This window comes from Haloferax gibbonsii (assembly GCF_001190965.1).
In the GTDB taxonomy this organism is placed as follows: Archaea; Halobacteriota; Halobacteria; order Halobacteriales; family Haloferacaceae; genus Haloferax; species Haloferax gibbonsii.
Genome location: NZ_CP011948.1, coordinates 227,376 through 284,763 on the forward strand (window position 1 = coordinate 227,376; position 57,388 = coordinate 284,763).

Consider the following 57,388-nt stretch of genomic DNA (forward strand, 5'->3'; position numbering starts at 1 on the left):
GCGCTGGACCGACCGGCCCACGTCGATGATTATCTCCTGGTACGTGTCGGCTCCGAGCGAGACGGTCCCCGCGTAGTTGATGTGGTGCTCCGAGTAGCCGTACGGGAGGACCGGCAGAACGAGGAGGTTCAGGTCGTGTTCCGGGGCCGCCGCGGCGAGTTCCGCGGTCAGGTTCTCCGCCCGGATGGAGTCGACCGAGGTCGGGAGGTGCGTCGAGTGCTGTTCGGTTGCTCCGCAGGGGAGCACGACGAAGTCCGCCTCGTCGAACGCGGTTTCGGCTTCCTGCCACGTCATCTCCGCTAGGAGTGACTGTGACTCCGTTGAGTCCATACGGAGATACGCACAGTTGTCGTATATAATACTTCACGAAGCGGCAGTCTGAGGTAATAAGAGGAAACGGATGTACAGTATGCAAATGCTTATGTTGGTGATGCCGAAATGATTCGGCGTCAATGATGAGAGAGAGTGTCTCACGTAGAAACATACTGAAAGCGACGGGTGCGTCGATACCCGTCTTACTCGCCGGCTGTACGTCCGACTCCGGTTCCGAAACGACGACCGAGGGCGACGGCGGCGGCGGAACGACCACGAGCGGCGGGACGGAGACGACCACCGGGAGCTCCGACGCGACGATAAACATCGGACAGTCGCTGAACCCCGTCCGATTCGACCCGATAACGCAGCTTTCGAACCCCGACGCGCTCGTCGCGAACCGGGTGTTCAGCCAGCTGTACACCTACGGTGAGGGGACGGACGTGGTCCCGAACCTCGCGACGAGCATGCCGACCATCGAACGGGACAACACCCGTTATATCGTCGAAATCGTCGACAACGCGATGTTCCACAACGGCGACCCGGTCACCGCCGAGGACGTGGCCTACTCGTTCCGCGCGCCGATAGAAGAGGAGACGCCCCTCTTGGGCATCTTCAGCGTCATCGATTCGGTCGAGGCCATCGACGAGACGACGGTCCAGTTCGACCTCTCGAACCCCTACGCGATGTTCCAGCACGTCCTCACCCATCAGGTCGTGCCGGAGGCCGTCCGCGAGGAGGACAAAGAGGCGTTCAGCACCCAACAGCCCATCGGTTCGGGGCCGTTCAAGTTCGTCGAGTGGGAAGAGAGCAACTACGTCACGCTCGAACGCTGGGACGACTACTGGGGCGACGAACTGCCCAACGTCGCGGGTGTCGAGTTCACGCCCATCACGGAGTCGACGACGCGCGTCACCAACCTCCGGACGGGCGACGTGGACGTCATCGAGACGATTCCGCCCCGACTCTGGGACACCGTCGAGAGCACCGAAGACACGAGCATCTCCGAAATCGAGAGCGTCGGGTACTTCTACGTCGCGTTCAACTGCAACGAGGGCCCGACCGCCGACAAGCGCGTCCGCGAGGCCATCGACTACAGCTTCTCGATGGACGACGCGGTCGACCGCTACATCGACCCGGCCGGCCTCCGTCAGTACGGCCCGCTTCCGGGGCCGATGGTCGAAGAGTGGGACATGCCGCTCGAAGAGTGGATGGAGATTCCGAACGACAAGGACGTCGAGCAGGCGACGGCGCTGTTCGAGGAGGCGGGCGTCCCCGCCGACTGGGACGCGAAGATTATCGTCCCGCCGGACGACAACCGCGAGAACATCGGCCTCTCCATCGCCAACGGCATCAAGGAGGCCGGCTACGAGGCCCACGTCGAACGGCTCGACTGGGGCGCGATGCTCAGCCGCGCGTACACCGGCAACGCCTCGGACTACAACATCTACGTCCTCGGGTGGGTCCGCTACCCCGACCCGGACGACTTCATGTTCAACCTGTTCCACGAGGAGTCCGAAGGCGTGAACCAGGGCGTCTACTACAAGAACGACGAGGTCATGGACCAGATTAAGGGCGCGCGCGAATCGACCGACCGCGACGAGCGCCAACAGCTCTACCAGTCCGCCATCTCGACGCTCTTGGAGGACAAAGTCCACCTCCCCGCGTTCAACTACAAGAACTCCTACGGCGTGAAGTCCACCGTCAGCGACTTCCAGGTCCACCCGGTCTCGCCGCAGAACCCGCGGCTCCTCACCGGCTACAACAACGTCTCTGTCGACAGATGACGTTACCTTGTCGGTAACAGTTACCAAACGTTATATGCTCACTCCCCATCCACTCCACCCATGACGACAACCGGTTACATCGGACGGCGATTACTCCAAATCGTTCCGGTCATGCTGTTCGTCGTTACGGTCACGTTCGTCCTCATCAACTCGATACCCGGCGACCCGGTTCGCATCCTCGTCGGGCCGGCCGCCGACGCGGCGGCTATCGAGGCCGCCCGCGCGAAGTACGGCCTCGACCAACCGCTGTACGTCCGGTACGTCAGGTACCTCGCGGCGGTCGCGACGGGCGACTTCGGGACGAGCATCCACTACGGTGGGGTCGCGGTGACGGAGAAAATCTTCGAGCGGCTCCCGGTGACGCTCTTGCTCCTCGCGTCGAGTTTCACCCTCGCAATCGGCACCGCAATTCCGCTGGGCATCTTCGCCGCCAAGAACCGTAACAACGGCTACGACCACCTCGCCCGCGTCACGTCGCTCATCGGCGTCAGCACGCCGAGCTTCTGGGTCGGCCTGCTGCTCATCATCGTGTTCGCGTACTACGGCGACCTCCTGCCGCCGAGCGGGCTCATCATGCCGTGGGCCGACCCCGCGTCGGTCGACGGGGCGACGTCGAGACTGGACGTGCTCGTGACTGCGGCGTCGCATCTGATACTCCCCTCCATCACGCTGGGGACGCTCCAGATGGCGGCCATCACGCGCATCGAGCGGTCGTCGATGCTCGAAGTGCTCAACAAGGACTACGTCCAACTCGCCCGCGCCTACGGCGTCTCAGAGCGGACGATTCTCCGGCGGCAGGCGTTCAAGAACGCGCAACTGCCGGTGCTCACCGTCATCGGCATCCAGATGACGACCGCCCTCGGCGGCGCGGTGCTGACCGAGACGGTCTTCAACATCAACGGGATGGGGAACCTCATCATCACCGCGGTCCGGGCGCAGGACTACCAGCTCATCATGGGCACGACGATATTCTTCGCCATCGTGTTCGTCCTCGGCGTGCTCGTCGTGGACGTGCTGTACGCGGTCATCGACCCGCGCATCTCCTACGGGGGTGGTTCCGGTGAGTGATTCGACGGCCGCCGTCGGCGACTCGGCCCGCACGGGCGGCGTCGCGGACGCCGACGAGCGCTCCGCCGTCTCGCGCTCCTCGCAGGTGCTCCGACAGCTCAAGCGCAACTCGGCGTCGCGCGTCGGCCTCTACGTCATCGGGCTCGTGACGCTCGTCGCGCTGTTGACGACTATCGACGCCGACCTGTTCGACTACCAGTTCGCGGCGACGTTCTGGTACCACCCGGAGAACGACCCGGCGGGAAGCACCATCCTGCTTCCGCCGGTCGGCATCGAAAACAGCTTCGGGACGGGGTCGTGGGCGCATCCGCTCGGGACGGACCACCGCGGCCGCGACATCCTCGTCAGGCTGGTCTACGGCACCCGCATCGCCGTCCAGGTGGGTCTCATCGCGACGGGCATCGGGATGACCATCGGGACGGTCGTCGGCGCGGTCTCCGGCTACTACGGCGGCTGGGTGGACGACGTGCTCCAGCGGTTCGTCGAATCGCTGTACGCGATTCCGTTCCTCATCCTCGTCATCGCCATCATGTCCGCGTTCGGCCGCGAACTCGGCATCGCCATCGTCGGCGTCTCCATCACGACGATTCCGGTGTTCACGCGGCTGATTCGCTCACAGGTGCTGAGCGTCCGGGAGATGGAGTACGTCGAGGCCGCGAAGGCCGCCGGCGTGCGCGACCGCCACATCATCTTCCGCCACATCATCCCGAACAGTTTCGCGCCGGTGCTCGTCCAATCGACGCTGCAGGTCGGCGTGAACATCCTCATCGTCGCGTCGCTGTCGTTCCTCGGGTTCGGGGTCCAACCCCCGACGCCGTCGTGGGGGCAGATGCTCGCCCACTCGCGGCAGTACATGATCGTCAACCCGTGGTTCAGTATCTGGCCCGGCCTCGCGATTCTCGCGACGGTCATCGGCTTCAACCTGCTGGGCGACGGCCTGCGCGACGCAATCGACCCGCGGTCGAACGACTGACGATGAACGGACCACACGTCTCACCGACCGTCCGCCGCGGGGCCGGGAGTAGCCCGGTCTCCGCCGCTCGCTCGCCCGCCGAACTATCGCTCCCTTCCCGGGACGGCGTCGGAACTCGCTCTCGCGGTTCTGCAGAGGCACCCATCTCACGCACCGACGCCCCCCACCACTCCACGACCAATGTCTGATACGCTACTCACCGTCCGCGACCTGCACACCCACTTCCGCACCGACGCGGGGACCGTTCGGGCCGTCGACGGTATCTCGTTCGAGGTACAGCGCGGCGAAGTGCTCGGCTTAGTCGGCGAGAGCGGCGCCGGAAAGAGCGTCGCGGCGCGGAGCATCATGCGCCTCATCGACTCGCCGGGCGTCATCGTCAACGGCGAGGTCCGCTTCGAAGACGACCTGCTCGTCGGCGTCGAGCGCGGCGACGACCCCGACGACGAACCGCGTCAGGACCCCGAGATGCTGTCGAGCCGCGAGATTCGCGAGCGCATCCGGGGCCGCGAAATCGCGATGATATTTCAGGACCCCACGGAGAGCCTCAACCCGGTGTTCACCGTCGGCGAGCAGTTGAGCGAGATTATCGGGCTCAACCGCGACGTGTCGGCGGCCGAGGCCGAGGCCATCGCCGTCGAGCGCCTCCGCGAGGTCGGCATCCCCGAGGCCGAACGCCGGATGGACGACTACCCCCACGAGTTCTCCGGCGGGATGCGCCAGCGCGTCCTCATCGCGATGGCGTTCGCGTGCGAACCGAGCCTCGTCGTCGCCGACGAGCCGACCACCGCGCTCGACGTGACCGTCGAGGCGCAGATTCTCGACCTCGTGAAGGACCTCGCGGCCCGCTACGACACCTCGTTCGTCTGGGTCACCCACGACATGGGCGTCGTCGCCGAGATATGCGACCGCGTCGCCGTGATGTACCTCGGCGAAATCGTCGAGCAGGCGACCGTCGACGACCTCTTTCACGACACGAAACACCCCTACACCGAGGCGCTTCTCGGGTCGATTCCGCGGCCCGACCGCGACGTGGACGGCCTGTCGCCCATCGAGGGCATCATGCCGGAGGCCATCAACCCGCCGAGCGGCTGTCGCTTCCACACGCGGTGCCCGCACGCCCGAGAGGCGTGTCTACACGTCCACCCCGACGCCCGACTCGTCGACGAGGGCGGCGAAGGAGACGGCGACGTGGCGATACAGGCCGGTGACGGAACCGCCGTCACCGAAGTCGCCGCCGCGCCGCACCGGGCGGCGTGCCTGCGCAACGACTCGTTCGCCGAGGCGGGCTACTGGGAGAGCGCCCCGCTCGACGACGCCGAGTCCGCCTCCGGGTCGGCCGCCGCAGAGTCGGATTCCGCCGAGACCGGTGACGCCGCCGAGACTGGCCCCGGTTCAACGTTCGACCCCGACGCCGACCCGCTCCTCAGCGTCCGCGACCTGCGGAAGTACTTCGACGCGAGCGACGGCTTCCTCGACCGCCTCCGGTTCGACCGCGACGCGGGACTGCTTCCCTTCTCGGTCGACCGCGAGTACGTTCGCGCGGTCGACGGCGTCTCGTTCGACATCCTGCCCGGCGAGACGCTCGGCCTCGTCGGCGAGTCCGGCTGCGGGAAGTCCACGCTCGCGCGGACGCTCCTCCGGTTGGTCGACCCGACCTCCGGCGACATCGTCTTCGACGGGGAGAACCTCGCCGAACTGTCGAAAGAGGAGCTTCGCAAGCGCCGCAAGCGCATGCAGTTCGTCTTTCAGGACCCGCAGGCGTCGCTCGACCCGCGGATGACCGTCGGCGAAATCGTCGAGGAGCCGATGCAGGCCCACGGGCTCTACGAGGGCGAACGCGAGGCGCGGGCGCGCGAACTGCTGGAGACGGTCGGCCTCGACGCCGACCACTACAACCGCTACCCCCACCAGTTCTCGGGCGGCCAGCGCCAGCGGGTCAACCTCGCGCGGGCGCTCTCGGTCGACCCCGACTTCATCGTCTGCGACGAGCCGACCTCGGCGCTCGACGCGTCGGTGCAGGCGCAGGTGCTCAACACGATGAAGGAACTTCAGGACGAGTTCGGGCTGACGTACCTCTTCATCAGCCACGACCTGAGCGTCATCCGCCACGTCTGCGACCGCGTGGCCGTGATGTACCTCGGCGAACTGGTCGAACTCGCGGACAAGGACGACCTGTTCGAGTCGCCGAAACACCCCTACACGCGGGCGCTCCTCTCGTCGATTCCGGTGCCCGACCCGCGGGTGTCCCGCGAGACCGTCCCGCTGTCCGGCGACGTTCCGTCGCCGATTCACCCGCCGAGCGGCTGCCGGTTCCACACCCGGTGTCCGAGCCTCGTCGCCCCGGAGGACCTCGACCTCGGCGACGAGGAGTGGGACCGCGCGCGCCGGTTCGTCAGAGCTGTCCAGCGTGAATCCCCGGATATCGTCGCCGACGACGCTCGCGCGACCTACTTCCCAGACGGCCTCCCCGCCGGCGACGCCGGTACGACCGTGGAGCGCGCGCTCTCGCTCGCGGCCGACGGCGCGTGGCGCGACGCCGCGTCGCTCCTGACCGAGACGTTCGTCGAACCCAGCGTCTGTACCTCCGAGGTGCCGGCGCTGGACTCGCCCGACGAACTCGACCGTATCGTCAGCTGTCACCACTACTCCTGAAAAAGCGCCGCCGGCTTTACCTCGCCCTCACGCCGACCCGAACCGGTCGGCGACTTCGTCCACGGTTTCGAAGGCGACGCCCGGCGCGTCGGCGACGTGTTCGACGAACGATTCGAGCCGGGCGAGCCGGTGGGACTGCCCGATGACCTGCGGGTGCATCGTGAGGACGAACACGCCGCCGTCGACGTTGTCCACCATCCAGTCGAACTGCTCGCGCCACTGGCGGAACACCGCTTTCTCGTTCGCGTAGCCCCGCTCGCGGTTGAAGGCGAACGCCGGGAAGTCGTCGCGCTGCCACGAGACGGGCACCTCGACGATGTCGGTCTCGGTGCCGCGTTCGAAGGGGGCGTCGGCGGGCGCGGCCCACCCCTCGCGGACGCGGTACGGCTCGAAGTCGGTCGCCATCTGGCTCGAGTCCCACTCGAAGCCGAGCTCGTCGAGGATGCCGAGCGTGTGGGTCGAAAAGTCCCACGAGGGCGAACGGTAGCCGGTCGGCCGCCGACCCGTGAGGTCGACGATACTCTCGACGCCGCGTTTCACGTCGTCGTACTCCGCCGCTCGCGACTCGTACTGTCGGGGGCGGGTGTGGGACCAGCCGTGGTGTTGGACGTCGTGGCCGCGACTCCACACCTCCTCGGCGGCCTCGGGGAAGCTATCGATGGTGTGGCCCGGCGTGAACCACGTGGTCTCGACGCCGAACTCGTCCAAGAGGTCGAGGACGCGGGGCGCGCCCACGTCGACGCCGAAGAGTCCTCTCGACAGTTTCGTCGGGCTGTCCGGCGATTCGAACGAGTGTATCCACGAGGAGACGCCGTCGAAGTCGAAGGTGAGGCAGACGCTGTGGTGAGTCACGCTTCGACGTACGAAAATAGATGTGATAGCTGTTTCCATGCCGCACTCGCGGGACGCGGCCCAAGCCGGGTCGATTCGCGGACTCCCGACCCGCAGGTTACCGAAACGCCGGCGCGACGCGCTCGGCGAACAGCTCGGCGCTCGTGGTCTCGGGGAAGTCCACGAACTCCACGACGACCTCGCCGAAGCCCATCTCGTCGAACGTCTCCAGTCGCTCGCGGACCTGCTCCGGCGTGCCGACGAGCGGGTACTCGCTGTCGGCGACGTTCTCGGGTTTGAACCGCGGGAAGTGCTCGTCGAGCAGGGCGTCGAGTTCCGCCTCGTCCTCGCGGAGCAGACACCGCGCGAACCACGAGCGCTCTATCTCCTCGAACGACCGGCCGTAGCCCTCGCAGTGGCGTTCCAGCACGTCCAGTTTGTGTTGCATCACCTCCGGCGGCCCCCAGAAGTTCCACGAATCGGCGTACTGGGCGGTGATTCGGAGCGTGAACGACTCGCCGCCGCCGCCGACCATGATGGGCGGATGCGGGTCTCGGACGGGATGCGGCTGACACATCGCCTCGTCGAGGGTGTAGTAGTCGCCGTCGAAGCTGACCGTCTCCTCGGTCCACAGGCGCTTGAGCATCCGAATCGACTCCTCGAGCATCCGGAGGCGAGTCGGGGCGTCCGGCCAGTCGTAGCCGTAGGCCCGCGCCTCGCTCTCCTTCCAGCCGGCACCCATGCCGAGTTTCAGCCGTCCGTCGCTCACGGCGTCGAGCGTCGCGGCCTGCTTGGCGAGGAGCGCGGGGTTTCGGAAGTGGTTGTTCACCGTCTTCGGGTAGAGGTACACGTCCTCGGTCTCGCGGGCGATGGCGGCCAGCGTGACGAAACACTCCGTCGTCGGGCCGCTGCCGGTCATGACGTGGTCGGGGACGGCGACGCCGTCGAAGCCGAGGTTCTCCATCGCCACGGCGAACTCGACCTGCGCGTCCCACGAAATCTCGTCGCAGAACGCCAACTGGGAGTGAACGGAGTCGCCGGCGCTGGTCGGAACGTTGACTGCGAACTGCATACGAACGGCTCACGCGCGACCACGAAAACAGTTACCACTCCACTCACCGCGTTATTCGCCTCGACCGCGTCGTTCGCACCGCGCTCGGCTCCGACAGTACCGCTCGTCGGCACCCCGACAGTACCGCTCGCCGCCACCCCAACACGTACTACGGTTCGCGCCCTCCCGAACCACATGACGGACAATCAGCGCGCGGCAGTCGTGACCGGCGCGTCCAGCGGTATCGGGCGGGCGGTCGTCGAGCGACTCCGAGCGGACTACGACTACGTCGCTTGCTTCGATATCGAGACCGGCGAGACCGACTGGGACGACGAGCGCGTCCACGAGTTCGCCGTCGACGTTCGCGACCCCGACGCGGTCGCGGACGCGGTGGCGGCGGTCGAATCGGTCGCCGACGTGGCGGCGCTCGTGAACAACGCGGGCATCTCGCGGGCCGTCTCTCTCGCGGACCTCGACCCGGACGAGTGGGACCGCGTCCTCGACGTGAACCTCAAGGGGCAGTACGTCGTCGCCCGCGCCGTCGCGCCGGCCATGGTCGAGCGCGGCGAGGGTGCCATCGTCAACGTGTCGAGCGTCGCCGGCCTCCGCGGGAGTGCCACCGGCGGCGTCCACTACTCCTCGTCGAAGGCGGGCGTCTTCGGGCTCACGAAGGGGCTGGCGAAACAGCTCGGCCCCGAGGTGCGCGTCAACTGCGTCGCGCCGGGGCTCGTCGAGACGCCGCTTCTCACCGAGTCGAACCTCTGGACCGAGGAGGCGCTCGCCGAGTACGCCGCCGACCTCCCGCTCGAACGCATCGGGACGCCCGAGGAGGTCGCCGACGTGGTCGCGTTCCTCTGCGACGGCGCGGGCTACGTGACGGGCACGGTGCTGACGGTCGACGGCGGGTCGATGCTCCGGTGACGCGCCGGCCGACCGCGGTCACGGACAGTGCCGAGTTGCGCCGGGCCGAACCGAGTTGGTCGCCAAATATATCGAAAACAAACATATATCAAATACCAGAACTACTGTCGCTCGTCCGAATACCTTCGGGCGATTCGCCGTCGGTCGGTCTCTCCGTCGGTTCGACACGCCTCGCCCGTCGGTCGCGATAACGCTGCCCGGCGAAAAACGCGTTACTTCGCCTCTGTGCCGGATTCCCTCCACTTTCTGTGCGTCCGAGATGACGACCGGACGAGCGCGGTCGGATTGGTTGTCGTGTCCGCGGTCATCCGTGACTTCGACGACCACTCCGCCGACCGAATCCGTCTATTAGGGGGACAAGCCGTCTATCACGGGCCGGCAACTGGGGATACTGGCGAATGGGAAGATTGGCCCGCGGTCATCGATTTGATGTGACAGTGGGCGGGCGGGGAGTCGAGAACGAGACCCGACTAACATACGTGTGAATCGACTGTTCTTGTGACTATCTAGAAGTCAAACAATTTGGAACCCCGTTCGTCCCGCAACGTTGAGCCTTTCAAAACATATTACGCCGCCGCCGCTGTACCGGACGCTCGGGCACAACCATGGACTACGTCAAAGAAGACGACACGGTCGTCGTCAGGCTGGACCCCGGCGAACAGGTCCTCGACTCGCTCGCGACGGTGCGCGACGAGTTCGACATCGAACACGGCTTTCTCACGGGTATCGGCGCGGTCGACTCCGTTACGCTCGGCCACTACGACGTGGGCGACCAGGAGTACCTCGAAGAGGAGTTCACGGGCCAGTTCGAGGTGACGAGCTTCCTCGGCAACATCGGCCCCGACAAGATTCACACGCACATTCAGGTCGGCACGCGCGACTTCGAGACGCTCGGCGGCCACTGTTCCGGCGCGCGCGTCTCCGGGACGTTCGAGGTCGTCATCCACCTCGGCGAGACGCCGCTGACCCACCACCTCGACGAGCGGACCGGTCTCGACGTGTTCGACATCTGAACCGGGCCGGACCGGGGCGGGCCGAACTGAACCGGACTGACCCGAGTGAGCCGCGGTGCGGACACTCGATTTCTTTTCTGCGCGGCTGTCGCGGGTCGAGAGCGGCGCGCTCGTCGGGCGACGAGTGAGGTTCGGAGAAAGAAAAGACGGTGCTGTCGGGGCGTCGGCCGGCGGTGGAGGGCCGAAGCGAGGGGGGCTGGAGGGCGCGTGGTCGGCGGACTGGCCGACGCCCCGAGCGCACCGAACGAGGGTTCCGGGGGGTCGTCCGCCGACGCGGGGTCCGCCGCGGGGACGCGACCGGGGACCGGTGGTCGCGCCGCCGTCGGCGGGTCGCAACCGCCGGTCCGTTGGAGCGCGGCCGGCGGCAACTATTCGTAGTCGGCAACCCACATTGGCGGTTCCTCGGTAACTACCGTAAGTTACGTGAGTAGCATGAATAGCGTGTATCGCTCTCGATTCGGCGTTCCTGGGCGCTCTATCGTTCGCTCACGGGAGAATCTCCCAACCGAATGACTTTCGACGCGGGAAGTCGTGGCCGAGAGTGACAGATGAAACGACACCTCCGCGTTCACATCGTCCCCCTGTGGCGCGAACACGACCGCATCGTCGGCCCCATCGAGGACGACCGGCCGGACAAGGTCTACCTCCTCGAACACGAGGACCCCGCGGTCGAGCGCCCGACCTACCACGACGCGGTCGTCGACCGCATCGCCGACGTGGTCGGCACCCCGCCTGACGTCGAGTACCTCGACCTCTTCGACATGTACGAGGTGATGGGCGCGATTACGACCATCGCCGACTGGCACCCCGACGACTTCGTCCGCGTCAACGTCACCGCCGGCACAAAGCGCGCGGCCGTCGGCGCGACGATGGCCTGCATGGACGAACGCACCGACGCCGAACCGTACGTCGTCGACCCCGAGGTCCGGCCGCACGGCCTCGACGCGCCGGTCACCGAGGGCTTCGCGCAGGCGTCGCTCCTGACGACCTACCAAATCGACTCGCCCTCCCCCGACCAGGTCGCCGCGCTCGCCATCATCGAGGCCCACGACACCGACGCCAAACACGCGAAGAAGAAGACGCTCATCACCGAGGCGGCCCGCTACGGCCTCGAGTTCATGCGCGGCCGCGTCGACGGCGAGGCCGCCGACTACGAACCCGTCACCGGTGACTACAACGTCCTCGACAACCGCGTCACCGCGACGCTCGAACATCAGGGCTACGTCACCGTCACCCAGCGCGGCACCCGCCGCTACCTCGAACTCACGGAGGAGGGCAGACAGACGCTCCGCGCGTTCCGACACCGCGCCGAATCGGTCGTCTCGGACCTCGAAGCGCGGACCGACGACCCGTCCGAGAACGTCGATTTCGCCCTCGACAACCCGGTCGACGCGCTCGTCGAGGGCCGGTAAGCTGCGTCGTTACTCTCTCCTTTTCGCTGTCGTTCCAGGGACAACTGTTAGTACGGTAGCGACGGGACACAGACATGTATGCCCTCCAACATGCACACGCGCAGAGCCGTCCTCGCGGCCGGCGGCGCGACCGCCCTCGCGTCGCTCTCAGGCTGTGTCGCCCGCGCGTTCAGCACCCTCGACGTCGAGCGCGACTACCGACGCGACGCGCCCGTCGGCGACGTGACGGGCGCGTGGCCGACCTACCAGCGCGACTTCGCCAACACCGGTTACACGACCGACCCCGGCCCCTCGGCGGACGCGGGCGTCGAGCGAATCGCGTCCGGCGACGCGGCGCTCGCCACCTCAGTCGCGGTCGCCGACGCCCGCGGCGTGCTCGGCTACAGCGACGGGGACGGCGAGGACGGCGTGTATCGCGCGCTCGACCTCGACGCCGAGACCGCTCCCGCGGACTCCGACGACGCGTGGACCGTCGACTACGCCTACGGGAAGTCCACGCCCACGCTCGCCGGCGACGCGATGTTCGTCTCGACCGCGGAGTTCGTCGCGGCCTACGACGCCCGGACCGGCGAGCGGTGCTGGCGGACGAGCGAGGGCGGGTACGGGACTCCCGCGAACGCGCCGGTGCTCGCCGCGGAAACGCTCGTCGACGGCGGCGGTTCGACCGTCTTCGGGCGCGACCCCGCGACCGGAGAGGAGCGATGGAGCTACGACGCCGGCAGGGCCTCGCCCGGTCTCGCCGCCCGCGACGGCGTCGTCTACACGCCAATCGGCGTCGACCACGAGCAGACCGGCGTCGCCGCGCTCGACGCCGCGACCGGCGAGGAGCGGTGGCGACGCGAGGTCCTCCCGCAGAGCGCCGTCCCGCTCACGGTGGACGACGCCCATCTCTACTACAGCGCTCACCGCGGGAACGTGCTCGCCCTCGCCCTCGAAGACGGGTCGACGCAGTGGCGGGCGTCGGTCCCGCTCCCGGAGAACGGAAGCCCGCAGACAGCCGTCGCGGACGACACGCTTCACGTCCAGTCCTCGCGGGGGAGTCTCGCCGCGTTCGACGCCGCCGACGGCGCGACGAAGTGGACGCTGTCGCTCGATGCGGATACGTTCGCCCGCCCGCCGGTCGTCGCCGGCGACACCCGGTTCGTGGCGAGCGACGACCACCTCTCGGCCGTCTCGGCGGCGTCCAGCGAGGTACTGTGGTCGAAGGCGCTCGACGCGCGGCCTACTGGCGGCCTGTCGGTCCGCGGTTCCGAGATTTACTTCGCCGGAATGGGACGTGCCCCCGGCGTGTTCCGCGTAGCCGACTGAGGCCAGCGGGCCGTCGCCGCGGTTGCCGACGCGACGCCGAGTTCACACCTCACGACGCGCTCGCCGTCACTCGAACGTGTACGTCCGGTACCGTCGAACCGCGTACCGGTACGAACCGTAGGAGACGCCGACGGTCACGAGGAGGTACAGCCCGAGCCCGGCGGCGAGAAGCGGCGTCGCGGAGAGGTGCCCGGTGACGCCGAACCACGTGGCGACGAGGCCGATGACGGTGCCGGGGCCGACGACGAGCATGAACGCCATCAGCACGAGCGTCGAGGGGACGACGGTCGTCGCGCCCCAGAACTCACGTTCCTCGTATATCGGGTACGCCGCGCCGATGCCGACCGCGAAGGCCGCGGCGGCGACGCACATGAACACGCCGACGAGCGCGAAGCCGACCGCCGACAGCGGCGACGTGCCGAGGGCGACGGTCGCCAGCGGGAGCGCCGCGGCGACCGGCACCCCGAGAATCACGCCGGCGAGCACGCGACCGCGAACCAGTTCCCGCGGCGCAGTCGGAGTCAACAGCAACATCGGGAACTGCGGGCGGTCGTCGCCGATGGGGTTGAGACCGAACGTCGCGCCCGCGAGGTAGGTTCCCAGGCCGGCCCCGCTCGCGGCGAGCAGCGGGCCGAGGGCGTCGGCCGAAGACTGGACGATGGTCGTCCCGAGCGGGCCGAGGAAGAACACCAGCATCACGAGGTGCGTGAACTTCTGGGGGTGGCGGACGCCGCGGACGAGCAGGCCCCACGCGACGTGGCCCCCGTTCGTCCCCGCGAGCGGTTTCGGCGTCGAGAAGCCGCCGGTCGAATCGGTCGCCTTCGCGCCTGCCGCCGACGAGCCTCGGTCGCCCCCCGTCGCGCGGTCGGTGAACCAGAGGGCGCTCGCCTGTCGGGTGGCGACGGCAAGGCCGACGGGCGTGAGTGCGACGATGGCCGCGAAGGTGACGACGGCGGCCGCCGAGAACGGTCGGGCGAGTGGAGTCCCGACGAATGCGAGCGCGAGGTAGTCTGCGAGCGGGCCGACCGTCAGCGTCGCCGCCAGCCACTCGAGCGGGAGCGACCCCTCGGCCAGCAACCGCCCGAACGACTGCGAGACGAGGACGAGCCCGACCATCGCGACGAAGCCGACGACCTTGAGGGTGCGTCGGACGCCGGGAAGGCGCTTGAACGCGCGGAGCACGGCGACGCCGACCGCGTAGCCCCAGACGGTCGTACAGCACGCCAGCGGGGCCGCGACGACGGCCGTCGTGAGCAACAGCGACGGCGCGCCGAGGCCGGCCGTGAACGTCGCGGCGACGACCGCGAGCGGGAGCCCGAACCAGAGTCCAATTCGACAGATTTCGGCGGTGATGAGTCCGATGACGACGGCCCGCGGATGAACCGTCGTGAGCACGAGCGACTCGTTTTCGACGCGGCCGATGCGTTCGAGCGTTCGGAACGTCGCGAGGAGCGCGAGCCCCACCGGTATCGCGGTGGCGACGAGGTCGAAGAAGGGAATCTCGGTCACGGACTGCGCGCCCCGGCCGACGACGTAGACGGCCGGGAGCGAAAACAGGAGGCTGCCGCCGAAGAACAGCAAGAGCAACAGCAGGCCGATGATTCGGCGCGTCTCGGAGGCGTACCCCCGGAGGCTCCGCACGAACTCGGCGCGCCCGATTCGCAGGCCGTGGCGAACGTCTCGTCGGAGGCTCATTCGTCGGCGACACCCGACAGCTGCGTCTCGTCGCTCGTGACCGCGAGGAACGCGTCTTCGAGCGAGCCCTCGCCGCCCGTCTGGGCGCGCGATTTCACCTCGTCGGGCGTCCCCTCGGCGACGACGCGACCGTCGAACAGGACGCCGACCTCGTCGGCGACGGCCTCGACCACGGGGAGGATGTGCGTCGAGAGGAAGACCGTCGCCCCCGCGTCGGCCACGTCGCCGATGGAGGTCCGAATCTGTCTCGCCGCGCGGGGGTCGAGCCCGGAGGTCGGCTCGTCGAGAAACAGCACGTCCGGCTCGTGGAGCACGCTCTGGATGAACGCGGTCTTCTGTTTCATCCCCTTCGAGTACGTGCCGATGCGCTTGTTCGCGTCGCCGACGAGGCCGAACTGGTCGAGCAGGTCGTCGATGCGCGCCTCGGCGGTCTCCGACGGGATGTCGCGGAGGTCGGCGACGTAGTCGAGTTGCTCGCGGGCGCTGAACTCGTCGTACAGCGGCGGCGTCTCCGGAAGGTAGCCGACGTGCGGCGCGAGTTTCCTGCGGTCGCTCACGTCGAGTCCGCAGATGCGGACCGAGCCCGAGGTGGGCTGTGAGAGCCCCGTCAGGATGCGCATCGTCGTCGTCTTCCCCGCGCCGTTCGGCCCGAGAAATCCGTACACCGTTCCGCTCGGAATCGACAGCGAAACGCCGTCGAGCGCGACCTCGGAGCCGTAGGACTTCCTGAGGTCGGTCGCTTCGACGGCGACGTCCGCGTCCGCGTTGGTGGAGGGCATGGGACGGCCCGCGTTTCGCCCCCCGGACGCCTAACGGTTGCGAATTGATACACGTCCGACAGAAATGGCGGCGGTTCGCGGCGGCGTCAGGGGTTTACTCCCTCGGGGTTCGCCGGGCGAATCGACCGATAGAACGCGGTCGAGTACGCGGCGAAGAAGCCGCCGGTGAGACCGCTGACGAGGACAAGGCCGACCGCGATGGCGACCATGCCGACGACGCCGACGGTCGGAAGGCTCGAAAACGCCGACGCGGCGGTCGCGCCGGTTTCCGACCCGGCCACCGCGGCCCCCTGATGCTGGAGCGACGGGGTGAGTAGGAGCGAGGCCACGCCGCCGACCACGCCGGCGAGGAGGCCGCCGAGTCCGACGATGACGGAGTAGCCGAAGACCGACACGAGGTTGTTCCTGACGCACGAGATGCTGCGCTTGACGCCGTCGACCGCGCCGAGGTCGTCGATAACGATGGCGTGACCGAAGAACTGCATGACGAACACCACGGCGAGGTAGGTGAGGGTCACGGCGAGGACGATGACGGCCAGAACCGCGAGCGTGGCGGTCCCCGGTTGGCTGCCGCTCCCGATGAGGAGGAGGCCAAAGAACAGCGAGGCGAAGACGCCGATGAACGCCAACACGAGGTTGACCGCGAGCAGGCTGAAGTAGACCGCGAGCAGCGAGACGTAGTGCGACTTCCCCTCGTTGACGAGCGTCCCGAGCGAGGTGTGACCGTCGATGGCCTCGTTGGCCATGCCGAGGACGCCACCGAGGAAGAACGGGACGACGAACACGGTGAGGCCGCTGAATCCCAGCGAGACGATGCTTCCGATGAGCGGGCTGACCGCCTGCGCGAACAGCGACGGGAGTTGGATGAGGCTGAACGCCGCGGCGACGACGAACAGTATCGGGTTCCGTCTGAGAGAGCCGGCGGCTGTGCCGATGGCTTGGAGGGCTGCCATACCGACCACGTCTCCGCACCGAGCAAAGAATGTTGGGTTGACAGGTCGTCTCGCGCGTCCGGTCTCCGACCCGCGATTCGGTCGCAAACGAGCGCGAGACGGCTCGTATCTCTGAGATCGCGATTACACCTGTACCCGTGTAATCGACGTTTTCACGCGTGACTGGCCCGGTCACGGAGGAACGAATCGACCGCGGCCGCGACCCGCTCGGGGTCGTCGCCGGGGCCGCCGTGACCGAGCGCGTCGAACTCGACGAACCGACTGGTCGGCAGGGAGTCGTGGACGTTTCGGGCGCTCTCGCGGAGGAAGTCGGGGCCGCCGGTGCCGGCCATGACCACGGTGGGTGCGTCAACGTCCAGGCGGGCCGGAAGCCGGTAGCGTTCGACGGCGCGGTTCATCCGGACGACCTCCTCGGCGAGGGCCACGCAGTCGGGCCAGACGGGCCACTCGTCGAGCCACGCGTCGAGGTCGTCGATGCCGTCGGGGTGGAGCACCTGCTCGACGTAGCGTTTGACCGCCTCGCGCCGTTCTCCCACCTCGACGAGCGCGGCCATGCGCTCCGAGAGGTCCGCCTCTCTCCGGTACGCCTCCGGGAGCACCGCCGGCTCGTAGGCGGCGACGGCGGCCACCCGCGCGTCGGTCGCCGCTTCGAGAGCCGTGAGCGCGCCGAAGGAGTGACCGAACAGCGCCGGGTCGCGTCCGGTCGCCTCGCGAATCTCGTCGACGGCTTCCCGGACGTACTCGACCTCGCGCTCCAGCACCGCCTCGGCGGGCGTCGTCTCGACGTCGTCCAGACAGGTGCCGAAGCCGGGTCGCTCCGGGACGACGACCTCGTAGCCGTCGAGGTGCGGGACGACCGCGTCCCAGTACGCCGGCGGTGCCATCCCGCCGTGACAGCACAGAAGCGGCGCGCCGCTCCCGAATCGCTCGTCGGACAGTTCTGTTCCGCGTTCGAATCGAATCGGTTGCATCGCGGCCTCGCTTGTCGCCGGCGGCGACTAAGTCGCACTCTCAGCCGTGCGGTCGTTTAAGTGGCCTCCGAGGGCGGGCGACCGCCTCGGCCGCTTCGACACGTCCATGACCGACCGCCGAGACAGCGGACGTATGGGTCTCATCGCCGAGTTCGACATCGACTGCGACGCGCTCCCGCTGACCGGGGTCGCGGCGGCGGTTCCGGAGGCGACGCTCGCGTTGGAACTCCAGTACAACCACGGCGAGCGGCCGATGTTCATCGTGACGGTCACCGGCGGGGCACACCGGGCACTCGAAACCGCCATCGACGACGCCGTCGACGTGGCCGACTGGACGCGAATCGGCGAGTCGGGCGAGACCCGCCGGTATCAGGCCGTCCCGGCGCTGACCTTCGAAGAACAGCTCGGTGACAGCCTCGACGACCTCGCCGGGCTGGAGGCCCTCGCCACCGCCGACGCCATCATCGAGCGCATCGAGGTCCGACGGGGTGGTTGGCGACAGATCGGTTGGTTCGCGGACCGCGACGCGTTCGGGCGGTTCGCATCGTTCTGGCGGCGGAACGCCGGCTTCGGACTCCGGCGCCTCGCCCGCGACGGCGACCCCGAACCGCCGGGCGAGGGGCTCACCGACCGACAGGACGAGGCGCTCCGGACGGCGTACGAACTGGGCTACTTCGACATCCCCCGCGGGGCCACCCTGCGGGAGGTCGCCGACGAACTCGGCATCACCGCTTCTTCGACCTCCGAGCGACTCCGACGGGCGCAGACCCGGCTCATCGCCGAGACGGTGGCGACGACGTGGCCGCCGCTTCCGAACTGACGGGTCGACGAACCACTCAGGTCGGTCGCGTCCGAAGACCGACCTAACTGAGTCGGACGACGGCGCCCCGGCCGGCGAAGTAGACGCCGCCCTCGGCGACGCTCGGGCCGATGTCGAAGCGCTGGCGTTTGCCCGCCGCCAACTCTTGTCGCGTGTTTCCGGTGGGGGCGTCGAGGACGGTTATCGCTCCCCCGCTGTCGTCGTGCGTCGGGACGAACACGGTCCCCGCGCCGACGGCGATGCCGCTCGCGTAGCTTCCGGCGTAGTTTCGGTTGTCCCAGCAGCGGGTCCCGTCGGCCAACGCGAGCGTGACCAACCGGTCGTCGGTCGCGACGTACACCCGGCTGCCGTCGGTCGCGATGGTCTCGGGCCGCCTCGGTCGACTCTCGCCGCCCGCCCGCTGCGGTTCGAGTCGATAGCGCCAGCGCTCCGCGCCCGTCTCGGCGTCGAGTCCGAGCACGCTCCCGGCACCGGTCCCGACGAGGACGGTTCCCTCGACCACCGAGACGTTGCACGCGATTCGGGCGCTCGTCTTCGCGCGCCAGCGCTCCGTCCCGTCGGCCGTCGCCAGCGCCCGGACGTAGGTGTCGTCGCCGGCGGTGTAGACGGTGTCGCCGGCGACGGCGGGCGTCGAGTCGGAGGGGAACCCGGTCGCGGCCCGCCAGCGGGTCTCGCCGGTCGAACGCGACAGCGCGTGAGTCGCGACGCCCGCTTGGACGTAGACGGTGTCGCCCGCGACGATGGGGCTCGCGCCGAAGATGCCGCCGCCGAGTCCCTCCCGCTTCCAGCGTCGGTCACCCGTCGCCGCGTCGAAGGCGTGGGTCTCCTCGCGGGTCACGACGACGAGCGTTCCGTCGCCGACTGCGGGCGCGGGCTCGGGGTCGGTGAGCGGTCTGGTCCACGTTCGCTCGCCCGTGTCGGCGTCGACCGCGGAGAGTTCGTCGTCCATGTCGTGGACGTAGACGGTGCCGTCGGCGACGACCGGGACGTGGTGGCCCACGTAGGTCTCCACGGGCACCGTCCAATCGACGGCGAGGTCGCCCTCGGGGACGGCCTCGGACGCGACGGCCCCGGTGTTCGTCGTCGGACCCATCACGCCGCGCCAGTCCGCGGTCGCCGGCTCGACGGGGTCGTACTCGGGGCACTCCCCGCTCGTCGGATTGTGCTCCGACCGCGTTCCGAGACAGCCCGCCGCGCCGACGGCGGCGGCGCTTCCGAGACTCGCCAAGAGTCGACGCCGAGTCGGTCGCTGGCCGGTGTCGGTCATGCGACCTTCACCACCCCGTGGTGCGCGTGGGTCAGATACATCGCTTCCTCGGTGATGACCGGCGACGCCATCGGTCGCCTGTAGTACGGTTCGGCGAAGTAGTTCCCCGACTGGAGCCACTCGTCGGCGTCGCCGCCCCACAGGCGCGTCCCGTCGGCGGCGTCGACGGCTCCGGTTCGGAGGTAGACTCGCCCGTCGGCGACGGGCGGGCGAGCGAGATACGGGAGGGTCGTCGGATCGCGGTCGTGGCTCGGCGGCGCTTCGTTCACCACGCGCCAGCGCTCGCCGCCATCGGTCCGGGAGAGCGCGTAGAGGTTCTTCGCGCCGACGTAGACTCGCTCGCCGTCGACCGTCGGCGGGCCGGCGGCCTCCGAGCCGGTCACGAACCGCCAGCGCTCCTTGCCGGTGTCGGCGTCGAGCGCGTAGACGGTTCCGCCGACGGTCGCGTACAGCGCGTCGTCGGTGACGGCGAGGCCGTTGGGCGACCGGCCGTACCGGCCGTCGAGCACCGTCCGCCAGCGCCGCCCGCCGCCGTGGTCGTAGCCGAGGACGACGACCGCCTCGCGCTCCCGCTCGAACGGCGTGAAGGCGGCGTAGACGCCGCGGTCGTCGGCGACGGGCATCGTCGTCTCGACCGGCTCGTCCGGGCCGACGAGGAGTTCGAGCGCCCCCGGCCGGTCGGCGGTCCACAGCCGGTTCCCGTCGCTTCCGACGGCGTGCAGGCGGCCGTTCCCGCTTTCGACGTACAGTCTGTTCCCGTACGCCGTCGGGGTTCCCAGCCGGCCGCCGAGGTCCGCGGCCCACTCGCTCGACCCGTCGCTTCCGACGGCGTGGAGGGTGCCGTCGTAGCCTCCGACGACGACGATTCCCGGGTCGTCGCCGACGACCGCGGGGCCGCCGCTGAGCCCGTCCGGGAAGCCTTCGACCCACCGGACCGACCCGGACTCGGCGTCAATCGCGGCCAGCGGGCTGGTGAAGTCGTCCGGCCTGTAATAGTGGGTAGCGAGTCCGGTGACGTAGACGGCCCCGTCGGCGACGACCGGCGGGGCGAGCGCGCCGTAGAGCGGCGGGTCGAGGCTCCCCCGCGAGACGCTCCACGAGACGGTTCCCTCGGTCGGGCCGGCGGGCGCGTGACCTGTCGCCTGCGGGTCGTATCCGGCGGTCGGCCACGCCGTCGTCGGCGCGTCGAACGTCGCGTCCGGAGACGGTGGTGAGCCACCGCACCCGGCGACCACGCCCGCGAGCGCGACTCCGCCGGCGGCCAGTACCTCGCGTCTGGAGAGCATACGACCGCCGTCTCGGCGCGGGATAAAAACCTTCGTGGCTCCTCGCTCGAAGGGTTCGCCGGCCGCGGCCGGTCGCGCCGCCGTCGAAACCAACAGGAGTATTATCAGCCGGACCACACGTCCTCGCTGATGCCCTCCTATTCGAGACGCGACGCGCTGAAGGCTCTCCCGGCGCTCGCCGCCGGGCTCGCCGGCTGTGCGAGCCTCACGGGCCGCGACGACTCGCTCCCGATGCCGACCGCGTGGACGGCGGGCGTGCGGACTCCGACCCGCGCCCTGCGCCCGCCGTCCGGCCCCCTGCTCGTCGGAACCGGGAGCCCGTTTCACGCCGACCCGATGGTGTCCGCGCTCGACCCCGAGACCGGCGAGGAGCGCTGGGCGGTGACCGGCCGGAAGGGCTACCGGTCGCCGCTCGGCGTCGACGACCAGTACGCGTACCTGTTCTCGAAGGCGGGACGGGCCACGGCGGTCGATTACGAGGCGGGCGAGCGAGCATGGAACATCGGGCTGACGGGCGTCGGTAGCGCCGACCCGGGCGTCGTTCAGTACCCGCCGGTCGTCGCCGACGACACCGTCGTCTTCCCCATCTCGGGCACGGAAAACGACGTGGTGGACCGACTGCTCGGGCTGTCCCGCGAGGACGGCGAGCGGCGTTTTCGCGCCGAACTTCCGGCGTCGCTGGCCGGCGCGCCCGCGTCCGCACCCGCCGGAGGCGGCTCCCAAGCCGGCGTCATTGCGCCCATTCTGGACGGAACAGTCCGCCGGTTCGCCACGGATGAGTCCGAATCGTGGCGCGCCGACGTGGGGGCGTCCCCGTCGTCGGTGGCGGTCGCCGGCGACACCGTCTTCGTCGGGAGCGCGACCGAGGAACTGTTGGCGCTCGACGCGGCGACCGGCGAGCTTCGGTGGCGCGGGTCGCTCCGAAACACCGTGTTCGCCCGGCCGCTCGTCTCCGACGGCCGCGTGTACGTCGGCGGCGCGGACTACTTCCTGTACGCCTTCGACGCCGAGACGGGAACCCGACTGTGGCGGCGCGAACTGGCCGGCCCCGTGACCTGCGGACCGACCCGCGTCGGCGACCGACTGGTGACCGTCGTGGGGTCGGACCTCCTCGTCCGGGGGCACAGCGGGACCGTCCCGTTCGAACCGACCGCGCTGTACGTCCACGCGACCGACGGCACCCTCCTCGGCGAGTACCGGTTCGAGGGCTACCTCGACGGCGGCACGGTGAACTGGGTCGTCGCCGCGGGCGACGGCGTCTACGTCGGACAGGAGTGGCAACTCGCTCGCCTCGACGCGGGGGTGCTCGATGCCGAGTGAGCGTCCGGAGCGGATGGGTTCGGCCGGAAGCCGGGAGCAAACCGTCACCCGCCGCGAGGTGCTCGGGACGCTCGCGGCCGTCGGCTCGCTCTCCGTCGCCGGCTGTAGCTCGATTCCCGGACTCGGCGGGAGACGACCGGTCTGGCGACGCGATATCGACGGGGCGTTCATGGCCGGCCCGCCCGCCGTCACCGACGGACTGGTCCTCGCCGGGATGCAGGACAAGGCGTTGTACGGCCTGCGGCGCGAGGACGGGTCGACCGCCGTCCGGTTCGAGACCGGCGGCCCGATAGAGACGCGACCCGTCGCCCCGCCGTCCGGCGGCCCGTACCACGTCCACAGCACCGACGGCGACCTCTACGCCGTCGATTCCTCGGGCGACGAACTGTGGCGCGACGAGGGCACGGCCCATCGAGCGAGACTCGCCCGCACCGAGTCGCTCGTCGCCGAACTCGATTTCGCCGGCCCCGAGAACACGCTCACCGGATACGACCCACAGACTGGCGACCGACGCTTCGAACGGGCGGTTTCGTCGTACTCCCTCGACGGTGTCGCCGACGACTCGGTCGTGGTTCGCGTGCCGGTGAGCGAGACCGAATCGCGCGTCGTCTCGCTCTCGCCGGCGGACGGGAGCGTCCGGTGGCGGACCGAATCCCAGCCGCGGCACCCCGCGGTCGTCGCGGACTCCCGACTCGCCGTCGCCGTGTGGGACGGGACGCTGGTGGCCTACGAACCGTCGAACGGGAGCGTTCGCTGGCGAACCTCTGTCAGCAGCCCCGGGCGCACGATGGTCCTCGGGTCGCAGTTGTACCTTTCCCACGACCGACCGGACGGGCACGCGGAACTGCTCGCGTTCGACCGGAAGACGGGCGAGAAGCGGTGGGCGAATCCCGTGGGCTATCAGATTCGGTCGGTCGAGGCCACGGACGACGCGGTGTTCGTCGGGAGCCGCGTCGACGACCCCGACGGCGGGATGCTCGGCCGAATCGACCGCTTCGACCTCGACGGCACGCGGCGGTGGCAGACCGTAACCGGACTCCCGTCGCTGGACTCGCTCGCCGTCACGGGCTCCCGCGTCGTCGCCGGCTGGGACCGGGGCTTCGAGGTGCTTTCCCGGGAGTCGGGCCAGACGCGGTGGTCGTACGAACCAGACTCGCACAGCCGACTCTCTCTCCGCGTCGAGCCGTCGTCGGTGTTCGTCTCGTACGTCGACGACGGCGCAGTCGCGCGGTTCCCGCTGGAGTGACCGCGAGGACGACGCGGCTCGTTGCCTCGCGTCGCTTCGACTCGACTACGCGGCCACCGCGGCACGCCGGTAGTGGATGAGTGCCGTCGCACCGGCGACCAGCCCAACAGCGATAGTCACGCCGTGGAACACCACCGGAGGGACCGCCTCGACGACCCCAGCCGAGGACGTGGCGACCAGCGTTGTTCGGACGGCGCCGAGCCCCACTTCGGCCGCGAGAAGTGGCGCGAGCAGGAACGTTGCTCCGACCTCCGCGCTCCACCTCGTCGGGTTTCGGTCGCGGCGTCTCGCGTGTCGATACGTCGCGGCCGCGGTCACACTCCCAAGGAGCGCCGCCGCGGCAAGCGTAATCGGGCTCACGGTTCTGTCGTCGCTCCGCGAAAATGTAGTCTTTTTGTCTGTTCTGTTCGGTGTCGACGACGCGGTCTCCCACTAACTTATTGACGTACCGAGGAGATACTTCGCTAACGAGGCACACGAACCGATGGACGACACACGTCACGCGCCCCCGCTGGAGCGCCTCGTCGAATCAGCCGAAAACCGCGCCTACGAGGCGGTGAGCGGGGCGCTCGGGGAGCTCCGAACGGCGTCGACCGAGGACCGAAAACGGGCGCTCCGAGAGCTTCGGCGCCTCGCCGACGACCGGCCGACCGCGTTCGAGTCGGTCCTCCCCGCCGTCACGCCCTTTCTCACCGACGACGACCGCGCCGTCCGGCTGTTGACCGCGAAGGCGCTCGTCGCGGTCGCGGAGGCCGCTCCCGACGCGGTCGCTCCCGCCGCTCCGTCGCTCGCCGGGCGACTCGCCGACGAGGACGAGTTCTACTACGTCCGCGCCCGGTCGGCCGAGGCGCTGGGCTACGTCGCGCTCGAACACCCCGACGCGGTCGCCTCGCCGGAGGTGCTCGCGGACCTCCGCGTCGGTCTCTCGTTCGACGAACCCGAGGTGAAACAGAAGCTGGCGAAGGCGCTCGAATGCGTGGCGCTCGGCGACCCCGGTCGACTTCGCCACCGCGTCTCGGCGCTCGCCGAACACCTCGACGACCGGGACGAACTCGTCCGCTATCACCTCTGTACGGCGGTGGCGGTCGTCGGCTGCGACGCGCCGGACTCGCTCGCCGAGGCTCGGACGGCGCTCTCGGCACGGCTCGCCGACGAGAACGCCTTCGTCCGGGGCCGCGCCGCCGAAGCGCTCGGACTGTCAGTCCGCGGGGGCGGCGAGGCGGTTCGGGTACCGGATTCGGTGCTCGACGCGGAATCCGACGAGGCGGCCGAGTTCGTCGCCGAACGGGTCCGCTTTCTCCGGGCGGCGTCGGAGGGAGAATCACTGGAGTCACCGGCCGAAGGCGTTGGGTCGCTGGCCGGCGTTCGGGGCACGACCGACGACGCGGTCGACGAGATGACGTCGCCAGACGTGGATGGGGAGTGCCCCCATTGCGGTATCGACCTTCCCGAGGGCGCGCCGCCGATGTGTCCGAGCTGTGGCGCTCCGTACTGAGTCGGGCGCGCGGTTACTTCCGGTAGCCTCCGGGAGTTACTGCGTCTCGCCGTCGCCGACGGCGAGGTTGCCGGGTCGCTTCAGTCGTCTGCGTCGGCCGTCGTCTCGGTCTCTAACTCGGCTGAAACGGGGGGAAGGCCGTGGGCGAGCGCGCCGCCCGACGCCGTATCGAAGAGGTGGACGTTCCCCCGGTCTATCACCACTTCGACGTCCGTGTCTTCTCGAATCGTCGAGTCGGGCTCAACGCTCATCAGCAACTGGTCATCAGCCCCTGACTGGTCCATCGAGGTTCGGCCTTCGCCCAACAGCATGTACGCGAATATCTCGTCGCCCATCGGTTCGAGAATATCGACGCGCGTGGCGATGAGTGAAGAGGGGTCTTCGACTTCGACGCGCGCTCCGCTGGGATAGATGTCTTCGGGACGAATCCCGATGGTTACCTCGTCACCCACGTCCACAGCCTCGACAGACGCCGGATCGAACGCGAGCGAGAAGTTCGCTGTCGAGAGCGCGTCTTCTGCGACCGTCGCCTCGGCGAAGTTCATCGAGGGCGAGCCGATGAAGCCGGCGACGAACAGGTTCGCGGGCTCGTTGTAACAGACGAGCGGCGGGTCGATCTGCTGGAGTTGGCCAGCGTCAAGGACGGCGATACGGTCCGAGAGCGTCATCGCCTCTTCTTGGTCGTGGGTGACGTAGATGATGGTCGTGTCCAGTTCCTTGTGGAGGCGCTGGAGTTCGGTTCGCATGTGGACCTTGAGCTTCGCGTCGAGGTTCGCTAACGGCTCGTCCATGAGAAAGACATCGGGCTCACGGACGATGGCGCGGGCGATGGCGACGCGTTGTCGCTGTCCGCCGGACATCTCGTCGGGCATGCGTTCGAGCATGCCCTGCAACTGGACGATTTCGGCGGCGCGTTCGACGCGGCGCTCGATTTCCTCCTTGTCGTAGTTGCGCAGGCGGAGCCCGAAGGAGATGTTGTCGTAGACGTCCATGTGGGGGAACAGCGCGATGTTCTGGAACACCATCGCGACGCCGCGGTCCTTCGGCGGGAGGTTCGTCACCTCGCGGTCCCCGATGTGGATTTCACCCTCACTCGGCTTCGTGAGTCCAGCGATACTTTCCATCGTCGTCGACTTCCCACAGCCTGACGGGCCGACAAAGCAGATGAATTCGCCGTGGTCGATGTCGAGGTTCATGTCGTCGACCGCCGTTACGTCGTCGTAGTGCTTGCTTACGTGTTCGAGTCGTACTCGTGCCATTGTTATTCTTTAAGTGCTCCTGCGGTCAGTCCGCTGACGATGCGTTCCTGTGCGATGATGACGAGGACGACGACGGGGATGACCCCCACAACACTCGCTGCGGCCATGAGGTTGTACTGCGTCGTGTACTGAGTCTGGTAGCTGAGAATCCCGCCGACAATCGGCGACCACTTGGACGCTTCGGGTGACGTCGCCATAATCGAGCTGAAAAAGTACTCGTTGTAGACGCTGATGAACGTGAGGACGCCCGCGGTCGCCACGCCGGGTGCCGAAAGCGGCACGATGACGCGGAACAGTGCGCCCAGTCGGGTCGTTCCCTCTACCCGCGCCGCGTCCTCCAACCCGTCGGGAATCTGCCCGTAGAAGGTCGTGAGGATGAATATCGACAGCGGCAGGAACAGCGCGCTGAACGGCATGACCATCGACCCCGGGGTGTTCAGTAGTCGCGGCGGCGTGAATAGCGGGACACCTATGAACGGAATCGTTATCGGGGCGTTACCGGCGAACGCCTGAAACAGCGGAATGACGAACGCTGCGGGCGGGAAGTAACTGATTGCGAGGATACCGAGCATCAACAGCGCGCGCCCGGGGAACTCGATTCGCCCGAACACGTAGCCTGCGAGGCTCGCGACGAGGAGGACGATAACCGTCGTCGTGGCAGCTAGCACGAAGCTGTTCAGCACGTACAGGTGGAACGGGACCTGTTCGAAGACGGTAACGAACGCTGCCGGATTGAACCCCTTCGGAACGGGGAGCGGGAACGTGCCGCTGACGCCGAATAGGTCGACCGTCGGGAGGAAACTCCCGGAAAGCAGGTTCTCCTGCGGCGTCACCGCGAGGACGAGCAGCCAGTAGAACGGGAACACTGTCGTGACCATGAAAAACGCCATCGCGACGTAGAACAACGCTCGATACACCCGTCGTGGGTTGTGGATCGCATTCCGTGCCCACCGCGCGAGCGGACCGGCATCGTCTGCCGTGCCGTCGGCTTCGCTGGACATTATATCGCGTCCTCCCCCTGCCACAGGATGATTCCCATCACGACGACGCCGATGATGGCCGCTGTCACGAACGCGATAGCGGCGGATGTCCCCTCGTGCGTGTTGAACGTCGAGACGACCATGCAGGAGAGTGATGGGACCACGGTACAGCTCGAGACCGTATCGATGATACCGTACACGCGCATCGCCTGCACCGAGCGGAATAATACTGCAACTCCGATGGTCGGCAGGATGAGCGGGAGCGTGATGTATCTGAACTGCTGCCACTTGCTCGCACCGGCGACGCGGGCCACGTCGTACAGGCTGCGATTGATGCTCTGGAGCCCGGCAAGGATGAGGAGCGCCATGAACGCCGAGGTCTTCCAGATGTCGGCGACGATAATGATGAACGTCGCGCTGATTGTGTCGTTCAGCGTGTTGGTCGGTGCCACTACTCCGAGGTCGGCGAGAATCGGCGTCGCGAATCCGACGTTCGAGTCGAACATCAAGAAGAACATCATCCCCTGGATGACGATTGGGACGGCCCACGGAATGATAATCGCCGCACGGACCCACCGCCGGCCGTAGAAGTCTTGATCTAAGACGAGCGCTTGACCCAGTCCGATGAGGGTCTCGAACAAGACGCTGGCCACGGCGAAGATGAGGGTGATTACGAGGGCGCTATCGAGGAGACTCGCGGCGTCGAATCCGGTCGGGAGGAACGTCGTTCCGCCGGGGAGGAACCGGTTTTTCTCCCCGGTGAACAGCGCGACGTAGTTGTCGAGACCAACGAAACGGACACTAGAGAGGTCGGTCGAGACGGCGTACAGTGACAGCTCGAACGTCCGCAAGAGCGGGTAGATGGCCACGATACCAAGCAGGACGAATACCGGGGTGAGCAGTAGGTACGCGTACTGCGTGTCGCTCAGGTTCTCCAGCCACCGCAAGAAGACGACGACTGGCCCCGACTGCCGTGACTCACGTGCCGGCTCTGCAGCCGTATCGGCGCTCATACTATCCCTCCGAGAGGTGTGGGACTCATGGTTTGATCTGTTGAGTGTGGAGCTCTCAGCTCGTCAGTCGCTTCTCTCAGTCTCTTCGAGGCTGGATTGGAGCGTCGCCATCGCCTCGGCCGAAGACACCTCTTGTCCGACCGCGCGATTTGCTTGTTCTGCGATTTTGCTCGATTGGTTGTTCCAGACCGACGTAACCGGTCGGGCCATCGTGTTCTCACCGGCGACGCGGAGCGTGTCCATGTAGTCGCCGGTCGGTTCGAGCTCCGCAGCCGTCTCGGAGTTGAACAGGCTCGCCCGCGGCGGTAGCCACCCCTCGACCTCCAGGAGGAACAGTTGGAACTCCTCGCGCATCGACGCTTGGATGACTTGGGTCACAGCGTCGAGCTTCTGGCTGTTCGGGTTGACAGTAATGTGCCAGCCGCCGAGTGCAGAGGTGGACCCACCGGTTCCGGGGAACTGCGCCTCGCTTTCGGGGACGCCGTAGGGAAGCGGCATCGTCCCGAGGTCGTCACCGAACTCCGACGCTGCTTGGTTAATCGCGTACGGCCAGTTGCGGTGGAACACGGCGTTCCCGTCGACGAACGGTGCGAGCGAACTGTCTTCGATCCACCCGAGGATGTTCGTCGGTGTGAAGCCACCGCCGTAGTCGCTGAACTGCCCGTCGAAGCTCTCGTCGTGGACGAACTTTCGCATCATATTCAACGAGTTGACGACCGGGTCCGACTCGACGGTGACGGGTCGTTCGCCGACGGGACCGAAGAGGTTCTCGCGACCACCGAAGTAGGCACCGCCCCACGAAGACAGCACCTCGTTGAAGGTACAACAGGCGGTGCCGACGTAGATATCCCACTGGGTGGTGAAGCCGTAATCGACGCCCGAGAGCTCCTGTGCCTCGGCAGCGATGTTCGACCACCGTTTCCACGTCATCGGCTCGGTGGCCCAGTTCTCCTCGGTCGGATTGTAGCCGGCCTCTTCGACGAGGTCTTTCCGGTACAACATCGTCGGGTAGTCGGGGTACAGCGGAACACCGAACAGGTCCCCGCTGGCGGGGTCGATGGCCGTCTCAGTGAACCCGCCGAAGTACTCGTTTTCGATGGTCGAAAGCGCACTCTCGGGGAGAACCTCAGAGAGGTTAGCGAGCTGCCCCCGCTGGATGAAGATGTTCACCCAGCCGTTGTCCATCATGAACATGTCCGGCGTCGTCTCCTGAGAGCTCAAGAGTCGGTTGTACGTCGAGCGGCGCTTCCCGCTGTCCGGCTGGCCCGGCTGGAACTCGACGCGGATGTCGTCCGAGAGTCCCCCTTTCTCGTGTAGCGCAGTACGGAGCTGGTCCGCGTGGTCCTGTGCGACAGTCGCGTCAAAGCCCCAGACGACGGTCGTTCCGCCGCTTTCGGACTCACCGACCTGTCCACCGGTGTCGGAGCCGTTGCCGAACATACTCGCACAGCCGGAGAGGCCCGCTGTGACTCCCGTCGCACCTGCAGCGGCGATAAACCGCCGTCGTGAGACGCTCTTCTTCGTCGTCTTGCTCGTCTCTGGGTTCGTTGTCATCGTCCGAATTGTTCATCAAAATAGGCCCACTTATAATTTAGGGATTATCTTTGAGATATCACAAGAACTTTATCTGAACTCTGTGGCCAGTAGGTGTATGGGACTCCGACGGTCACTCGACGATTACAAGCAGAACGAAGACGCGACCGACGTATTTCCGGGCGAACGGCGCACGCGACAAGGCAGATTCAGCGGGTCGGACCAACGCCTCGTTCACGTTTCACCAGCCGGGTCACTCCGAGACTACTCGTACCCACTTTCGGGCTTCGGCGGCATCGTGTCCTCACGTTTCGGTATCCGTGTCGGTGACGCCGTCGAGTGGTTCGATGCGCTCGACACGGGGAGCCAGACGTACCGAGCGGGCCGGTCGCTCGTCGAGACGACGCACCGTCTCGATGGATTCGACGTGATACAACGCGACGTTACCGATGGACTCGCCCACACGACGACGTTTGAGCCTGGCGACGATGCACCGGAAGATATCGAACTGGTCGGGTTCGTCGAGATCAGCCCGGAGGGGCGAGACGGGCGCGTCGGGCAGCTAGTCCACGACGACGCTATCGAGGTGTACCACAACCGAGAACACGACTATCTCGGCACCTCGACCGAGTTCGTGGAGTGTACGCCCCAAGTGCTCGAGCGGTTCGGCGAGATACTCGCCGCGGAATCACGGTCGTTTCCGGAGTTCGGCGCGTCCGAAGAGTACGAGGAGAGCCGCCTCACCGGCGGCGTTGGTGTCCGCGTGGCTTTCGAGGACGGTGAGACCAGTCTCGTCACCCTGCTGTCGGACATCGAAACGCAGTCGCGCTCGGATGCGCTCTCTGCGGTCGCGACCCGGACGCGACGAACCAACAGCGATTCAGCCGCGCTCCTCGCGACGGCACGGCAGGCAGGACAGTACCCCACGGTCGCGGACCAACTCGTCGCGACTGACCTTTCGGTCCTTGAGTTACTCTCCGCACCGACTGGGGCCCGAATTGCGGGGCCGGACTTCGACCCGTACTACCAGTACTCCGGCGGCTACGGCTACACGTGGTTCCGAGACGACGGAGAAGTTTCGACGTTTCTCTTGGAAGCCGACGAGTCGCTCGGGTTCGATGCAGCCGAGATACACCGACAGAGCGCCGAGTTCTACCTGCGGACGCAGTTACCTGACGGCCGGTGGCCTCACCGAGTGTGGCCGATGAACGGCCGGCTTGCGCCGGGATGGGCGAACGGCCACATCGAGGGCACGGAAACGCAGTACCAAGCCGACCAGACTGCGAGCGTCCTCGTTTTCCTCGCCGAGTACCTCTCGGCGTACCGACAGTCGCTCCGAAACGTCACCGTCGAGGCCATCGAGAACGCATTACAGTCGGGAGTCGACGGGCTCGACAGTTCGCTGGAAGACGATGGCTTCCCGACGGTGTGCGAAAACGCGTGGGAGAATACGAATGGTCGTTTCACGCACACTGCCGCGAAGTTCGTTCAGGCCTACAGTACGATTGCGGCCGTCACGTGCGATGCGGCCACCAGAGAGCGCGCAGCTACGCGGGCAACGCAGGTTTTCGACGCACTCGATATGGCGTGGGCCGCCGACAAGGGTATCTACGCGCTCCGATTAGACGACGGTGACGGTAACTTGGACGACCGCGTCGACAGCACTACTTTCTCGCTCGTCGACGCCTATCTCGCCTACCGAGCCATCGAGGACATCGACGAAACGCGACTGCGGCGGCTCGAGCGCCATCTCCACACCGCGTTCTCCAGGCTCTGGAAAGAGACCGGCGACATCTCCGGACTCACGCGATTCGAGGGCGATACGTGGCGGCGGCGGGGGCAGGGAAGCGAGAAGGTTTGGACCGTCTCGACTGGCTGGGGCGCGTACGCGGCCGAGAAGTCGATTCGGCTCTTCTCGTCGACCGACGAGTACGACCCCGAAAAATGGGCGGACCGGTTGTTCGACGAAATTGACCTCGACGGCAGTCTGTGCCTTCCATCGGGGTACCTCCCGGAGCAGTTCTTCGACACCGGCGCGCCGGACAGCGCGACGCCGTTGGGTTGGTCCCACGCCATTCGACTGGCCACGCACGCGTCCCGTGTCACCCGAGGTGCCCGCACCGAGTAGGGTTGTTACATTCGAACAACGGAGTTCGAGGCGGTCACGCGCCGGACAGCACCCTGTCTGTACTCCCATACTAAGATTTATCCCCCGCCTTGGCCGAACACTTGGGTATGGTGGAAGACGAGGTGGTGGACAGCCTCATGCGGATCGGGCTCTCGGACAAGGAGTCGCGAGCATACGTGACGATACTCCGTAACGGGGCGACGACAATCCGGGTCGTCTCCGAAGAGGCTGACATCTCTAAGAGTTACGCGTACGATATCGTCGGAAAACTCGAGGAGCGCGACCTCATCGAAATCGACGACCACGTCCAACCGACGCAGTTACGAGCGATTCCGCCCGCAGAGGGTATCGACAATCTCGTTTCTCAACTACAGACCGTCGAGTCCCAGTTAGAGGACCTGTTTGACTCCGAGAGCTACGAACAGCAGAAGTTCAGTATCATCAAGTCTCGACGGACGATACTCGCTCAGCTCAACAAGCTGATCGACGCCGCTGAATCCGAACTCGTTCTCGCACTTCCCGCATCGGTTCTTCATCGGGTCGAAGATTCGCTCAGAGATGCCCAGAGCCGGGGTGTATTTTGTATGCTTCTCGTCACGGAGTACGACGGCACGAGTTCGATCGACGGTGCGACTGCGAGTATCATCCAGACGTGGAGCGCCCCAGCACCAGTGACGCTGACCGTTGACCGGGGTGACGGTATCATCGCCTCGGCAGATGCGATACTGAACTCGAACTCGGATGAGTACGCCATCTATCACGCCGAGGAGCATATCGTCTCCTCGTTGTTCGACTCGTTTATCGCCAACTACTGGCCGATGGGCGAGCAGGTGCACGTCGGGTCGAAAAGCCAACTGCCGGCGACGTTCACGAGCTTCCGCCACGCGGTGTTCGACGCGACGCTACATCTGATGGACGGCGCCGTCGTCACGGCCGAGATGGACATCCGTCCCACCCAGAGTAACGCGGCGTTCGAGACGACTACTGGGACGATCGTGGCGGTGAAACAGAGCCTCGTCCGGCCCTTCTCGAACGACTTTCCGACTCAGGAGTCGTTCGTCGTTGAGACGTCTGACGACACGTTTACCGTCGGCGGCTCGAAGGCGTTCTTGGAGGATTTCGAGGCCCGACGCGTCGTTTTCCGGTCGGTCAGCGATACAGAACAGGAATAGCGTTTCCTGCACGGACTCACCGACCAGTCGCAGTGGACTGCCCCGAGTGGGACTCCTCGGTTATCCTTCCGGTCGGCTCGAGCCGACTTCCTTCGACGTCACTCGATTAGCGCGAACGTCCGGTTTGCTCATCCACGACGGAATCCCACCCTTCAGAACGGAGCTTTGACGCCGGCTACTCCGCCGTCGGACTCCGGGACTGGTACTTATTTCACTCGCCTCGAAACACCCCGGTATGAGTAACAGCTCGCTTGGTCAACGGCGCGATTTCCAGGACCTGTTCGACCAGCTTGATGGGGTCGCGCTTTGGACGGTATCTGCGCCCGGCGAGTTCGACTACATTAGCGCTGGCTTCGAAGACATCTGGGGGATTCCACCCGAGGCGGTCATGGACGACATCGCGCTGTTGCTCGACGCCATCCATCCCGAGGACCGCGACCGGGTGCGACAGAATATCGAGGCCTCAGCCCAAGGGGCCCACGACGAGGCGTACGAGGGCCGCGTCGTTCGACCCGATGGGTCGATTCGCTGGGTGCTGACGCGGCAGGTGCTCCTCCGCGATGACGACGGTGACGTCTCGGAGGTCGTCGGCGTCTGTACGGACATCACGGAGCAGAAACGCCGGGAGCGAGAACTCGAACTGCTGAACCGAATCGTCCGCCACGATATCCGCAACGATATGGGGGTCGTCCTCGGGTGGGCGGAGATGCTCGAAGACCACGTCGATGATGACAGGAGCGAGTACCTCCAGAAAATCCTCGACAGCGGTGAGCACGTCGTCGAACTGACCGAGGTCGCACGCGACTACGTGGAGACGATTGCATCGAACGAGAGTGTCACTATCGCGTCGGTACCGATTCGCTCGATCCTCGAAACCGAGCTATCGATTCGCAAGGAGTCTTTCCCGGAGGCCACGTTCGTGGTCGAGGGAACGCTTCCCGACGTCGAGGTCGCCGGAAATAGCATGCTCAGTTCGGTGTTTCGGAACCTCCTGAACAACGCCGTCCAACACAACGACAAGGACGCGCCTCGCGTCGAGATCTCGTGTACGGCCCGAGACGACGACGTCGAGGTTCGAATCGCCGACAACGGGCCGGGCATCCCGGACGACAGGAAAGAACTCGCGTTCGGAAAAGGTGAGCGAGGTCTCGGGAGCCCCGGCACGGGTATCGGACTCTACCTCGTCGACACCCTGGTCACGCAGTACGGCGGTTCGGTCCGGGTCGAAGACAACGAACCGACGGGTGCTGTCTTCGTCGTCGAACTCCCGCGCACCGACTGACTCGACCGCGGTTTCTGTGGTACAGTACGACATCGCCGTTGAGTGGGGGCGCCGCGCGACGTCGCCGGTGAGGCAGGAGAATTCGGTGACGTGTTAGAGACTCACTCGCCGCCGAGACGCGCCGGTGGGACGACGCCCGGCCGGCCGAGTCGGAAGCGGTCGCCGACTTCGACCTCCTCGATCACGTGCGGGTACTCGAACGTCGTCGCGGCCTTCGAGAGCGCGCCGGGGTCGGCGTGAATCGAGCGCCAGCGCCGCCAGTGCTCGGGAATCAGGCGGTCGATGCCGAGCGCGTTCGTGGCCTCGACGATCTCGTCCGCGTCGTTGTAGAGCTTGCGCGTGATGACCTCGCCGTCCTGGACGACGCGGGCGTCGGTTCCGTAGGAGAGCATCCCGAGGTCGATGTCGAACTCCGCACCGATCTCGTGGAACGCCTCGCAGGGTCGGTTGTCGCCGCCGTGGAAGATGGTTCCCGTCTCGTGCTCGATAACGTACGTCACCGTGCCGGTCGCGTCCGGGTCGTACCCGCCTCTGACGTGGACGGTGAGGTCGCCGACCTCGTAGCTGTCGCCGGGTTCGACGGCCGTCCGCTTGTCCTCGTCGATCGCGCTCACGTCGAAGTTCTCGTAGCACTCGACGGGCGCGTGGACGTCGCCGCCGTGGTCGAGGAGCGGGCCGAACGAGGGCGGCCAGAAGTGGTCGCGGTGGTCGTGGGTGCAGAAGACCGCGTCGCAGGCGTCCGCCCACTGCGGCTCCATCGGCACCGGCGACATCCGCGCGACGTACTCGCGGTCCCGCTCGGTACTAAAGTAGGGGTCGATATAGATGGCGGTCTCCGGGGTCCGTATCGCCCAGCCGGCGACGCCGAGATACCACAGCGAGACTCCCTCCTCGACGTCGACGCCGTTGAGTTCCTCCCGGGCCCACCACTCGCCCCAGTCGCTCGTAATCGTCATCGTACGCTCCGCGCCGCGCCGCCGGATTCGCCGTGATAGTTCATGTGACAGCGGTCCGCACGGGGCCTGTAAAAGCTTCCGGCGTGAGGAATACGCGCTCGATGCTGACCCCGACAAGCTCATCGCACGACGGTCTTCAGACTCATTCCGGTACGCGGGAGCTCAGTTGTCGACGTCGGCGAACGTGACTCCCGTAACCTCGAATCGTGCCCCGCCTGCGTCAGATTCGGCGACGCTAACGTTCCAGCCGTGGGCCTCGGCGACCTGCTTGACGATTGCGAGCCCGAATCCGGTACCCGTACGCGAGGTTGTGCGGCCGGCTTCGAAGATGGTGTCGCGGCGCTCGGCTGGAATGCCGACACCGTCGTCCTCGACGTAGAAGCCGTCCGGAAGTTCACCGACAGTCACCGCCACGCCGTCTCCACCGTGTTCGATGCTGTTCCTGACGAGGTTCTCGACGAGCTGTTGGAGCCGACTTCGGTCAGCGATGACCGTCGCCGTCAAATCCGTCTGGAGTTCGGCGCCGGCCGTTTCGATGGTCCCCCAGCAGTCGGAGACGAGCGGACCCAAGGACACCGGTTCCAGTTCGCCGACGTTGTCGCCCTTTCGGGCGAGCGTGAGCAGGTCTTCGATGAGGTCGTCGATGCGGTTCAACGCCCGCGCGGCGGTCGCAAGACGGTCGCTTTCGTGGTCTTGGCGGGCCAGTTCCACGTTCCCGGCAGCCACGTTCAGCGGGTTCCGGAGGTCGTGGCTGACGACGCTCGCAAACTCGCTCAGCCGCTCGTTTTGGCGCTGGAGCTGTTGCTCTCGCTTTCGCTGTTCGGTCGTGTCGCGATACATCCAGAGGTGGCCGGTCCCCTCGGGGAGTTCGATCGGTTCGTAGCTTCGGTTGAGCGTCCGGCCGTTCGTCAGAGCGACTGTCTCGTTGTGGACCGACTCTGTCCCGGCGATCAGTTCGTCGACGCGCTCGACGAAGCCCTCCGAGTCAACCACGAGTTCGCTTGCCATCTGCGCCAGTTCCCGACAGTCTGCGCCGATGAGTTCCGTCGACGGTTCCGAGACATCGAACAGTTCGACCAGTCGCTCGTTAATCGCGAGGACGGTTCGGTCGCTGTTTTCGGCGAGGACGCCGACCGGGAGCGACCGAATGAGCGTCGAGAGCAGGGCGTTGGTCCGTTCGAGTTCGTCCTCACGGCGGGTTCGCTCGGTCACGTCCTGGAACAACGAGATGATGCCGACGACCGCGCCGTCGTCGTTCGTGATGGTTCGGTTGTGCCACTCACAGCGGATGTGTTCGCCGTCCTTTCGGACGTTCTCGTCGATGCTGTGGTAGCCGCCCTCCGCGACTGCAAGCTGGTCTGTGACGGCGTCGACGTTGTCGTAACTGTCGTCCGCGACGATGAGTTCCCAGCTGTGGCCGCGGAGTTCCGCTTCGGTATAGCCCAGAATCTCCTCGCCGCGCTCGTTGAGCCCGACGATTTGGAAGTCGCTGTCGTACTCGAGGACGCCGAGCGGCGACTGTTCGATGAACAGGGAGAGGCGTTGTTCGCTCGTCTCGAGCGCGCGCCGTGAGCGGTACTGCTCGACCGCGTTTTCGATGCGGTTGGCGAGTACGGTGTACTGGCTGGTCCCGTGTTCCTTCTGGAGGTAGTCGGTGACGCCCGCGGAGATTGCGTCGCTCGCGACCTCCTCGCTTCCCTTGCCGGTAAAGAGGATGAAAGGGAGGTCCGGCGCGTCCTCGCGGAGGGCTTCGAGGAAGTCCAATCCGTCGCGCTCGGGCATGTCGTAGTCCGAGACGACGCAGTCGAACTCCGCGTCTGCCACGCGGTCGAGCCCCTCGGCGACCGAGGTGGCCGTCTCGACCCGGAACTGGTCGTGTTCCCGTTCGAGGAACGTCGCCGTCAGTTCGGTGAAGTCCTCGTCGTCGTCGACGTACAAGACGACCACCTCGTCCACTAGCTCGCTCATATCTATCCCGCCTGAATGTTCGCTAAGTGGATACTTAAGGGTGGGCGCGGTCGGAGGAACACGACTCTCCCGTGTCGGAGTAGTTGACCTCCACGCTCAGCGTGACCCGACGAGTCCCAAGAGGGCGATGAGCGCCCGGCCATCGAGAAGTGGAACGCAAGTAAACTAGTGTCATTTCACCTCGCGTTTCACGACCGCCAGTAGGACGGCGTCAGTAACACCAGCACCGGGATGATTTCGATCCGGCCGACCCACATGAGGAAGGTCATCGCGACCTTCGTCGACTGCGGGAACGGCTCGTAGCTCTCGAGCGGTCCCGCGATTCCGAACGCCGGCCCGACATTGAAGAACGTGGCTGCCGCAGCGCTCATGGCCTCGAATTCGGTGACTGACAGCTGTACCCGGGATGCGTCGACGACGACGAAGATTGTCGCGACGATGAAGAACACGAGACTAACCAGCGTGTAGGCGTAGATGTCCCGGACCGTCTCTTCGTCGACGACGTTCCCACTGTGGCGGACTGGTCGGACCGCGCTCGGGTTCGAGGCCGTAAACAGGTCTCGGCTGAATGCTTTCACGACGACGAGCCACCGGAGGGTCTTGATCGAACAGGTCGTGCTACCGGCCATCCCACCGATGAACATACAGACGAACAGGAGGTGTTTGGCCGCTGCCGACCAGAGGTTGAAATCCGTGCTCGCGTACCCTGTCGTCGTCATTATCGAGACGACCTGAAAGAGTGCGTGCCGAGCTATCTGTTCGAGGCTCGTATAGGGAGCACCGTCGACCAACAACACTCCCCCGACACCGACCGTGAAGAACCCGAGCAGTCCGACGTAGAAGCGGAATTCGTCACTATTCCGGAGTCGTTCGAAGTTCCCCTGAAAGGCGAAGTACAGTAGAATGAAACTCGTGGCACCGATTGCCATGAACGGGATAATCGCCCACTGAACGGCGGGCGAGAAGGCGGCGATGCTGTCTCCACGGGGTGAAAAGCCACTCGTCGAGATGGTCGTAAACGCATGCGCTACGGCGTCGTACAGCGTCATCTCCGGCGCGTATCCGATCAAATGGAGTCCGTAGAGAACTGCCACCTGGAGCCCGGTCAGGCCGATATAGATCTTCCAGAGAAGGGCGGCTGTTTCCGAAATCCGGGGTGTGAGCTTGTTGACGTCCTGTATCTGGGTTTCGGTCTCCATGAGCTGTGCACCGCCGACGGACAGTTGGGAGAGGACAGCCGTCGCCAGAACGAGAATACCGAGTCCACCGAGCCATTGCAGGACCGCTCGCCACATGAGGATGGCCCGCGAGTGGCGTTCGAAATCCACGATGACCGTCGCGCCGGTCGTCGTGATTCCGCTCATACTCTCGAATAGGGCGTTCACCGGCGTTGCAAGCATTCCATCGCCGGCAAGAACGAATGGGGCCGCACCGACGAGCGCGATGCTCAACCACGTCAGCGAGACCATCAGAAACGCCTCCCGCGCTCGGAGGTCACGCTTGTCGGTGAGCTGTTCGAGCCCGACCCCGAGGAGCGTTGTACCAAGTATCGGGAGGATGAACGGGAGCAGCGCCGTTCCGTCGTAGAGAGCGATTCCGAGAGGAAGGAGGAGTGGCACCCACAGCCATTTGAGAATCGTCCCGACCAGTCGACAGCTAACCCGCCAATCGACGCGAATTCTCATACGAGCTCCATAACGCGAGAGAGGACGTCTGCGGCTACGAAGAGAACGACGTGGTCACCTGCGTTGATGACGGTCCCGCCACGGGGAACGATGAACTCCTGATCGCGAGTGATCGCACCGATAACCACATCGGATGGAAGCTCAGCAACGCTCTCGTGGATGGGGCGTCCCGCGAGCACGCTTGCCTCGTCGACCTCGATCTCTAGCACTTCTGCCTGGCGACCTTCGATGAGCGAGAGGTTTTCGACCTGTCCCTCCTGTGTGAAGCGGACGATTTCCTCCGCGGTCGCTTCACGGGGGTTGATCGCGACGTCGGTTCCGACCGCTTCGAATAAGCTTGCGTACTGGCCTTGCTCGACGACGGCGACCGTACGAGCGACACCGATGTTCTTTGCGAGCAACGAGACCAAGAGGTTCTTCTCGTCGCTGTCGGTCGCCGCGATGACTGCGTCCGCCCGGTCGATGTGTTCACCGACAAGGAAGTCCACGTCCGTCGCGTCGTGTACCATCACGATTGTTCCGGGAAGGTCTTCGGCGAGTTGGCGGCCGCGATCCGCGTCTTGTTCGATCAGACGGGGTTCGAGGCCGCGCTCTTCGAGCAGCCTAGCCGTGTGATACCCGATGTCACTCCCACCAACGACGACGATATCGCGAGCCTCATCCGCGGTTTCGGCTGAGGCAACAGTTTTCGAAAACGCTTGGACGCTCTCCGGACTGCCGATGACGATCACTTTGTTTCCGGCTTCGATTCGGGTCTGTCCACGGGCGATTACGACATCGCCCTCCTGAACTAGTGCAGCGAACGTGAGCGCATCGAACTTGTCCGCCTCTTCGACGGTCCGTCCGACGATTTCACTATCTGCCGCCACTTCGAACTCGGCCATCTGGACGAGTCCACCGGCGAACGGGTCGACGTCGACGGCGGCCGGGAGCCCGACGACGCGGACGATATCGTTGGCCGTCAGCAGGTTCGTCGAGACCATGAAATCAACCCCGAACGCCCTCTCTGATCGCGTCCACGTATCGAGGAAGTTTGCGTTCCGGACCCGAGCAATAGTGAAGACATCGCCCGTCGTCTTCGCCGTCCCGCAGGTGACTAAGTTCGTCTCGTCGTCGTCCGTGCTGGCGATGAGCATATCCGCCTCGGCGATGCCTGCCTCTTCGAGTATTCCGAGCGAGGTCCCATCCCCTTCAATCGCCAATATATCGCTCGAATACGTGAGCTCCTCGACTTTCTCCGGATTAACATCGATGACGGTGACGTCGTGACTCTCAGCGAGACTGATCGCGATGTTCGCTCCGACTTCACCAGCCCCGACGACAATCACGCGCATGGCTGTCCTCTGGACGTAACCATTAGGATACCTAACGCATGGGACCTACTAAAAAGCCGTTCTCGGTGTTCCGGGTCTGGAATCATCTTTCTCGGACTGGGTGCTACAGGGGCAGGATGCGGAGCAGAGACAGCTGCCACGCGAACAGCAGAGCGAGGAGTGTCACCACCGAGTAGTGTAGCCAAGCGGACCGAGTCCAGTAGCCATCGTGCCACGCGAACCCGGTCGTGACGACGGCGCCGGCGGTTCCAACGAGGGTGATGTACCGGAGCACCTTGCCGGCCCGAAGTGCCAGCGACGGCGAGGCAATCTCCGCGTTGAAGTTGATCCAGGCCAGCAGGAAGATCACCAGCACTGCGAGCCAGCAGTAAAGCGGTTCGTGAGGAGTTGGTCAACCGACTCTCGCGGTTGTCACTGGGCAGTGATGTAGGTCAGCATGGCGTCGTCGACGATCAAGACAAATTCCAGGTGATGCCAGTTCCGGAGCTGTGAATTCAGGAGTGACGTCTTAACCAACAATAGCACAAGAGAATAACGCCTGTTGGTTAATATGGTGGTCTGCTGGTGGATTCCGCCCCGCACAAAGTCAGGAAACTATTCCTCGAAGTAAGAACTATATCCTGTGCCGCGCAAGAACGAGTATGTCCAACAGCGAGTCTCCAGATGGCCCGCCCTCCTTCGAGGATGCGTTTCGTGGCGACGACGTTGAGCAACGTATCTACGGGACGGTTCTCCAGACTCGTGAGCCGACAACAGCGAGCACCATCGCCGACGTTGCCGACTGTGACCCGAAAACGGCTCGGAAATATCTGGGCTGGTTCAGTGAACTCGGTATCGTCACGCGCCACGACGGCCACCCGACCACGTACGAGCGCAACGACGCCTACTTCGAGTGGCGGCGAATCAACCAGCTCGCGGCCGACCACTCCATCGAAGACCTCCAGCAGCGCGTTCGGGAACTGAGCTCGCGGATCGAGGCGTACGAGGACACGTATGGTGCTCCGACGCCAGCGGCCGTCGACGCCGTCGCCGCTGCAGAATCGAGCGACGACCGGACGATCGACGACGTATACGGTGACCTCGGCGACTGGGCGACCGCTCGGGACGAGCGAACACGCTACGAACGTGCCCGTCAGCAACGGGCGAGCGCTGAGACCGAACAGGTATCCGGATAGTCACACCGATGGTGCCGCCCACAGGTGACGACGGAAGCCCTGCGCCTATTGATCGCCCGATACTCGGGTTCCTGCGGACGCGTCTCCAAGCAACGGGTCAGGTCGCAACAGCACTCATCACCGACGCGAGCGGCCATCTCGAACTTCGCGTGACACTCGCGCCACCGTACTATCCAGACACCGTCGAGGAGGCGACTCTAGCTGTTCGCTGGTACACGAACGACGACTTCAAAATTCACTACCGGGAGGTTCATCCGAAGCACGCCTGGGAATGCCGGTGGGATCGCCACCCCAACCCCCACAATACCCGAGACCATTTCCACCCTCCACCGGCTGCTCCCACCCCCGGCGACGACGCTTCGTGGCCGACCGACCATCGAGACGTGCTTCGGCTCGTCCTCGACGAAATTGAAGACCGGGTAGCGGCCCTGTGGAGTGAGTAAGGGATGTCCCAAAGGTGAGCCTGTATCGCGAACGATTTTGTCACCCCATTGTGAATGAGTAGGTAGAATGGTCGTCGTTGAGCACGTCACCCGCCTGAGCGATCGGCGCTCACAGACCTCCTCGGAGACGTTTCCGGACGACACATCGGAAGCGATCCGGTCAGCTGTGGAGGCCGTTCCCACGAGTGTCTTCGAGGATACGGCAAAGCACAAAGAGGGGGCATTTGACGCTTCAATTGCTGACGCACTACCCCAGTACGAGTACGAGGGGGGCGCCGCCGCCGGCTACAACCCGAACTGCAAGCTCTGGTCGCATCTGGACTTCAACTACAGCGTCGACCTCTACGACGCCGACGAGCGCATCGCCATCGAGGTCGAGAAGAGCGAGCGGAAGAACATCAGCGACGACCTGCTCAAGTTCCAGAAGGGCTACCGCACCAAGAAGGGCGGGCGACCGAAGATTGAGTTCGGATCCTTAGTCGTGCCGGTGAACTACCGAGGGTCCGATAACCTCTACCAGCACAGCCTGACCAAGCTCGACTTCATGAAGGGCGTCCTGTTCATCGACGACGTCGCCGTCATCGGCTATCGAGATCCGCGACCGGACTGACGCCGTACGACCTGGCCTGTTTGTCGGCGCCGCGAGGCGTGCAGCGCGTGACAGCGTGTGCAGCGTGATTCACCATGGCTGATTCCGATATTCACGACGACACAAGCGCCGGCTACGAACAGTTCGAGAAAGCACTGCTCGCCCAGGACCGCGACGTCGCCGGCGTCGACACGGTGGACGTCGACGACGAAACGGCCCAGTACTTGGTCAGCGAGCTCTTGACGCAGACGTCGTCACTGCGGTTCCCTCGGTACCACACCGCTTTCCCTACTCTCTCTACGACATCACAGCGCATCCCACGATTTGAGGGCTCGGGGCCACGACGTGAGGTCAGCAATCCACCGCGCTGCGATGAATTTCTTCAGGAATTTCGCGGGGTAGGAGCCAAACGTATCGATTGGTACGATCTCCACATCGTGTGCGATTGTTGCCTCTCCAACGGAGATGAGCGTTCCTTTGTCAGTGTACGCCCACGTCTTGAGCGGTTGACCGGCGATGCTTCGGAGCAGGTTTTCGGCTGCTGTCTCAGCTGCTTGCCAAGCTGCTTGGGCGGTTGGTGGGATGAGGCTCCCGTCGACATCGACGAGTGCCGCATCACCAATCGCAAACACCCGGTCATCACTGGTTTGGAAGGTCGCATCCGCTTTAGCGCGATTGTGCTCTGTGTCAATCGCAGCGGCGGCCATGGCGTCACGGCCTGTGATTCCACCAGTCCAGATAAACAGGTCGTATTCGAGTGAGTCTCCACTTGCAAACTGAATCCGGTCAGTCTCAGCTCTGGTGATCGGGTCGGCCGTGTGAATAGTGACGTCTGCGTGGTCTAACGCACGCCGAACAGACTCCTGTAAGCTTGGAGAGTGACCTGGCATGATCGAGTCTTGGGCCTCCACAAGATGAATATCTAGGGGCAGATCTGCTTCATCACGCAGGGTGGCGATTTCACCCGCAGTTTGTACGCCAGAAAGACCAGCGCCACCAATGATAATCTGTGCAGGACGGTCCATCGTGGTGTGCTGTCCGTGTGCTATGAGTGTTTGATGGATCGAGAGTGCATCCTCGAGCGATTTGAGCGTGTGTGCACGTGTATCCAGCCCAGGGATCCCATAGTACGCCGTCTGGCTCCCTAGTGCAACGAGGAGATAGTCATAGGGGATTTCAGTACCGGTCGTGAGACTCACAGTTTGCTCAGCTGTATTAACCGCTTCAACATGGCCTTCGACAAACTGTGTTGCAGGGCCTTTGATGTCGCGAATTGGAATCGTAACCTTCTGTTGTGAGTCTGGATTCCGAATCACACGATGGACCTCGTGCAGGATGAGATGGTAATCCTGGTTGTTGACCCAGGTGAGGTTCACATCCCGGTCTCCGATATTCTGTTCTAAGTACTGTACTGCGCTCGTCCCCGCGTATCCCGCACCGAGTATTACAATATCATGTACCATGCACTATTATACATTACAAATAATACCAATTTAGCGCAATTGGCAATAATTGAAACATAGGGGGCGGGAAAGTGCATCAAAATTCACCCAGTGTAGAGGGCCGAGGTTATACTGTTCGTCCCAAGGCCGCTGTTGGGGCAGTCTCACACAGAATCGAGGCGGAAGCCCATGACGTTAGTCGTGGATCACTGATTCAAGTGAGATATTGATACATTTTGTTTGGGTGTACTCTTCGAGCGTCTCGAGGGCTGTTTCACGCCCGGATCCAGATTTCTTGTAGCCACCGAACGGCTGCCCCGCTGGGAACTCGTTGTAGGTGTTCACCCAGATGTTTCCTGCCTCGATATCTTTTGCTGTTTTGTAGGCCTGATTGATATCGTTTGTAATGATACCCGCAGCAAGTCCAAATTCAACCTCGTTCGCTAACTCGATCATTTCATCGTACGAGGACCACGTGAAGACCGTCTCAACAGGCCCGAAGATCTCTTCTTGTGCTGGCCGACTCCCGTGCTCGAGGTCACCAATAACCGTCGGTGAGACGAAATACCCGTTCGAAAGGGCGGTGTCCTCGGGCTTCTCTCCGCCAGCTAAGATCGCTGCATCAGCCTCGCGGGCCCACCGGATATAGCGCATCGTCCGCTCAAGTTCGGTTTGAGTTACCTTTGGCCCGAGATCAGTCGCTTCCAATAGTGGGTCACCGATTGTGAGATCCTCAATCTCAGCAACGAATGTATCGAGGAATTCATCGTGGATATCCTCATGGACGAGTACCCGAGTCCCGGCAGCACAACACTCTCCAGTATTAAAGACGAGCGCATTCAGTGTGACATCAACAGCGTTCTCGAGGTTTGCATCTGGGTAGATGACGACTGGGCTTTTGCCACCCAACTCAAGCGTTAGGTCCGTAATCGTGTCTGCGGCATTTTTTATCACACCTTGGCCAACTTCCGTTGACCCGGTAAACGCAATTTTTTGAACGTCGCGATGCTTTACGAGCGGTGAGCCAGCTTCAGCACCAAACCCAGTGACCACGTTGACAACGCCAGCCGGAAGCACAGCATCGATTTCGCGCATGAGTTCGAGAATCGACAACGGAGTCTCTTCGGCCGGCTTCAGCACGACCGTGTTCCCGGCGGCGAGGGCCGGGCCGAGTTTCCAAGCGGCCATCAAAAGTGGGAAGTTCCACGGAATGATCTGTCCCACCACGCCATAGGGCTCTCGCAGTGTCTGGATGTGGTTGTCAGTCCCACTTGGAATCGTTTTCCCTTCCGTAACACGGACTGCCCCTGCGAAGTACCGAAAGTGGTCAATAACTAATTCGATGTCGTGGCGTGCTTCCGTAATTGGTTTGCCGTTGTCGAGTGTCTCAAGCTTCGTAAACGCTTCTTTTCGTGCCTCGATCCGCTCTGCAATCTCGGTCAGGAGCACTTGGCGATCTGCTGGCGAGTACGTCGACCACCGTTTAGTGTACGCCTCCTCAGCAGCGGTGACGGCCCGGTTGATGTCCTCCGCGTTTCCAGCCTGCACGCTAGCGAGCACTTCGCCAGTAGTTGGGTCGTATGTGTTGAACGTTTGTCCAGTCTCACTATCCACCCACTCACCTCCGATATACAATTGCCCATCATCAGCGGGGATAAGGTCGGCTGCAACGTCCCGGTGCCGTTGCTTAATCTGGTTTTCCCGCTCTGCTGATGTCTGAGAATCTATTGACATGGTAGACTGGCTCTAGCCAAAAGATCCTACACGATTCTACATAACTATTTGGTGTACACCAGTACCGTTGACGTATCGTGGGCCAGACAACCGTACCGTAGCCAATCTCAGTCCACAGCCTTGAACAGACGGTCCACGTGCTATCTTCCCACCAGTCGTTTACTTGTTCCCGCGGTCAAGAACGACTTTGGCATCGTCTTTTTCGGTCTTTTCGTCCGCTGATTGGTGAGCGGTCTTGTCTAGATATTTTCGCCCTTCTTCGGTCTCGGTGAGCAGATGCTCTAACACCTCCATGTCGCTGCGGAACTTGTGGACTTCCGGAAGGGAACTCGAATCGAACTGCGCAATGAGGTCCCCATGTTTTTTGAAGAAATTGCGCTTCCATTCTTCCTTATTCTCGCTTTTCCGGAACCGCGCGATAAACTGCCACTGGTGGTAGTCATCGGCATTAAAGAACATCAACACGTGGGGGTCATTCATCAGATCGTCATAGCACTCCTCCCAGCGGTCTTCGAAGTTCGGATAATGAAACGCAATCTGAAAGAGATAGTGCTCAAAAAAGTCCTCGTTCAACAGTACAGCTTTCCGGAAGATATTCTGCTCGCTGAGTTCCCGAAGGATGTCGTTCACTCGATTGTGCGACAGCGAGATGTCATACTCTTCCTCAAGGATGTCTCGCAACGCACGCACGGAGGCTGTTGGGTGTTCAACACGGAGTTTGAGAATCACGATGTCGCGCGGAGAGATGTCGTCAATTTCATCGATAGAGGAAGGCATGCCTTGCTTCAGACTATACCGTTCCAAACTAAAGATCTTTTCACTGTCTGCAGTTCAAACGGCGAACCCAAGTGACATTTTCATCCGGTAAACGGAATTCAGGTTCCAAATCCACAGGCCGTTTCCTGATCCGTTGTGGGGACACGGTGACCGCTGCTGAAGAGAGACTCTCCACCTGAGATTGAACGTGCCCAGTCCCGCTTGGGACTAGTCGAGACTGATGTTGATCGTTTTCGTCTGCGTATAGTGTTTGATTGCTTCGTAGGCTGTTTCACGGCCGATGCCAGACTGTTTGTAGCCACCGAACGGCTGCCCTGCTGGGAACTCGTTGTAGGTGTTCACCCAGATGTTTCCTGCCTCGATGTCTTTCGCTGTTTTGTAGGCCTGATTGATATCGTTTGTAATGATACCCGCAGCAAGGCCATAGTCGACATCGTTCGCTAACCCGATCATGTCGTCGTATGACGACCACTCAAAGAGCGTTTCAACGGGTCCGAAGATCTCTTCTTGAACGGGGCGGCTCTCGTGATCGATGTCCGTAAGCAACGTCGGATTCACGAAGCAGCCCTCAGAAAGCGCTCCGTCATCGGGTGCGTCGCCACCTGTCACGACCTCCGCCCCGACACTTTTCGCCTCGTTGATGTAGTCGAGAGTTCTGTTGGCTTGTTCTTTCGTGACTTTTGGTCCAAGTGTCGTCTCCTCGAGGAGTGGGTCACCGACCTTGAGTTCCTCAATCTCAGCCACGAATGCATCGAGGAATTCGGATTTAATATCTTCATGCACCAAGAGGCGCGTGCCTGCACAACAGCACTCTCCGGTATTGTGGAACATCCCAATTCTCGCAACTTTGGCTGCCTTTTCGACATCAGCGTCGGGATAAATCACCACTGGGCTTTTCCCTCCCAGTTCGAGCGTGACATCGGTAATCGTATCTGCTGCACTTTTCATCACACCGCGGCCGACTTCCGTCGATCCTGTGAATGCAAGCTTTTGAATTCCTTCGTGACAAGAGAGTGGTTCACCCGCTTCAGCACCAAACCCAGTGACCACGTTGACAACGCCAGCCGGAAGCACAGCATCGATTTCGCGCATGAGTTCGAGAATCGACAACGGAGTCTCTTCGGCCGGCTTCAGCACGACCGTGTTCCCGGCGGCGAGGGCTGGGCCGAGTTTCCAAGCGGCCATCAAAAGTGGGAAGTTCCACGGAATGATCTGTCCCACCACGCCATAGGGCTCTCGCAGTGTCTGGATGTGGTTGTCAGTCCCACTTGGAATCGTTTTCCCCTCGTTCACACGGGTTGCACCCGCGAAGTATCTGAAGTGATCAATGACGAGGTTGACGTCGATGCGAGCCTCAGAAACCGGCTTCCCATTATCAAGTGATTCGAGCGTGGCGAAGTCTCCCTTTCGGGATTCGATCCGGTCTGCAATTTGGTTCAGAACTCGTTGTCGGTCAGCTGCGGAGGCAGCTGCCCATTGATTGTCGTACGCATCCCAGGCTGCGTCGACAGCCCGGTCGATGTCCACAGCACTGCCAGCCTGAACCTCGGCTAGGGCTTCGCCAGTGGTTGGATCGTGCGTGTGGAACGTTTTCCCAGACGAACTTTTGACCCACTCGCCGCCAATGTACAATTTCGCAGTCTCAGATGGGATCAGTTCATCCGCTGCACGTCGGTGTCGTTGTCTAATTGCGCTTTCCGAGTCAGTCGACGACTGTGAATCAGTTGCCATCGCGATAGGGAATATCATACACTATCTATTAAACATTTCCCCAATTACATTATATTCAAATCTAGATATGGCATTTTGAGGTTACGGTATACACCATTTGCTCTATTCAGTATTTATTTATAACATCATGATAGATCATGACATGCAATGCGAGCAGTAGTGTTGGAGGAATTCCAAAAGCCGCTTGAAGTACAGGAAGTTGAACGACCAGAGCCTGCGCCACACGGCGTTGTTGCAAAGGTTAATGGATGTGGTGTCTGCCGTAGCGACTGGCACTGCTGGCAGGGCGACTGGGACTGGTTTGGATACCGCCCCGACCCGCCGCACATCCTCGGCCACGAACCCTGTGGGACCGTTGTTGAGGTCGGTGACGACGTCGAAAGCGTCACCGAAGGCGATCATATCGCGATCCCATTTAATTTCGCGTGTGGGAAATGTGACCTCTGTCGGAACGGTCACGAGAATATCTGTGAAAACCACGTCGGGCTCGGGTTCATGAACGAAGCTCCGGGTGCATTCGCTGAGGAGGTCCACATCCCGAACGCGGATATTAACGCTGTCCCACTCCCAAGTGGTATCGATGCTGACACCGCTGCTGGGATTGGCTGCCGGTTTATGACGTCATTCCACGCGATGGCGCACCGAGGCGACGTTGGACACGGCGAGAACGTGGTCGTCCACGGTCTCGGTGGTATTGGCCTCTCAGCCGTTCACATCGCCAATGCCCTCGGAGCGAACGTTATCGGGGTCGACCTCTTCGATGAAAAGCTCGAAAAGGCTGAAAGTCTCGGCGCCGTTGAGACGATTAATGCAAGCGCAGTAGATGACCCCGCAAAGGAGGTCCACGATATTACGAATGGTGGTGCTGACTGTTCGGTCGACGCTCTGGGCATCAAAACCACCTGTCTGAACGCTGTGAACTCCCTCAGGAAAGGAGGTCGGCACGTCCAGATCGGTCTGACGACTGCCGATGAAAAGGGTCAGGTCCCGTTGCCCACCGACGAGTTCGTTGCCAAAGAGATCGACTTCCGAGGCTCGCTCGGACTGCAACCGTCTCGCTACTCCGAGATGCTCGATATGATCAAGACGGGGAAGCTTGACCCCACAGAACTCGTTTCTGAGACGATCACACTCGACGAAGTTCCGGACACGCTCGCAGCAATGAGTGACTACGATACGATGGGCATCCCCGTCTGCAACGACTTCAGCTAACCACAGTCGCCACCACTTCTTTTTGCGAGTTGTTAGCCACCGGTGACAGAAAAGCGACATTCGTAGCTCGTATTCTCACCTATTCCTCGCTCCAAAACGAATAGCACTAGGAGCCTGGTAATTCGAACCAGAGAGGTGCATGCCATACGGACACTCCTAGGCTACCGTGATGTGGTGGGTGTACACCTCCGGTCAGTCCAGGGTGCGTATCCACAAAGGTGGTGACACGGGTGGACACCAAAGTGTCACAAGACACTGGTCGCCAGCACTGGCGATCCACAGCAGCGTTCATGAGCTACACATGGGCAGTAAGGTGACGAACATACACCGTGAGTGGCGAGGGTCGCCAACTCCTCACTGCATCTTATCCAATGAACTAATATTACAAATAAATTTCTATTCTCTAATACGGTGCGAGAATCACTCTAAAATGAAGTATACGGAATAATCTGTAATCCACATTGTCTTAGTGGATTCTAAGCTACCACCCGTAGCGAGGGGAACTCTCACACCGTTTACTGATCGACTCGCACCTGCCTATCACTTGACCTCCGTCTGAAGACAGAGGTATGTGCTATCGGTCTGTATCAGTTGTTACAGTATCATTTCTCAGGATCTGTTGAAATCCTCTTCACGTCTTGCGATTTGCTGAGAGGCTCGTTTCTAACCGGATCGACGAAAGCCGGTGGGGAGAGTCGCTCTTCTCAATGTCAACGCTGAAGGATTTCAACAGGATCTACGATTTCTCAAACTAGATCTGGTGGTGCAACAGTCTAAATTGTCAGGTAATCATAATATATGAACTTTGTGCTCGGACTTTCCCGGCTGCAATCACACTCATGCCTTTGTGCTAAGCCACCATTTAAAAAATGCAGGCATCGGAATTATTAATTATGTCTTGGATACTGTGTGGTAAATATGGCTTTGCTTGATGTCTTTTTTGCGGTGACTGGAATTCTCAATCTTCCTTTGGGAGTGTACTTAGTCTTCAGATATAAGTTTAATAATTCAAGCGATAATGAGACTGACCTAAGTTTTGGTACTGGATCCATTTGTTTTGGGTTATTTATGGTAGATGAATATACCCTTCCCCTTTTAAATTACAATGGTACTTTATTACAACAAGATGTTCTCCCGACTATTGGGTTAGCTATATTTGTTTATTTCTTGTATGTGTGCTATAGATCGTCAAAATCGTAGCTATGGTGAACTTTTTCATTTCTATTTATATATTTGACAATGGGCGTTGTTTAGACGCGTGATTTCAGCGGACTGTCTTGGTTTGCACACCCATCGTGATCGCTTCCCTTGGTTGAACTGTGCTTCGCCGCCGCTGGGGGCGACCAGATCGGGGTTGAACCCATCGAATGTCTCCTCGACTGACTCGTACTTTGGATACGGTCCTCAATCCTTTCAGACACTCATCTACTGAGGTGGCAAGGATATGATGTCGGCAGCGGTAAGCGTGTTCGAGGAACTCGAGGGCGCACCGGGGACGATGGTGCCGATCGGGAAGCTTGAGGGCGTGTCGCGACGCGAGGTGTGCATTGAGGGGAGGCTGACGACGGTGTGGGAGTCTGAGTCGCCGGCAATTCAGCAAGCGGGGATACTCGAAGACGAAAGCGGACAGGTGAAGCTGACGAATTGGAAGGCGTCGGACGTGCCGTGGATTCGCGAGGGCGAACGCGTGCGGATTCACGGGGCGGCGCGAAATTGGTACGACGGGCGTGTCTCGATTGCCCTGACGGGATGGACGACTGTGCATTTCCCCGAGCGCGACGCTTGGTGGGACGTCTAACGGCGCGAGGTTGCCTTCTTTTTTGTTGGTGGCCGGGCCGACCCAGGCCCCACCGCCCCACCCTCCGCTCCGTGCTCGCAGACGCTGCGCGCGCAGCCACGACCTGTACACTTCTTGGGCGTTACGAGGGGCGCTGGTGCTTCGGCATTCACCAATGAAAGTGACTGTTAAATTGGGGTATCACTATCATGACTATTATGCTGTCTCTCCACCGACTAGCATGCTTCGGGGGAACCAACAAGGGCTGAATCGGCGACAGGCGCTCCGCATTTTCGGGGCTTCATTTGCGATTGGAACCGTATCTCTCAAGGCGGGAAGTTCTGTTACTGCTCGTGCGCCAACAGACTCGTCATGGCCGACGTTCCAGTTTGACAATGGTCGGTCTGGATACAACCCGGATGGGAGACGGCCTACAGGCAAGATCACAAAATTATGGGAAACGACCGACGGGTCATTCTCAAGTAGTCCAGCCGTCGTCGGAGAATTACTGTACCACGGGACTGCCGCGAATGGCCTCTTCGCCTATGATGTCGAAGATGGGAGCACCGTCTGGAACAGTCCAACCAACGGGCGAATCGCCCCCTCAAGACCAACGGTAGCCGATGGAGTTGTCTATATCGGCGATTGGGAGCATGTCTTCTACGCATTCGATAGTACGACTGGGAGTGAACGCTGGCGTTACGATGCTGGTGCGATACTTAATCGTGATTCAGTTGTTGCTGATGGGGTGGTGTATTTCAGTGACGCAGAGGGGGTTATTCACGCGGTCTCAACAGCCGACGGGACTGCTATCTGGACCCTCGACACCGGCTTTGGAATCACATCACTTGCGATGAGTGATGAGGGTCTTTTCTTTGGGGGTTCTAATTCCCAGATCTCTCGGCTTGATGCAGCAACTGGCGCGGTCGAGTGGTCTCATCATGTTCCTTACTCTCCACGACACATTGTCCTCGTCGATGGTATCGTGTATGTTGGTGGTTGGCCGTATCTCGCGACCTACAACGCAGTCGATGGAACAGAACGCTGGCGTGTCTATGTCGGGACAATATCCAACTCGCCAGCGATCTCTGATCGACTAATCTATCTCGGCTCTACCAACAACCAACTCCTCGCATTTGATCGAGCGACTGGTGAAGAACAATGGGCTTTCACAGTTGGGGAACACCAATTCCAAGGAATCGTCTCCGACCCTGCTGTCGTTCAAAACCGTGTGTACTTCGGTGGTTACGATGGGTATGTCTACGAACTCCATGCACGGACTGGTAAGTTGATGTGGGCATTCGACACTGGTACTGAGATCACCGGATCTCCAGCTGTCGTTAACCGTCGTCTGTATATTGGGAGCCGCTTAGGGGGTATGTACGCATTCGGTTGATTCACTACTCCAACTCTATATTCGGCTCACAGTTCACGCGGGTTCGTCGGCGGGTAAAATCGACGATCTAAGTCTAGTGGGCTCTGTTGAAATCCTCAGTCGCTGATAGTTTGTTGAGGACGTACTGCATGGCGAGGGCGTATCTCGTACGAACCTACCGATTGCCCGTTGGCGGTTTCTGCCTTCGACTGCGAGTTCCAGCGTCAGTGATTCCATAGCTTGGACTCTCTGGGAGATAATAAACAAGCCTCTCAGGGAGAGGCAGCGCTGATAGGGAATCTCCTCCCGCACTATGATTGATGACCAGCACGACGAAGCCTACGGTTGATCTTGACCGTGGCTCCGCACAGGCACTCGCCATTCGACTCAGAGCAGTTCCCGCCCTCGCATGGATTGCCGCGGCTGTCGGCGGGTTCCTCGGGAGCGTCCCGCTTGGCCTGATGATGCAGTACGGGAACCCCGAGCCCTTGATCACGCTCGCCCTGCCGATGATGTACGGCCTCCCCGGGCCAGACCTGCTCGCTGGCTGGGCGATTCACCAGTTCCACGGCGTCACACTCGCAGTGATGTACGTCGCCGCCGTCCAATGGGAACCACTCACCGAGTATGCGAAGACGCTCCGTGGAGCCGTCGTCCTCGCAGTTGTCGTCGGCACCGTCTCGACGGTGCTGCTCTCGGTGCTATTGATGCCGCTTTGGCTCGGTGCAGTCGGCTACCCGTTCACGCCGGCGTTCCCCGATCTTACGATGCCCGAGAAGTTCTGGAGTATCCTCGGTCATGTTATCTACGCGCTCCCAGCAACGGTCGGGTACGCGCTCGTTATGAGGCGGTGAGGCCCCTGTACTTGTTGAGGACACTCCCTTTGGCCTCCTCTCCTCGCCGGATTTGCAGCGCTGTTCGCCGGTGTTGACGCGTCCGTGACGAAGAAGCGGCCGAGCGACACTCTTGGGGCTGTCGACTGGGCCGCAATGGTGTTGCTCGTCGGTACCGGTCTCGGTCTGAGTTCGCTTGGGACAACACAGTTCCTGTCTGGTGCGGGATTTGGTACGGAGGTGCTCGTCCTCTCGGAGATTTCGTACGGATAGACATCGAGATTATCTAGTTAGCTCCTTGAACAATGTGTGGTTCTCGGGTGTCTAGATTGGTCAGTAGACCTTTCGAAAATACAGTCACCTGACAAGTGCAGAGAAAACACGTTGTTCGACTTTTCGGAGATGCTCGCTCACAGTCGTAGTTGCGACACCAATCTGAGTCGCAATCTTCTCGTGGGTGGTTCCTCTCGGTGTTTCGTAGTATCCCTCCTCAACTGCCAGAGTGAGTACCTCCACCTGGCGCTCAGTCAATAGTGAGATGATCTCATTCTCCCCTGGCTTACGTTCTCCCTTTCTGAGGAGGGTGAGTTCAATATCTGATGGAATTTCCGAGATGACACGATGAAGCGTTTGTTCATCTCCGCTCATCGTGATTTTGAGCCCGTCACCAGTATGTGCTATGGGTGTCTCGAACACGATTCCGTGTGACCGGGCAAGAGAGAAAAATTCACGAATCGGCTTGAGTGGGCGACCGTGGATATACACGAGCCCACTTTCGTTCTTTGGGACATCACAGGAGATGACCTCTTCGTGGTCGGTGAGGTACGTTCTTACCTGAGCGAGGTCGCCTCGAAGATGGTAGAGTAGAACAATCGTTCCATCTTCGAGAATAGTAACGTGGTGAAGCGATTCACGGATTATCGACGGATCCGCTGCGAGTAACTGATTCGCCGGGTGGAATCCACCTTCGACTGAGATCTCTAGCGTAATCGACTTCATGAGATTACTCCGATTTCCTTTGACTAATAAATGAACCTGTCTAGGTGAGGCAACGTTGACATACAAATTCCAGTCTAACGGTAGTTTGCCTCATGAAAAGACAAAGCCTTGGTTGGCGTCAGTTCCATCTCAGATCGTTATGGAGAGCAGTATCTCCTCGCTCTGTAAGTAACCGTACGAGTGGAGAGATTTGAGATGGGTGTTCGAATCAGCGAGTCCGAGAGCGTTCCCACCACGTTGCGTAGCCGAGACGCGATTCTCCCTGGAGTGATGACGGCGATCTTGGTTGCGACCTTCACCTATCTCTCCCCAGGGTTATCACTGATCACCACGTTCGTTCCTGCTATTATTCTCGCATACGTGTGCTATTTATTAACGAGCTTTCAACGAATGCCTGAGCCAAGTCGGGTTCTCCCCGTCTACTTGATCGCATTTGCTGTCCAGTTCTTACACTTCGCCGAGGAGTTTTCGACCGAGTTCTACACCCGCTGGCCGGTTGAGGTTTTCAACGCAGCCCCGTTCGAGTTCACGACGTTCGTTCAGATCAATATGGTCTCGTACGCTGCGTTCGCTCTTGGTGCGGTCGCCATCTACCGTGGTATCAAGGGTCCAATGCTCATTGTCTGGTTTTTCACCCTCATGGGAGTCATCGGAAACGGCGTTCTACATCCCGTCTATCCGATCCTCGCGACCGGCGAGTTCGGCTACTTTCCCGGACTCTATACGTCCGTCATCTATCTGATTTTAGGCCCGATCCTGTTTCGTCGTCTGTGGGAAGTCCGAAGCGATAGTGGTAGTGCTGTGAACCATGATGTTGAGACGAACAGCAACACTGGGAGCAGTCAATGAGACCTTTCAGCGATCGAGATACTGTAGAAACAATGAAACACCAAGCAGGAGTCGTATCCAATGTCGAACAAGGTAACTAGTATGAAGTTCGTCGACTTGAGTCACACGTTCGAAGACGGGATGCCCGGGTTCCGTCAAAAGAACGATGACGGGACACACACGGAGTACACTGCAGAAGTATATCCGTTCTTTACACACGAGGAGTCTCGGGAGATGTACGAAGGTAAAGCCGCGTTCGAGGTTACCGAAATGCGGTTCCAGACGTCCATGGGGACGTATCTAGATTCACCGTATCATCGACATCCCGAGGGTCGTGACATCAGTGATCTTGACATCGGCGAGCTGGTACTTCCTGGGACGGTCGTCGATGCTCGTGGGCTTGCTGGCAACGAAGAATTGACTGTTGACGCACTTCCCCAGGAGTCTGCCCTCGCAGGTACCGCCGTCCTGTTCAATTTTGGATGGGATGAACACTGGGGAACAGAGCAGTACCGATCCTACCCATACATCTCTGAGGCCGTCATTGAGAGACTAATCGATGCAGATGTTTCTCTGGTTGGCGTAGACACGCTAAACGCCGACGACCACCAGAACCCCGCCCGCCCGGCCCACACTCGACTCCTTGACGAAGAGATCTTCATCGTCGAGAATCTCTGCAACCTCGATTCGCTCGGTGGTGAGTCATTCCGATTCTTCGCTGTGCCGATCAAAGCCAAAGACACTGCTGCAATGCCCATTCGTGCGTTTGCCGAAGTTGACCAGTAAGACGAGAAGACAGTATTCGAGATGTGTAGCAGAAGATACTGGCCGGATTAAGCGAGTTAAACAGCACGTTCCCCCACTAGCTGTCTGTCATCACAGCTCCCCGTCTCGTAGCAGCAGTCAGGTGGTAAGTTCGCTCGTATACTGTTGTTCCCAGTCGTCGCGGGCTTCGATTTCCCGGCGACCGCGAGCGGTGATCGCGTAGACGTTCGTTCGGCGGTCTTTCTCGCCTTTATCGAGCAGTCCTTTCTCAACGAGCGTGTCGAGGTTGGGATACAGCCGGCCGTGGTGGATCTCGGTTTCGTAGTAGTCCTCGAGTTGGTCTTTGACTGCAAGCCCGTGTGGCTCATCCAACCCGGCGGTGACATACAGCAGGTCGCGTTGGAACCCGGTCAAATCGTACATTTTGCTGCCCGCAGCTAGTTTAAGAATACATATACGTTTGTTGGCTATCGGCCGGGTTTCAGAGCGCCCTCGCTGGACGAACGTTTATATCGGAAGGTACAGCCACGACGCGGTATGCCGCCCTACCGTGATCCGACCGCGGAATTTCGACCGTATGGCGAAGCGACGCAGATTCCGGACGTGCAGTTGGAACCCAACCACACCGAGCACGGCGACGCAATTCCAGAACGTGACTACCCCGTTGGTGACGATATAGACACGGACATCTGTCAGACCTGTGAGCGGGCCATTCCTCGGACTCAGAGCCAGTGTCGGTTCTGCCTCGAACAGGATGTCTCGGGCCCAGACAGCGCTTCAGAGTCACGCGAGCAATCACTCCATGGCATCATCTGTTTGCTCGTTCCGTCACAGTCCTCGCGAGGTGCACTCGCAAAAGGGACTGCCGCAGCACGCTTACTGCAGCGTTCTCACTCGTCGCCCATTGACGAGTGCACACCCATCGCAGCACTTGAACAGTCGCTCGCAGAGCCACTCCGGAGGCGATGGGGTCACCTCCCGGACGTTGTCCCAGCAACTGGGTCACGTGCGGATGGATTCGTACAGAAAGCGAGGACAGTCCCGCTGTGGTCCGCTCATCCTTCGACGGAGGGTTCTGCCTCCCGATGGTACGATGCTGCTGGGACGCAGATTACTGAGGACTCCCGGCGTGAGAAGTTGCTCTCGGACCCGAAGACGTGGGTTGTCCCGGCGATTGCGCTTCGACGAGCGTCTCCCGATACGTCGCCATCACAGCCGACATCTACCTCACCAACACG

48 protein-coding genes and 1 pseudogene (1 of these 49 running past the window's edge) are annotated in these 57,388 nt (G+C 62.8%); 24 read left to right on the forward strand and 25 right to left on the reverse strand.

Features of this window, described 5'->3' with window-relative positions:
* Positions 1-294, reverse strand: the start of a protein-coding gene (locus tag ABY42_RS15980; protein ID WP_049904908.1) for a creatininase family protein. Its footprint begins 411 nt before the window's first position; only the first 294 of its 705 coding nucleotides appear in the window; the start codon lies at positions 292-294; its stop codon lies off the left edge, out of view.
* A gap of 161 nt (positions 295-455) precedes the next feature.
* Here ABY42_RS15980 and ABY42_RS15985 point away from each other — a divergent pair, with 161 nt between their 5' ends.
* From ABY42_RS15985 to ABY42_RS16000, 4 genes are all read left to right on the forward strand, one after another.
* Entirely contained in the window at positions 456-2,099 is a 1,644-nt protein-coding gene (locus ABY42_RS15985; protein WP_049904919.1) for an ABC transporter substrate-binding protein, read from the forward strand.
* Positions 2,100-2,159: 60 nt separating this feature from the next.
* Positions 2,160-3,167 (forward strand): ABC transporter permease, encoded by a 1,008-nt coding sequence (locus ABY42_RS15990; RefSeq protein ID WP_049904907.1) that lies wholly within the window; start codon positions 2,160-2,162, stop codon positions 3,165-3,167.
* Positions 3,160-4,140 (forward strand): ABC transporter permease, encoded by a 981-nt coding sequence (locus tag ABY42_RS15995; protein WP_193493815.1) that lies wholly within the window; start codon positions 3,160-3,162, stop codon positions 4,138-4,140. The genes ABY42_RS15990 and ABY42_RS15995 overlap by 8 nt, the downstream gene beginning before the upstream one ends.
* Before the next feature lie 180 nt (positions 4,141-4,320).
* Positions 4,321-6,792, forward strand: coding sequence for a dipeptide ABC transporter ATP-binding protein (locus ABY42_RS16000; protein WP_050460090.1), 2,472 nt, complete (start codon positions 4,321-4,323; stop codon positions 6,790-6,792).
* Between the two features lie 27 nt (positions 6,793-6,819).
* Here the strand turns inward: ABY42_RS16000 and ABY42_RS16005 are convergent, their stop codons facing one another.
* Positions 6,820-7,644: a polysaccharide deacetylase family protein gene (locus ABY42_RS16005; RefSeq protein WP_050460091.1), complete on the reverse strand. Its 825-nt coding sequence runs from the start codon at positions 7,642-7,644 to the stop codon at positions 6,820-6,822.
* Positions 7,645-7,741: 97 nt separating this feature from the next.
* Positions 7,742-8,695, reverse strand: a complete 954-nt coding sequence (locus ABY42_RS16010) for a TIGR03560 family F420-dependent LLM class oxidoreductase (RefSeq protein WP_050460092.1) — start codon at positions 8,693-8,695, stop codon at positions 7,742-7,744.
* A 174-nt stretch (positions 8,696-8,869) separates the two neighbouring features.
* Here ABY42_RS16010 and ABY42_RS16015 point away from each other — a divergent pair, with 174 nt between their 5' ends.
* The 4 genes from ABY42_RS16015 (at position 8,870) to ABY42_RS16030 (ending at position 13,328) form a co-directional block, all read left to right on the forward strand.
* The gene (locus tag ABY42_RS16015) at positions 8,870-9,595 is read left to right on the forward strand and encodes an SDR family NAD(P)-dependent oxidoreductase (protein ID WP_004971995.1); all 726 of its coding nucleotides are present in this window, start codon (positions 8,870-8,872) and stop codon (positions 9,593-9,595) included.
* Positions 9,596-10,200: 605 nt separating this feature from the next.
* Positions 10,201-10,608 (forward strand): PPC domain-containing DNA-binding protein, encoded by a 408-nt coding sequence (locus ABY42_RS16020; RefSeq protein WP_004971991.1) that lies wholly within the window; start codon positions 10,201-10,203, stop codon positions 10,606-10,608.
* A gap of 548 nt (positions 10,609-11,156) precedes the next feature.
* A complete protein-coding gene (locus tag ABY42_RS16025; protein ID WP_050460093.1) occupies positions 11,157-12,020 on the forward strand; it encodes an HFX_2341 family transcriptional regulator domain-containing protein in 864 nt (287 codons plus the stop codon).
* 78 nt (positions 12,021-12,098) lie between these two features.
* The gene (locus ABY42_RS16030; protein WP_050460094.1) at positions 12,099-13,328 is read left to right on the forward strand and encodes a PQQ-binding-like beta-propeller repeat protein; all 1,230 of its coding nucleotides are present in this window, start codon (positions 12,099-12,101) and stop codon (positions 13,326-13,328) included.
* A gap of 66 nt (positions 13,329-13,394) precedes the next feature.
* On the opposite strand, the gene ABY42_RS16035 is transcribed toward ABY42_RS16030, so the two are convergent.
* The 4 genes from ABY42_RS16035 to ABY42_RS16050 form a co-directional block, all read right to left on the reverse strand.
* Positions 13,395-15,023, reverse strand: coding sequence for a hypothetical protein (locus tag ABY42_RS16035; RefSeq protein WP_050460095.1), 1,629 nt, complete (start codon positions 15,021-15,023; stop codon positions 13,395-13,397).
* A complete protein-coding gene (locus ABY42_RS16040) occupies positions 15,020-15,802 on the reverse strand; it encodes an ABC transporter ATP-binding protein (protein WP_050460096.1) in 783 nt (260 codons plus the stop codon). Before ABY42_RS16040 ends, ABY42_RS16035 begins: the two co-directional genes overlap by 4 nt.
* An 86-nt stretch (positions 15,803-15,888) precedes the next feature.
* Positions 15,889-16,755, reverse strand: a complete 867-nt coding sequence (locus tag ABY42_RS16045) for a DUF7847 domain-containing protein (protein ID WP_050460097.1) — start codon at positions 16,753-16,755, stop codon at positions 15,889-15,891.
* A 152-nt stretch (positions 16,756-16,907) separates the two neighbouring features.
* Complete coding sequence (locus ABY42_RS16050; RefSeq protein ID WP_050460098.1) at positions 16,908-17,726, reverse strand: alpha/beta fold hydrolase; 819 nt, start codon at positions 17,724-17,726, stop codon at positions 16,908-16,910.
* Between the two features lie 133 nt (positions 17,727-17,859).
* Between ABY42_RS16050 and ABY42_RS16055 the strand changes: the two genes are divergently transcribed.
* Positions 17,860-18,546, forward strand: coding sequence for a helix-turn-helix domain-containing protein (locus ABY42_RS16055; RefSeq protein ID WP_050460099.1), 687 nt, complete (start codon positions 17,860-17,862; stop codon positions 18,544-18,546).
* 43 nt (positions 18,547-18,589) lie between these two features.
* On the opposite strand, the gene ABY42_RS16060 is transcribed toward ABY42_RS16055, so the two are convergent.
* Together ABY42_RS16060 and ABY42_RS16065 are read right to left on the reverse strand one after the other, a co-directional pair.
* Positions 18,590-19,813, reverse strand: a complete 1,224-nt coding sequence (locus ABY42_RS16060) for an outer membrane protein assembly factor BamB family protein (RefSeq protein ID WP_050460100.1) — start codon at positions 19,811-19,813, stop codon at positions 18,590-18,592.
* Positions 19,810-21,099: an outer membrane protein assembly factor BamB family protein gene (locus ABY42_RS16065; protein WP_050460101.1), complete on the reverse strand. Its 1,290-nt coding sequence runs from the start codon at positions 21,097-21,099 to the stop codon at positions 19,810-19,812. Before ABY42_RS16065 ends, ABY42_RS16060 begins: the two co-directional genes overlap by 4 nt.
* Before the next feature lie 129 nt (positions 21,100-21,228).
* Here ABY42_RS16065 and ABY42_RS16070 point away from each other — a divergent pair, with 129 nt between their 5' ends.
* A complete protein-coding gene (locus ABY42_RS16070) occupies positions 21,229-22,419 on the forward strand; it encodes a PQQ-binding-like beta-propeller repeat protein (protein ID WP_050460102.1) in 1,191 nt (396 codons plus the stop codon).
* Positions 22,409-23,665 carry an outer membrane protein assembly factor BamB family protein gene (locus ABY42_RS16075; RefSeq protein ID WP_050460103.1) on the forward strand — a complete coding sequence of 419 codons (1,257 nt, stop codon included), beginning with the start codon at positions 22,409-22,411 and terminating at the stop codon, positions 23,663-23,665. Before ABY42_RS16070 ends, ABY42_RS16075 begins: the two co-directional genes overlap by 11 nt.
* Positions 23,666-23,710: 45 nt before the next feature.
* On the opposite strand, the gene ABY42_RS16080 is transcribed toward ABY42_RS16075, so the two are convergent.
* The gene (locus ABY42_RS16080; RefSeq protein ID WP_231608329.1) at positions 23,711-24,025 is read right to left on the reverse strand and encodes a hypothetical protein; all 315 of its coding nucleotides are present in this window, start codon (positions 24,023-24,025) and stop codon (positions 23,711-23,713) included.
* 124 nt (positions 24,026-24,149) lie between these two features.
* On the opposite strand from ABY42_RS16080, the gene ABY42_RS16085 reads away from it, so the two are divergent.
* Entirely contained in the window at positions 24,150-25,160 is a 1,011-nt protein-coding gene (locus tag ABY42_RS16085; protein WP_050460104.1) for a HEAT repeat domain-containing protein, read from the forward strand.
* An 80-nt stretch (positions 25,161-25,240) separates the two neighbouring features.
* Here ABY42_RS16085 and ABY42_RS16090 read toward each other — a convergent pair whose 3' ends face one another.
* The 4 genes from ABY42_RS16090 to ABY42_RS16105 all read right to left on the reverse strand — a co-directional run bounded on the left by ABY42_RS16090 (position 25,241) and on the right by ABY42_RS16105 (position 29,966).
* Positions 25,241-26,419 (reverse strand): ABC transporter ATP-binding protein, encoded by a 1,179-nt coding sequence (locus ABY42_RS16090; protein ID WP_050460105.1) that lies wholly within the window; start codon positions 26,417-26,419, stop codon positions 25,241-25,243.
* 2 nt (positions 26,420-26,421) lie between these two features.
* The gene (locus tag ABY42_RS16095; protein WP_049904904.1) at positions 26,422-27,420 is read right to left on the reverse strand and encodes a carbohydrate ABC transporter permease; all 999 of its coding nucleotides are present in this window, start codon (positions 27,418-27,420) and stop codon (positions 26,422-26,424) included.
* A complete protein-coding gene (locus tag ABY42_RS16100) occupies positions 27,420-28,412 on the reverse strand; it encodes a carbohydrate ABC transporter permease (protein ID WP_004971956.1) in 993 nt (330 codons plus the stop codon). Before ABY42_RS16100 ends, ABY42_RS16095 begins: the two co-directional genes overlap by 1 nt.
* Before the next feature lie 63 nt (positions 28,413-28,475).
* Complete coding sequence (locus tag ABY42_RS16105) at positions 28,476-29,966, reverse strand: extracellular solute-binding protein (protein WP_050460106.1); 1,491 nt, start codon at positions 29,964-29,966, stop codon at positions 28,476-28,478.
* Between the two features lie 97 nt (positions 29,967-30,063).
* On the opposite strand from ABY42_RS16105, the gene ABY42_RS16110 reads away from it, so the two are divergent.
* From ABY42_RS16110 to ABY42_RS16120, 3 genes are all read left to right on the forward strand, one after another.
* Positions 30,064-32,073, forward strand: coding sequence for a glycoside hydrolase family 15 protein (locus tag ABY42_RS16110; RefSeq protein WP_197092938.1), 2,010 nt, complete (start codon positions 30,064-30,066; stop codon positions 32,071-32,073).
* 107 nt (positions 32,074-32,180) lie between these two features.
* Complete coding sequence (locus tag ABY42_RS16115; RefSeq protein ID WP_050460107.1) at positions 32,181-33,245, forward strand: TrmB family transcriptional regulator; 1,065 nt, start codon at positions 32,181-32,183, stop codon at positions 33,243-33,245.
* Positions 33,246-33,480: 235 nt separating this feature from the next.
* Positions 33,481-34,527, forward strand: coding sequence for a PAS domain-containing sensor histidine kinase (locus ABY42_RS16120; protein WP_050460108.1), 1,047 nt, complete (start codon positions 33,481-33,483; stop codon positions 34,525-34,527).
* 101 nt (positions 34,528-34,628) lie between these two features.
* Here ABY42_RS16120 and ABY42_RS16125 read toward each other — a convergent pair whose 3' ends face one another.
* The 5 genes from ABY42_RS16125 to ABY42_RS16145 form a co-directional block, all read right to left on the reverse strand.
* Positions 34,629-35,483, reverse strand: a complete 855-nt coding sequence (locus tag ABY42_RS16125; protein ID WP_050460109.1) for an MBL fold metallo-hydrolase — start codon at positions 35,481-35,483, stop codon at positions 34,629-34,631.
* Between the two features lie 162 nt (positions 35,484-35,645).
* Positions 35,646-37,451: a PAS domain S-box protein gene (locus ABY42_RS16130; protein ID WP_050460110.1), complete on the reverse strand. Its 1,806-nt coding sequence runs from the start codon at positions 37,449-37,451 to the stop codon at positions 35,646-35,648.
* A gap of 188 nt (positions 37,452-37,639) precedes the next feature.
* Positions 37,640-39,136, reverse strand: coding sequence for a TrkH family potassium uptake protein (locus tag ABY42_RS16135; RefSeq protein WP_050460111.1), 1,497 nt, complete (start codon positions 39,134-39,136; stop codon positions 37,640-37,642).
* Positions 39,133-40,470: a Trk system potassium transporter TrkA gene (gene trkA / locus ABY42_RS16140; RefSeq protein WP_050460112.1), complete on the reverse strand. Its 1,338-nt coding sequence runs from the start codon at positions 40,468-40,470 to the stop codon at positions 39,133-39,135. The genes ABY42_RS16135 and trkA overlap by 4 nt, the downstream gene beginning before the upstream one ends.
* Positions 40,471-40,573: 103 nt before the next feature.
* Positions 40,574-40,825 (reverse strand): hypothetical protein, encoded by a 252-nt coding sequence (locus ABY42_RS16145; protein WP_050460113.1) that lies wholly within the window; start codon positions 40,823-40,825, stop codon positions 40,574-40,576.
* A gap of 286 nt (positions 40,826-41,111) precedes the next feature.
* Here ABY42_RS16145 and ABY42_RS16150 point away from each other — a divergent pair, with 286 nt between their 5' ends.
* From ABY42_RS16150 to ABY42_RS16155, 3 genes are all read left to right on the forward strand, one after another.
* The gene (locus ABY42_RS16150) at positions 41,112-41,645 is read left to right on the forward strand and encodes a DUF7342 family protein (RefSeq protein WP_050460114.1); all 534 of its coding nucleotides are present in this window, start codon (positions 41,112-41,114) and stop codon (positions 41,643-41,645) included.
* A gap of 8 nt (positions 41,646-41,653) precedes the next feature.
* Positions 41,654-42,088 (forward strand): hypothetical protein, encoded by a 435-nt coding sequence (locus tag ABY42_RS19990; RefSeq protein WP_082220703.1) that lies wholly within the window; start codon positions 41,654-41,656, stop codon positions 42,086-42,088.
* A gap of 67 nt (positions 42,089-42,155) precedes the next feature.
* Positions 42,156-42,698 carry a hypothetical protein gene (locus ABY42_RS16155; protein WP_050460115.1) on the forward strand — a complete coding sequence of 181 codons (543 nt, stop codon included), beginning with the start codon at positions 42,156-42,158 and terminating at the stop codon, positions 42,696-42,698.
* A gap of 284 nt (positions 42,699-42,982) precedes the next feature.
* Here ABY42_RS16155 and ABY42_RS16160 read toward each other — a convergent pair whose 3' ends face one another.
* The 4 genes from ABY42_RS16160 to ABY42_RS16175 form a co-directional block, all read right to left on the reverse strand.
* A complete protein-coding gene (locus tag ABY42_RS16160) occupies positions 42,983-44,140 on the reverse strand; it encodes an NAD(P)/FAD-dependent oxidoreductase (protein ID WP_050460116.1) in 1,158 nt (385 codons plus the stop codon).
* A gap of 174 nt (positions 44,141-44,314) precedes the next feature.
* Positions 44,315-45,853: an aldehyde dehydrogenase family protein gene (locus ABY42_RS16165; RefSeq protein WP_050460117.1), complete on the reverse strand. Its 1,539-nt coding sequence runs from the start codon at positions 45,851-45,853 to the stop codon at positions 44,315-44,317.
* A 159-nt stretch (positions 45,854-46,012) separates the two neighbouring features.
* A complete protein-coding gene (locus ABY42_RS16170; protein WP_050460118.1) occupies positions 46,013-46,630 on the reverse strand; it encodes a helix-turn-helix domain-containing protein in 618 nt (205 codons plus the stop codon).
* A 207-nt stretch (positions 46,631-46,837) separates the two neighbouring features.
* Positions 46,838-48,361 (reverse strand): aldehyde dehydrogenase family protein, encoded by a 1,524-nt coding sequence (locus ABY42_RS16175; protein ID WP_050460220.1) that lies wholly within the window; start codon positions 48,359-48,361, stop codon positions 46,838-46,840.
* A gap of 147 nt (positions 48,362-48,508) precedes the next feature.
* On the opposite strand from ABY42_RS16175, the gene ABY42_RS16180 reads away from it, so the two are divergent.
* From ABY42_RS16180 to ABY42_RS16190, 4 genes and pseudogenes are all read left to right on the forward strand, one after another.
* Positions 48,509-49,573, forward strand: coding sequence for a zinc-dependent alcohol dehydrogenase family protein (locus tag ABY42_RS16180; RefSeq protein WP_050460119.1), 1,065 nt, complete (start codon positions 48,509-48,511; stop codon positions 49,571-49,573).
* Between the two features lie 1,435 nt (positions 49,574-51,008).
* Positions 51,009-51,371, forward strand: a pseudogene (locus ABY42_RS16185) (SOSS complex subunit B family protein); the annotation flags it as partial.
* A gap of 154 nt (positions 51,372-51,525) precedes the next feature.
* Positions 51,526-52,746, forward strand: coding sequence for an outer membrane protein assembly factor BamB family protein (locus ABY42_RS19120; RefSeq protein WP_231608330.1), 1,221 nt, complete (start codon positions 51,526-51,528; stop codon positions 52,744-52,746).
* Between the two features lie 299 nt (positions 52,747-53,045).
* The gene (locus tag ABY42_RS16190; protein ID WP_050460120.1) at positions 53,046-53,579 is read left to right on the forward strand and encodes a hypothetical protein; all 534 of its coding nucleotides are present in this window, start codon (positions 53,046-53,048) and stop codon (positions 53,577-53,579) included.
* 336 nt (positions 53,580-53,915) lie between these two features.
* On the opposite strand, the gene ABY42_RS16195 is transcribed toward ABY42_RS16190, so the two are convergent.
* Positions 53,916-54,557, reverse strand: a complete 642-nt coding sequence (locus ABY42_RS16195) for a helix-turn-helix domain-containing protein (RefSeq protein WP_050460121.1) — start codon at positions 54,555-54,557, stop codon at positions 53,916-53,918.
* A gap of 195 nt (positions 54,558-54,752) precedes the next feature.
* Here ABY42_RS16195 and ABY42_RS16200 point away from each other — a divergent pair, with 195 nt between their 5' ends.
* Positions 54,753-55,406: a hypothetical protein gene (locus ABY42_RS16200; protein WP_050460122.1), complete on the forward strand. Its 654-nt coding sequence runs from the start codon at positions 54,753-54,755 to the stop codon at positions 55,404-55,406.
* Between the two features lie 81 nt (positions 55,407-55,487).
* Positions 55,488-56,171 (forward strand): cyclase family protein, encoded by a 684-nt coding sequence (locus ABY42_RS16205; protein ID WP_050460123.1) that lies wholly within the window; start codon positions 55,488-55,490, stop codon positions 56,169-56,171.
* Between the two features lie 117 nt (positions 56,172-56,288).
* Here the strand turns inward: ABY42_RS16205 and ABY42_RS16210 are convergent, their stop codons facing one another.
* Entirely contained in the window at positions 56,289-56,573 is a 285-nt protein-coding gene (locus tag ABY42_RS16210; RefSeq protein WP_050460124.1) for a PadR family transcriptional regulator, read from the reverse strand.
* Positions 56,574-57,388: the final 815 nt, after the last annotated feature.

Bases quoted from the DNA above. Each gene is read 5' to 3' on its own strand.
- ABY42_RS16025 (WP_050460093.1), top strand. From the start codon at position 11,157: ATGAAACGACACCTCCGCGTTCACATCGTCCCCCTGTGGCGCGAACAC.
- ABY42_RS16050 (WP_050460098.1), bottom strand. From the start codon at position 17,726: ATGCAACCGATTCGATTCGAACGCGGAACAGAACTGTCCGACGAGCGA.
- ABY42_RS16120 (WP_050460108.1), top strand. From the start codon at position 33,481: ATGAGTAACAGCTCGCTTGGTCAACGGCGCGATTTCCAGGACCTGTTC.
- ABY42_RS16115 (WP_050460107.1), top strand. From the start codon at position 32,181: ATGGTGGAAGACGAGGTGGTGGACAGCCTCATGCGGATCGGGCTCTCG.
- ABY42_RS16190 (WP_050460120.1), top strand. From the start codon at position 53,046: ATGACCAGCACGACGAAGCCTACGGTTGATCTTGACCGTGGCTCCGCA.
- ABY42_RS16200 (WP_050460122.1), top strand. From the start codon at position 54,753: ATGGGTGTTCGAATCAGCGAGTCCGAGAGCGTTCCCACCACGTTGCGT.
- ABY42_RS16035 (WP_050460095.1), bottom strand. From the start codon at position 15,023: ATGAGCCTCCGACGAGACGTTCGCCACGGCCTGCGAATCGGGCGCGCC.
- ABY42_RS16090 (WP_050460105.1), bottom strand. From the start codon at position 26,419: ATGGCACGAGTACGACTCGAACACGTAAGCAAGCACTACGACGACGTA.
- ABY42_RS16045 (WP_050460097.1), bottom strand. From the start codon at position 16,755: ATGGCAGCCCTCCAAGCCATCGGCACAGCCGCCGGCTCTCTCAGACGG.
- ABY42_RS16055 (WP_050460099.1), top strand. From the start codon at position 17,860: ATGGGTCTCATCGCCGAGTTCGACATCGACTGCGACGCGCTCCCGCTG.
- ABY42_RS16010 (WP_050460092.1), bottom strand. From the start codon at position 8,695: ATGCAGTTCGCAGTCAACGTTCCGACCAGCGCCGGCGACTCCGTTCAC.
- ABY42_RS16175 (WP_050460220.1), bottom strand. From the start codon at position 48,361: ATGGCAACTGATTCACAGTCGTCGACTGACTCGGAAAGCGCAATTAGA.
- ABY42_RS16060 (WP_050460100.1), bottom strand. From the start codon at position 19,813: ATGACCGACACCGGCCAGCGACCGACTCGGCGTCGACTCTTGGCGAGT.
- ABY42_RS19990 (WP_082220703.1), top strand. From the start codon at position 41,654: ATGGTGCCGCCCACAGGTGACGACGGAAGCCCTGCGCCTATTGATCGC.
- ABY42_RS15990 (WP_049904907.1), top strand. From the start codon at position 2,160: ATGACGACAACCGGTTACATCGGACGGCGATTACTCCAAATCGTTCCG.
- ABY42_RS16160 (WP_050460116.1), bottom strand. From the start codon at position 44,140: ATGGTACATGATATTGTAATACTCGGTGCGGGATACGCGGGGACGAGC.
- ABY42_RS16100 (WP_004971956.1), bottom strand. From the start codon at position 28,412: ATGAGCGCCGATACGGCTGCAGAGCCGGCACGTGAGTCACGGCAGTCG.
- ABY42_RS16165 (WP_050460117.1), bottom strand. From the start codon at position 45,853: ATGTCAATAGATTCTCAGACATCAGCAGAGCGGGAAAACCAGATTAAG.
- ABY42_RS16020 (WP_004971991.1), top strand. From the start codon at position 10,201: ATGGACTACGTCAAAGAAGACGACACGGTCGTCGTCAGGCTGGACCCC.
- ABY42_RS16095 (WP_049904904.1), bottom strand. From the start codon at position 27,420: ATGTCCAGCGAAGCCGACGGCACGGCAGACGATGCCGGTCCGCTCGCG.
- ABY42_RS16125 (WP_050460109.1), bottom strand. From the start codon at position 35,483: ATGACGATTACGAGCGACTGGGGCGAGTGGTGGGCCCGGGAGGAACTC.
- ABY42_RS16170 (WP_050460118.1), bottom strand. From the start codon at position 46,630: ATGCCTTCCTCTATCGATGAAATTGACGACATCTCTCCGCGCGACATC.
- ABY42_RS16205 (WP_050460123.1), top strand. From the start codon at position 55,488: ATGAAGTTCGTCGACTTGAGTCACACGTTCGAAGACGGGATGCCCGGG.
- ABY42_RS16015 (WP_004971995.1), top strand. From the start codon at position 8,870: ATGACGGACAATCAGCGCGCGGCAGTCGTGACCGGCGCGTCCAGCGGT.
- ABY42_RS16195 (WP_050460121.1), bottom strand. From the start codon at position 54,557: ATGAAGTCGATTACGCTAGAGATCTCAGTCGAAGGTGGATTCCACCCG.
- ABY42_RS16070 (WP_050460102.1), top strand. From the start codon at position 21,229: ATGCCCTCCTATTCGAGACGCGACGCGCTGAAGGCTCTCCCGGCGCTC.
- ABY42_RS16110 (WP_197092938.1), top strand. From the start codon at position 30,064: ATGGGACTCCGACGGTCACTCGACGATTACAAGCAGAACGAAGACGCG.
- ABY42_RS16210 (WP_050460124.1), bottom strand. From the start codon at position 56,573: ATGTACGATTTGACCGGGTTCCAACGCGACCTGCTGTATGTCACCGCC.
- ABY42_RS19120 (WP_231608330.1), top strand. From the start codon at position 51,526: ATGAAAGTGACTGTTAAATTGGGGTATCACTATCATGACTATTATGCT.
- ABY42_RS16030 (WP_050460094.1), top strand. From the start codon at position 12,099: ATGCCCTCCAACATGCACACGCGCAGAGCCGTCCTCGCGGCCGGCGGC.
- ABY42_RS16075 (WP_050460103.1), top strand. From the start codon at position 22,409: ATGCCGAGTGAGCGTCCGGAGCGGATGGGTTCGGCCGGAAGCCGGGAG.
- ABY42_RS16180 (WP_050460119.1), top strand. From the start codon at position 48,509: ATGCGAGCAGTAGTGTTGGAGGAATTCCAAAAGCCGCTTGAAGTACAG.
- ABY42_RS16040 (WP_050460096.1), bottom strand. From the start codon at position 15,802: ATGCCCTCCACCAACGCGGACGCGGACGTCGCCGTCGAAGCGACCGAC.
- ABY42_RS16130 (WP_050460110.1), bottom strand. From the start codon at position 37,451: ATGAGCGAGCTAGTGGACGAGGTGGTCGTCTTGTACGTCGACGACGAC.
- ABY42_RS16065 (WP_050460101.1), bottom strand. From the start codon at position 21,099: ATGCTCTCCAGACGCGAGGTACTGGCCGCCGGCGGAGTCGCGCTCGCG.
- ABY42_RS16000 (WP_050460090.1), top strand. From the start codon at position 4,321: ATGTCTGATACGCTACTCACCGTCCGCGACCTGCACACCCACTTCCGC.
- ABY42_RS16105 (WP_050460106.1), bottom strand. From the start codon at position 29,966: ATGACAACGAACCCAGAGACGAGCAAGACGACGAAGAAGAGCGTCTCA.
- ABY42_RS16085 (WP_050460104.1), top strand. From the start codon at position 24,150: ATGGACGACACACGTCACGCGCCCCCGCTGGAGCGCCTCGTCGAATCA.
- ABY42_RS15985 (WP_049904919.1), top strand. From the start codon at position 456: ATGAGAGAGAGTGTCTCACGTAGAAACATACTGAAAGCGACGGGTGCG.
- ABY42_RS16135 (WP_050460111.1), bottom strand. From the start codon at position 39,136: ATGAGAATTCGCGTCGATTGGCGGGTTAGCTGTCGACTGGTCGGGACG.
- ABY42_RS16155 (WP_050460115.1), top strand. From the start codon at position 42,156: ATGGTCGTCGTTGAGCACGTCACCCGCCTGAGCGATCGGCGCTCACAG.
- ABY42_RS16150 (WP_050460114.1), top strand. From the start codon at position 41,112: ATGTCCAACAGCGAGTCTCCAGATGGCCCGCCCTCCTTCGAGGATGCG.
- trkA (WP_050460112.1), bottom strand. From the start codon at position 40,470: ATGCGCGTGATTGTCGTCGGGGCTGGTGAAGTCGGAGCGAACATCGCG.